This is a genomic window from Bacillota bacterium (genome assembly GCA_023511455.1).
GTDB lineage: Bacteria > Armatimonadota > HRBIN16 > HRBIN16 > HRBIN16 > HRBIN16.
The window spans coordinates 115,343-173,013 of the sequence record JAIMBJ010000001.1; the positions used below are offsets into that span (position 1 = coordinate 115,343).

49 protein-coding genes (1 of these 49 cut by a window edge) are annotated in these 57,671 nt (G+C 59.9%); 19 read left to right on the forward strand and 30 right to left on the reverse strand.

Annotated features, from left to right (window positions below; translation table 11 throughout):
* Positions 1 to 123: 123 nt before the first annotated feature.
* From K6U75_00465 to K6U75_00495, 7 genes are all read right to left on the reverse strand, one after another.
* The gene (locus K6U75_00465; GenBank protein MCL6473512.1) at positions 124 to 702 is read right to left on the reverse strand and encodes a tRNA methyltransferase; all 579 of its coding nucleotides are present in this window, start codon (positions 700 to 702) and stop codon (positions 124 to 126) included.
* Between the two features lie 100 nt (positions 703 to 802).
* Positions 803 to 1,681, reverse strand: a complete 879-nt coding sequence (locus tag K6U75_00470; GenBank protein MCL6473513.1) for a DUF362 domain-containing protein — start codon at positions 1,679 to 1,681, stop codon at positions 803 to 805.
* On the reverse strand, positions 1,678 to 2,577 hold the full coding sequence (locus K6U75_00475; GenBank protein MCL6473514.1) for a hypothetical protein: 900 nt from the start codon (positions 2,575 to 2,577) through the stop codon (positions 1,678 to 1,680). Before K6U75_00475 ends, K6U75_00470 begins: the two co-directional genes overlap by 4 nt.
* Before the next feature lie 30 nt (positions 2,578 to 2,607).
* Positions 2,608 to 4,869: a hypothetical protein gene (locus K6U75_00480; GenBank protein MCL6473515.1), complete on the reverse strand. Its 2,262-nt coding sequence runs from the start codon at positions 4,867 to 4,869 to the stop codon at positions 2,608 to 2,610.
* Complete coding sequence (locus K6U75_00485; protein ID MCL6473516.1) at positions 4,870 to 5,142, reverse strand: hypothetical protein; 273 nt, start codon at positions 5,140 to 5,142, stop codon at positions 4,870 to 4,872. It abuts the gene before it with no gap.
* 12 nt (positions 5,143 to 5,154) lie between these two features.
* The gene (locus tag K6U75_00490) at positions 5,155 to 7,134 is read right to left on the reverse strand and encodes a glycoside hydrolase family 127 protein (protein ID MCL6473517.1); all 1,980 of its coding nucleotides are present in this window, start codon (positions 7,132 to 7,134) and stop codon (positions 5,155 to 5,157) included.
* Positions 7,131 to 7,601: a VOC family protein gene (locus K6U75_00495; GenBank protein MCL6473518.1), complete on the reverse strand. Its 471-nt coding sequence runs from the start codon at positions 7,599 to 7,601 to the stop codon at positions 7,131 to 7,133. The genes K6U75_00490 and K6U75_00495 overlap by 4 nt, the downstream gene beginning before the upstream one ends.
* Before the next feature lie 140 nt (positions 7,602 to 7,741).
* Here K6U75_00495 and K6U75_00500 point away from each other — a divergent pair, with 140 nt between their 5' ends.
* On the forward strand, positions 7,742 to 8,722 hold the full coding sequence (locus K6U75_00500; GenBank protein ID MCL6473519.1) for a glycoside hydrolase: 981 nt from the start codon (positions 7,742 to 7,744) through the stop codon (positions 8,720 to 8,722).
* 2 nt (positions 8,723 to 8,724) lie between these two features.
* Positions 8,725 to 10,107, forward strand: a complete 1,383-nt coding sequence (locus K6U75_00505) for a hypothetical protein (protein ID MCL6473520.1) — start codon at positions 8,725 to 8,727, stop codon at positions 10,105 to 10,107.
* A 116-nt stretch (positions 10,108 to 10,223) separates the two neighbouring features.
* Here the strand turns inward: K6U75_00505 and K6U75_00510 are convergent, their stop codons facing one another.
* Positions 10,224 to 12,935: a DUF2339 domain-containing protein gene (locus tag K6U75_00510; protein ID MCL6473521.1), complete on the reverse strand. Its 2,712-nt coding sequence runs from the start codon at positions 12,933 to 12,935 to the stop codon at positions 10,224 to 10,226.
* A 339-nt stretch (positions 12,936 to 13,274) separates the two neighbouring features.
* On the opposite strand from K6U75_00510, the gene K6U75_00515 reads away from it, so the two are divergent.
* A complete protein-coding gene (locus K6U75_00515) occupies positions 13,275 to 14,360 on the forward strand; it encodes a hypothetical protein (GenBank protein ID MCL6473522.1) in 1,086 nt (361 codons plus the stop codon).
* Positions 14,361 to 14,415: 55 nt separating this feature from the next.
* On the opposite strand, the gene K6U75_00520 is transcribed toward K6U75_00515, so the two are convergent.
* The 5 genes from K6U75_00520 to K6U75_00540 all read right to left on the reverse strand — a co-directional run bounded on the left by K6U75_00520 (position 14,416) and on the right by K6U75_00540 (position 18,679).
* Positions 14,416 to 15,267 carry an NAD(P)-dependent oxidoreductase gene (locus tag K6U75_00520; protein ID MCL6473523.1) on the reverse strand — a complete coding sequence of 284 codons (852 nt, stop codon included), beginning with the start codon at positions 15,265 to 15,267 and terminating at the stop codon, positions 14,416 to 14,418.
* An 81-nt stretch (positions 15,268 to 15,348) separates the two neighbouring features.
* Positions 15,349 to 16,689, reverse strand: a complete 1,341-nt coding sequence (locus tag K6U75_00525) for a glycoside hydrolase family 140 protein (GenBank protein MCL6473524.1) — start codon at positions 16,687 to 16,689, stop codon at positions 15,349 to 15,351.
* Between the two features lie 191 nt (positions 16,690 to 16,880).
* Entirely contained in the window at positions 16,881 to 17,759 is an 879-nt protein-coding gene (locus K6U75_00530) for a hypothetical protein (protein ID MCL6473525.1), read from the reverse strand.
* 12 nt (positions 17,760 to 17,771) lie between these two features.
* On the reverse strand, positions 17,772 to 18,347 hold the full coding sequence (locus tag K6U75_00535) for a YceI family protein (GenBank protein ID MCL6473526.1): 576 nt from the start codon (positions 18,345 to 18,347) through the stop codon (positions 17,772 to 17,774).
* Between the two features lie 32 nt (positions 18,348 to 18,379).
* Positions 18,380 to 18,679, reverse strand: coding sequence for a metalloregulator ArsR/SmtB family transcription factor (locus K6U75_00540; protein ID MCL6473527.1), 300 nt, complete (start codon positions 18,677 to 18,679; stop codon positions 18,380 to 18,382).
* A gap of 173 nt (positions 18,680 to 18,852) precedes the next feature.
* On the opposite strand from K6U75_00540, the gene K6U75_00545 reads away from it, so the two are divergent.
* Complete coding sequence (locus tag K6U75_00545; GenBank protein MCL6473528.1) at positions 18,853 to 20,154, forward strand: NAD(P)/FAD-dependent oxidoreductase; 1,302 nt, start codon at positions 18,853 to 18,855, stop codon at positions 20,152 to 20,154.
* Here the strand turns inward: K6U75_00545 and K6U75_00550 are convergent.
* Complete coding sequence (locus tag K6U75_00550; protein ID MCL6473529.1) at positions 20,151 to 20,693, reverse strand: flavodoxin domain-containing protein; 543 nt, start codon at positions 20,691 to 20,693, stop codon at positions 20,151 to 20,153. The genes K6U75_00545 and K6U75_00550 overlap by 4 nt on opposite strands.
* A gap of 212 nt (positions 20,694 to 20,905) precedes the next feature.
* On the opposite strand from K6U75_00550, the gene K6U75_00555 reads away from it, so the two are divergent.
* Both K6U75_00555 and K6U75_00560 read left to right on the forward strand, forming a co-directional pair.
* Positions 20,906 to 22,054 carry a DUF1385 domain-containing protein gene (locus K6U75_00555; GenBank protein ID MCL6473530.1) on the forward strand — a complete coding sequence of 383 codons (1,149 nt, stop codon included), beginning with the start codon at positions 20,906 to 20,908 and terminating at the stop codon, positions 22,052 to 22,054.
* Between the two features lie 192 nt (positions 22,055 to 22,246).
* A complete protein-coding gene (locus K6U75_00560; protein MCL6473531.1) occupies positions 22,247 to 23,311 on the forward strand; it encodes an NDP-sugar synthase in 1,065 nt (354 codons plus the stop codon).
* A gap of 59 nt (positions 23,312 to 23,370) precedes the next feature.
* On the opposite strand, the gene K6U75_00565 is transcribed toward K6U75_00560, so the two are convergent.
* Positions 23,371 to 25,614: a dehydrogenase E1 component subunit alpha/beta gene (locus tag K6U75_00565; GenBank protein MCL6473532.1), complete on the reverse strand. Its 2,244-nt coding sequence runs from the start codon at positions 25,612 to 25,614 to the stop codon at positions 23,371 to 23,373.
* Positions 25,615 to 25,714: 100 nt separating this feature from the next.
* Between K6U75_00565 and K6U75_00570 the strand changes: the two genes are divergently transcribed.
* Positions 25,715 to 26,485: a DeoR/GlpR family DNA-binding transcription regulator gene (locus tag K6U75_00570; protein MCL6473533.1), complete on the forward strand. Its 771-nt coding sequence runs from the start codon at positions 25,715 to 25,717 to the stop codon at positions 26,483 to 26,485.
* Here the strand turns inward: K6U75_00570 and K6U75_00575 are convergent.
* A complete protein-coding gene (locus tag K6U75_00575; GenBank protein ID MCL6473534.1) occupies positions 26,478 to 26,924 on the reverse strand; it encodes an Rrf2 family transcriptional regulator in 447 nt (148 codons plus the stop codon). The genes K6U75_00570 and K6U75_00575 overlap by 8 nt on opposite strands.
* A gap of 304 nt (positions 26,925 to 27,228) precedes the next feature.
* Between K6U75_00575 and K6U75_00580 the strand changes: the two genes are divergently transcribed.
* The gene (locus K6U75_00580; protein MCL6473535.1) at positions 27,229 to 27,975 is read left to right on the forward strand and encodes a hypothetical protein; all 747 of its coding nucleotides are present in this window, start codon (positions 27,229 to 27,231) and stop codon (positions 27,973 to 27,975) included.
* Positions 27,906 to 29,531, forward strand: coding sequence for a hypothetical protein (locus tag K6U75_00585; protein MCL6473536.1), 1,626 nt, complete (start codon positions 27,906 to 27,908; stop codon positions 29,529 to 29,531). The genes K6U75_00580 and K6U75_00585 overlap by 70 nt, the downstream gene beginning before the upstream one ends.
* 3 nt (positions 29,532 to 29,534) lie before the next feature.
* Here the strand turns inward: K6U75_00585 and smc are convergent, their stop codons facing one another.
* The gene (gene smc / locus K6U75_00590) at positions 29,535 to 33,062 is read right to left on the reverse strand and encodes a chromosome segregation protein SMC (GenBank protein MCL6473537.1); all 3,528 of its coding nucleotides are present in this window, start codon (positions 33,060 to 33,062) and stop codon (positions 29,535 to 29,537) included.
* A 134-nt stretch (positions 33,063 to 33,196) separates the two neighbouring features.
* On the opposite strand from smc, the gene K6U75_00595 reads away from it, so the two are divergent.
* From K6U75_00595 to K6U75_00605, 3 genes are all read left to right on the forward strand, one after another.
* Positions 33,197 to 34,192 carry a hypothetical protein gene (locus K6U75_00595; protein ID MCL6473538.1) on the forward strand — a complete coding sequence of 332 codons (996 nt, stop codon included), beginning with the start codon at positions 33,197 to 33,199 and terminating at the stop codon, positions 34,190 to 34,192.
* Entirely contained in the window at positions 34,189 to 34,824 is a 636-nt protein-coding gene (locus K6U75_00600; GenBank protein ID MCL6473539.1) for a histidine phosphatase family protein, read from the forward strand. Before K6U75_00595 ends, K6U75_00600 begins: the two co-directional genes overlap by 4 nt.
* A 140-nt stretch (positions 34,825 to 34,964) precedes the next feature.
* Complete coding sequence (locus K6U75_00605; GenBank protein ID MCL6473540.1) at positions 34,965 to 35,756, forward strand: fumarylacetoacetate hydrolase family protein; 792 nt, start codon at positions 34,965 to 34,967, stop codon at positions 35,754 to 35,756.
* Here the strand turns inward: K6U75_00605 and K6U75_00610 are convergent.
* Entirely contained in the window at positions 35,751 to 36,062 is a 312-nt protein-coding gene (locus tag K6U75_00610; GenBank protein MCL6473541.1) for a Uma2 family endonuclease, read from the reverse strand. The genes K6U75_00605 and K6U75_00610 overlap by 6 nt on opposite strands.
* A 19-nt stretch (positions 36,063 to 36,081) precedes the next feature.
* The gene (locus tag K6U75_00615) at positions 36,082 to 38,205 is read right to left on the reverse strand and encodes a YfhO family protein (protein ID MCL6473542.1); all 2,124 of its coding nucleotides are present in this window, start codon (positions 38,203 to 38,205) and stop codon (positions 36,082 to 36,084) included.
* A gap of 90 nt (positions 38,206 to 38,295) precedes the next feature.
* On the opposite strand from K6U75_00615, the gene K6U75_00620 reads away from it, so the two are divergent.
* The 6 genes from K6U75_00620 (at position 38,296) to K6U75_00645 (ending at position 43,830) form a co-directional block, all read left to right on the forward strand.
* Positions 38,296 to 39,594, forward strand: a complete 1,299-nt coding sequence (locus tag K6U75_00620) for an amidohydrolase (protein ID MCL6473543.1) — start codon at positions 38,296 to 38,298, stop codon at positions 39,592 to 39,594.
* A complete protein-coding gene (locus tag K6U75_00625) occupies positions 39,591 to 40,334 on the forward strand; it encodes an RNA methyltransferase (protein ID MCL6473544.1) in 744 nt (247 codons plus the stop codon). Before K6U75_00620 ends, K6U75_00625 begins: the two co-directional genes overlap by 4 nt.
* 147 nt (positions 40,335 to 40,481) lie before the next feature.
* Positions 40,482 to 41,402, forward strand: a complete 921-nt coding sequence (locus K6U75_00630; protein ID MCL6473545.1) for a hypothetical protein — start codon at positions 40,482 to 40,484, stop codon at positions 41,400 to 41,402.
* A gap of 12 nt (positions 41,403 to 41,414) precedes the next feature.
* Entirely contained in the window at positions 41,415 to 43,241 is a 1,827-nt protein-coding gene (locus K6U75_00635) for a bifunctional homocysteine S-methyltransferase/methylenetetrahydrofolate reductase (protein ID MCL6473546.1), read from the forward strand.
* A gap of 25 nt (positions 43,242 to 43,266) precedes the next feature.
* Positions 43,267 to 43,470, forward strand: coding sequence for a hypothetical protein (locus K6U75_00640; protein ID MCL6473547.1), 204 nt, complete (start codon positions 43,267 to 43,269; stop codon positions 43,468 to 43,470).
* An 18-nt stretch (positions 43,471 to 43,488) separates the two neighbouring features.
* Positions 43,489 to 43,830 carry a TlpA family protein disulfide reductase gene (locus K6U75_00645; GenBank protein ID MCL6473548.1) on the forward strand — a complete coding sequence of 114 codons (342 nt, stop codon included), beginning with the start codon at positions 43,489 to 43,491 and terminating at the stop codon, positions 43,828 to 43,830.
* A gap of 69 nt (positions 43,831 to 43,899) precedes the next feature.
* On the opposite strand, the gene gltX is transcribed toward K6U75_00645, so the two are convergent.
* The 3 genes from gltX to amrS all read right to left on the reverse strand — a co-directional run bounded on the left by gltX (position 43,900) and on the right by amrS (position 49,484).
* Complete coding sequence (gene gltX, locus K6U75_00650; GenBank protein ID MCL6473549.1) at positions 43,900 to 45,366, reverse strand: glutamate--tRNA ligase; 1,467 nt, start codon at positions 45,364 to 45,366, stop codon at positions 43,900 to 43,902.
* A 196-nt stretch (positions 45,367 to 45,562) separates the two neighbouring features.
* Positions 45,563 to 48,388: a UPF0182 family protein gene (locus tag K6U75_00655; GenBank protein MCL6473550.1), complete on the reverse strand. Its 2,826-nt coding sequence runs from the start codon at positions 48,386 to 48,388 to the stop codon at positions 45,563 to 45,565.
* Positions 48,389 to 48,407: 19 nt separating this feature from the next.
* On the reverse strand, positions 48,408 to 49,484 hold the full coding sequence (amrS, locus tag K6U75_00660) for an AmmeMemoRadiSam system radical SAM enzyme (protein MCL6473551.1): 1,077 nt from the start codon (positions 49,482 to 49,484) through the stop codon (positions 48,408 to 48,410).
* Between the two features lie 103 nt (positions 49,485 to 49,587).
* On the opposite strand from amrS, the gene K6U75_00665 reads away from it, so the two are divergent.
* Complete coding sequence (locus K6U75_00665; GenBank protein MCL6473552.1) at positions 49,588 to 50,901, forward strand: thymidine phosphorylase; 1,314 nt, start codon at positions 49,588 to 49,590, stop codon at positions 50,899 to 50,901.
* A gap of 90 nt (positions 50,902 to 50,991) precedes the next feature.
* On the opposite strand, the gene K6U75_00670 is transcribed toward K6U75_00665, so the two are convergent.
* The 8 genes from K6U75_00670 to K6U75_00705 all read right to left on the reverse strand — a co-directional run.
* The gene (locus K6U75_00670; protein MCL6473553.1) at positions 50,992 to 52,224 is read right to left on the reverse strand and encodes a hypothetical protein; all 1,233 of its coding nucleotides are present in this window, start codon (positions 52,222 to 52,224) and stop codon (positions 50,992 to 50,994) included.
* 79 nt (positions 52,225 to 52,303) lie between these two features.
* Positions 52,304 to 52,630: a cytochrome C oxidase subunit IV family protein gene (locus tag K6U75_00675; protein ID MCL6473554.1), complete on the reverse strand. Its 327-nt coding sequence runs from the start codon at positions 52,628 to 52,630 to the stop codon at positions 52,304 to 52,306.
* A 4-nt stretch (positions 52,631 to 52,634) separates the two neighbouring features.
* Positions 52,635 to 53,306, reverse strand: coding sequence for a cytochrome c oxidase subunit 3 family protein (locus tag K6U75_00680; protein ID MCL6473555.1), 672 nt, complete (start codon positions 53,304 to 53,306; stop codon positions 52,635 to 52,637).
* A complete protein-coding gene (gene ctaD / locus K6U75_00685) occupies positions 53,254 to 54,924 on the reverse strand; it encodes a cytochrome c oxidase subunit I (GenBank protein MCL6473556.1) in 1,671 nt (556 codons plus the stop codon). The genes K6U75_00680 and ctaD overlap by 53 nt, the downstream gene beginning before the upstream one ends.
* Positions 54,921 to 55,931: a cytochrome c oxidase subunit II gene (gene coxB, locus K6U75_00690; GenBank protein ID MCL6473557.1), complete on the reverse strand. Its 1,011-nt coding sequence runs from the start codon at positions 55,929 to 55,931 to the stop codon at positions 54,921 to 54,923. Before coxB ends, ctaD begins: the two co-directional genes overlap by 4 nt.
* Positions 55,928 to 56,770, reverse strand: coding sequence for an SCO family protein (locus tag K6U75_00695; protein ID MCL6473558.1), 843 nt, complete (start codon positions 56,768 to 56,770; stop codon positions 55,928 to 55,930). The genes coxB and K6U75_00695 overlap by 4 nt, the downstream gene beginning before the upstream one ends.
* Positions 56,767 to 57,189, reverse strand: a complete 423-nt coding sequence (locus K6U75_00700; protein MCL6473559.1) for a hypothetical protein — start codon at positions 57,187 to 57,189, stop codon at positions 56,767 to 56,769. The genes K6U75_00695 and K6U75_00700 overlap by 4 nt, the downstream gene beginning before the upstream one ends.
* Positions 57,161 to 57,671, reverse strand: the end of a protein-coding gene (locus tag K6U75_00705) for a hypothetical protein (protein MCL6473560.1). It continues 686 nt past the right edge of the window; only the last 511 of its 1,197 coding nucleotides appear in the window; its start codon lies off the right edge, out of view — the gene reads right to left on this strand; the stop codon is at positions 57,161 to 57,163. Before K6U75_00705 ends, K6U75_00700 begins: the two co-directional genes overlap by 29 nt.

The window sequence follows — 57,671 nt, forward strand, 5'->3', positions numbered from 1 at the left end:
GAGGGATTTTCTGCGGGCGTTTTTTCCTTCCAGGAAGATAAAAATCCACGAAGATTTTCCTTCCCAGAAGGATAATTTTGTGACAAAGTTGCATTCCCAGAGGGAAACTTTTGCCCGAAGGCATCACGGTTCGGACGGCGATGGACTGGTTTCTGCAGGCTCGCTAGCCTCTTCGGGGCGTTGCCATGCCTCGTATGCCACGAGCGCGGCAGCCACCACCACGTTCAGCGATTTGCCCTTGCCTGCCATCGGGATGAACACCGCGCCGTCACACATGCCCAGCACTTTGTTGTACACGCCGTTGACCTCGTTGCCGATGACCAAACACAGCTTCTGGGGATAGGGGTAGTGCTTGTAGTGAACGGCGTCCTGTGCGATTTCCACCGCCACCAGATGGTAGCCTTCCAGTTTCAACCGTGCGACCGCCTCCTCGTGCCGCTCGAAGTAGCGGAACGGGATACGCCGGTGGTGCCCCATGGAGGTGACGTGAATCTGCGGGTGCGGGGGCACGGGCGTGTGACCCGTCAGGATGAGCTCCTTCGCGCCGACGGCGTCCGCCACCCGAAACATGCCCCCCACGTTGTAGGGGTCGTCCCAATCCTGCAAAAGGAACGCGATGGTCATCGCCCTGCCGGTCACGGAGGCGTACTGCTGGTGCAGGCGACGGATGGCCGTTTTGGAGCGCAGTGTCTTTGCCGGCATCGTTCACCTCTTTGAAGCAAAGGCAAAAGAGATTTTACCACAGAGGACACGGAGTTCACAGAGGGACTTCCTCTTTGTTCTCTGTGGTGAATCGTCAACCTTACGAAATCAGGATGTCCTCTTTCCAGCCCAGCTTGACCAAATCGATTCGGCGTGGGTCGCTGACGCCCAATCCGTATTTGACCTCCGCGTCGCGGATGTGTGTTGGGGGCGTCTCCAGCGCGACATCTTCCCCGAAATGCTGCCGGCGTTTCGCCTGTATCAGCCTTAGCCCCATCGCGTCCACTGCCACCGGGTCGTAGGAGACGAACAGCCCCTTATACTGCCACACGTAACGCGGGTCCCAGTGGTGTGGTCCGCGCCCGTGAAACAGCGGCGTCAGGGCAAGCAGGATGTTCAGGCGCGTCTTGCCTTTCACCGCCGGTAACTCCCAAACCTTAGCCAGCGAGGAACAGGCGTCCGGGTGGTAGCTGGCTGGGTTCTCGGTGAACATGATGTAGTTCTTGATGCACCCGCCGATGCCCGACCACCAGTGCGTGCGCACAGGGCGCACGTTAATTAACGCGGTGCAGGGGGCGAGGGTAGAACGGGCACCGCGGTCATCGATGCGGATGTTGTCCTCACGAACGCCGGCGTCCATCAGGCGTTTGCGGATGGCCTGCTCTACCTCTTTGGGAGTGGGTAACGGGTTCCAGACGTTGCTTTTCACCCCCACGAGGTCGGAGGGCTTTACCAGACGTTTCCATGCCTCTATCGGGTTCTTCACACCGACCAGCTCGGTGACCGCCGCGTCCAGCATCTCCATCAGCACATTCTCGTGGATTTTGCCCTGAGTATCCAGCACGTCCTTGTGCCGAACCAGCACCACCTTTGCTCGCTTCGGTCTCTCCTGCGCCAGCACCTCGGGCGTCAGCGCGGCGACCGCCGCCCCTGCAGTAGCTTTCAGCAGGTCGCGTCTGGTCAACACCAGTTCGCTCATCGGGACACCTCCTTTTCCGGCAAACGGATGCTCTGAAGCATTTGCTGTGCCTGTTTCTGGGACGGTGCATCGAAGACGATGGCTACCGTTCTGCCCTGCCGTCTGGCTGCAGTCCATTTTTTGTTTTCCGTCTGCACCGCCCCCTTCTGCCGCCCCTCGCGCAGGTAGGCCTGAGAGAAGGTGTCCCGTGCCCGCACCGCATCTGCCTCCGCGGGGTAGCGCACCAGCATCAGGCGCACCTGCGCTTTACCGGAGAGATAGGTTGCCAGTACTCCCTCTGTTTTGGGGCTCAGATTCAGGATATCTTTCTCTGCTACAAAGAAGTGACGGTTCATTATCATCGGGTGGCGGAAGAACAGAATGCGTTCGCGCTGAAGCCCCTCCGCAGGCAGAAATTGCAGCAGCTCCGGCGGTTTGCCCGTGCGGGGAATAGCTGCCGCCAGCTGCCTGCCCAGCTGCAGGATGGCGTTTCGCACCTCGTTGCTCTCCTCTTGCGCGGTGATGACCACGAAGTAGCGGTCTTTCCAGAAGCGTAGCATTCTGCCCGCATAGTCCGAACCCTGCCCGATACCAGCGTCCTCCCCGTCCCGCTCGAAGCTGAAGATGCCGAAGGCGTCCTCGGCAGTGCCCATGTCGAAGATATCCAGAGTCAGGGTGGGGCTATCTGCTTTCTCGTAGCGGCACGCCCACACGCGGCGCATGTTATACGCTCGGTATATCTCGCCGATGCCGTCGATGTAATCGAAAATGGTCTGCGAGTCGTAAGTGTCGCTCTTGCCGTTCCATTGCCAGCCGTTCGCTTCGCGCGGGACCGGGAAAGGCAGGTCGGAAGGTTGTCCCTGTACGTTTGCCATCATCAGGGTTATCACACACCCCAGCAGCCACATTATCCTCATGCCCCCTGTCATGCTTCTCGCTCCAGTATGTTACTTCCTGCCTTGCTGCCAAGCTTCCAGCAGCGCCCAGCTCGCCATGCTGCGGGCGTAGTAGCTGCCGCATTCAGGTTCATTGAACGGGTTGCGGTTCGCGCCGTTGTGCCTGCCCCGAACGGCGTTCACCACCGCTTCGGCTTCCCTGCGCAACCCGTAGTCCAGCAGCAGCACCGCAAACTGGTACTCAAACCCCGTCATGCACTCGCCCCAGTAGGGGATGGGCTGTTCAGGACGGTCGCCGTCGGGCCAGGTGCAAATCAGCGTGCCGCTTTCGTCGGCGGTGGCGAAGGTGCGCATATTGTTGTAGTGGTCGCGAAAGTGTTTCCGGAAGTTGTAGCGGAAAATATGTTCCAACATGGTGCGGATGTGATAGCGGTCAAGCAGGTCGCCCAGCCCGGCACGGTTCGCCTTGTACTGCCCCACCAGCTGGTCGATCAGGCAGCCGTTCCCCACCTGGAAGCGCGGATTCGCGCGGCGATACTCTTCGCTGAGGGCGGTCATTGGGGCGGCATCTTCGGGTGGAGGCTGGATTTTCTGGATGTAATAGCGCCCATTGTACAGGTGCTCATCCACCCAGCGGCTCCCCCGTTCGCGCAGTTGACGGCAGGTTTGGGCGAAACTCAGGTCGCCCATGCGCGTGGCCATCTGCTCCATTGCCGCCAGCGCGGCAAGGTACCATACGGTGCACATGGGGTTGGGGCCCACAAACTCCACATCGTAGGTGTTGTGCTGCACCCCCTCCATCACGCCGTCCCGATCCGCATCCCAACCGCCCGGTTGCCAGCAGAACTCCAGCAGCGATTTTATGGCGGGGTAGCACTGCTTCAGCCATTCTTCCCCGTCCTTTTGCGACTGCATGTAGCAGCGCACGATCAAGCCCATCTGCCCGTCAGCAGCCGCAGCCTGCCACGTGGGGTTGGTCACCGGCAGGCTCAGGCGGAACCGATGCGCGCCTGTGGGGGTGACGCCGTAGCGCAGGTGGCTCTCCAGCATACTGCGGTGCAGGTCGGGAAACAGCGATAGCGTTGCCTGCTCATAGTTCCATACGTGGGTGCAGGAGCCATTGCAGCAACCACCAGTGCCGCTGCACCCTTCGAAGCCGACAAAGGTTCCGTCTTCCAGCCGGAAGCAGGTGTGCGAGCGCAACGCGGTGAGGTTGAACAGGGCGGCTTCCTTAAAGCTGTGCGGCGCATCCAACTGAGCCACACTTTGCCCAAACTCGATACTCCGACGCCGCAGCTCCTGCAGGCGCGGGATAACCTGTCGCGCCACATCGGTGGCATCGGTGAAGAGCGTGGCGTAGTAGTTGCGCACGACAGGCGAGCCGTTGCCCGACCACCAGCCCACCTCTGCCAGATGGCGATAGGGAAAGTGCCAGCATATCAGCAGCCGCACCTGCTGTACCTCTGCGGGCTTCAGTTTCAGCAGAATGGACATGGAGCTGTCCCAAGTATCCTGTGGACTGGGCGGACAGGGTTTGTCCGGCTCATCGTCGGCGATGTATCCTTTCTCCAGCAGCTCGTCGATGATGCCCAGAGTCTCACCGTTCCACGGTCGGTCGCGAAACCGCCAGCGCCGGGCGACCCGAACTTGCTGCGCATCCGAAAGCATCACCATCGTGCCGAAGCGAGGGTTTGGTTCGTCGCGCGTTTTGGCGAAGCGCATTCCTCGCCAGCCCGCCACCTCCACGTGTTCGGTGATGTTGTCCTTCAGGTCGGCGGTTAGCCCGTCGGTGCCCACGAAGTTGCTCATCAGCAGGGTGACAGAGGCTTCCAGTGTCTGCCGGGTGCGATTCGCAAGGGTGATGGTGAGCCAGCCCATCGGTAGACTGGATGCCCATGTATCGCCCGGTATCAGCGGATTGAATGCTTCTATCGCCACAGAGACCGGCGTAAACTCGTCCTCCAGTAACGCCCTGCCGAAGGGGTAGGTGGCTTCGAATCCTCTGGGCTTCATGCGCGGGATACCGGCAAGCACCTGCGGCGCACCGAAGTCGGAGGACAATCCTTCGGTGAGGTCGCCTTCCAGCACGCGCAGTTTGGCGTTTTTGCCCTGTCGCGTCCACAGCATCAGGTGGGCGTACATCGGACGCCAGCCCCGATGCGGACGGCTCATCAACTGCCAGTCGGTAAGCTGCCCCTTTCCTCCGAGGCAGAAAAACCCTGTGCCGATGCCGCCCACCGGCATGGCGATTTCGCGCAGATGCTGCTCGTCATAGCGAGAGAGTACCTGCCAGTCAGGGGCTGGAATACTCATCTATCGTTCCCTCCTCAATATGCGGAACCCGAACAGCCCGCCTGCCATCGCGCCCGGTTGCGCCTGCCAGCGTACGGTGACTTTGCTCTTGCCTCTGGTGAGCTCAGCTGGCAGTGGGTGCACCACGTCGAAGAACTTGCCCGGTGCGTTGTTGTTGAGCGTCTGGGTCGCTATCTTCACGCCGTCCACCAGCACATCAAACACGCGGTTGCCTGTGTCGCTGCCCCAGTAGATGCACAGCAGTTCGACGGGTTCGTCGGGCAGCACCGCCATCTCATAGGAGAACTATCCGCCGTCCCAGGCGTGGCGCCAGCGTCTGCCGGAGAACTCCCCCGCGCTGGTGTTCTCGCCCTGCAGGTGGTGGGCACGCTCGGAGGCTTCGTCGCCTATCTGCACCACATCTATGGTGCGCGCCTCCAGTGCTCGCAGGCGTTCTTGCTCGGCGCGATATTCGGCTTCCAGCTGTCGCCACTGCTGTTCAGTGACGACGCGCCAGTAGACGGTATAGCGCTGGTCGTGCGTTCGGTAGAACGGGATAAGCCGAACGTCGTTCGGTCGTCCCGCACCGCGTGTCTGCCAGGTGAGCGACTGTCCGCGTACGGGTTTCAGCCAAGCTTCGGGCGCCTTACCACCGGTCACGAGGACGGGTACACGTGGCTCAGGCTCCTCCGGCTTGCCCAGAGCCCCCGCAAGCACCACCGGTCCGTGCAATAGGGCAAGCAGGTTCGGGTCATCAGGCATGGACTGCGTGTGCAAACGCTGAGGAAGTGTGATTTCCAGACGGTCGCCATCCTGCCAGCGGCGGGAAAGCGACAGATAGCGCTGAGTATCTGTCTCGAGACGCACATCCCATCCGTTCAAACGGGCGGTTATCGCCTTTGCTTTCCAGTACGGCTCGCGAAGGTATAAAGTCGTCGCCACCGGCTGCCTGCAGGCGAAGGTCAGGCGGACGTTGCTCTCTTCCGGGAAGCGTGTCTCCATGCGGAGGGTAAGCCCTTTCTCCTGCCAGCGAAGCTCGGACGGGATGAAAAGATTCACCCACAGCCCTTCCGCGTTGCGGAAGTAGATGGTATCGCCGTATTTGGTGTGGTTCTCCATGCCTGTGCCCACACAGCACCAGAAGGAATCGAAAGGCGTGGAATAGGTCTTGAAGTGTCCCGGTTTGAGCGGGATGTAATAGCAAACCATGCCCGTTTGCGGGTGCTGCGAGGCGAGGATATGGTTGTAGAGCGCGCGTTCGTAGAAGTCCATGTGCTCTGCTTTTGGTTCCCAAGCGAACAGGTGGCGCGTGAGCTTGAGCATGTTGTAGGTGTTGCAGGTTTCGCACGAGTTGGTCGAGAGGCGGTCGGACAGCCTGGCGGGCGGACCGAAGTGTTCGTAATCGCTGTGCCCACCGATGACGTAGGAGTGGTGGTTCACCACCCTGTCCCAGAAGAACTCGGCGATGCGGCGATAGCGTCTCTCGCCGGTGAGCTCGTACAGTCGCGCCACACCGATGACTTTGGGTATCTGTGTGTTGGCGTGCAAGCCGGGCAGGCAGTCCTCGCCGTTCGCCAGACGGTCTAAGACCGCCCGGTGGTAGAACTTGCGGGCGAGCTCCAGATACTTCTCGTCCCCGGTGAGGGCGTACAGGTTCGCCATCGCCTCATTCATGCCGCCGTGCTCACAGGCAAGCATCTGCTGCCATTGTGCTTCGGTCAGTCTCGCTGTGGTGCGATGCGCCCAATCCGCCAGTTTTCTGGCGACATCCAGCGCCTGCTCGCTGGCGCAGAGGCTGAATGCGTCGATCAGTCCGGCGAACAGCTTGTGCATGGTGTACCAGGGTACCCACACTCCGTTGAGGTCAAACGGTTGGGTGCGGATGTTGCCCTCAGCGATCTCGCGGAAGACTCGTTCGCCTTCGGGGATTGCGCTCACGTATCCGTTGCCGTGCTTCGCCTGACACTCCGCCAGCTCGCTCACGATGTAGTTCACGCGCCGGCGGAACTCTTCCTCACCCGATGCGGCGTATTGCAGGGAACAGGCGGACAGATAATGCCCCAGCGAGTGCCCCGAAACGCCCATCGTCTCCCAGCCTCCGTAAAGGGGTGCTTTCGGTGGCAGACCCGCATACAACCGGAACCGGTGCAGGAGACGGTCGGGTTCCAGAGAGAGCAGATACCGGGCGTTGCGCTCCATTGCCTGCCTGAACGGGCTGTCCAGCAGACGCACCTGCGACAGGGGAACGGGTTCTGCATGGAGACGTATCGCTCGGTTCGGCATCATTCCACCCGCGCTTTGCGCACGCGCTCCAGCAGTTCTATTTGCACGCCCAGCTGCGCCTCGGCATCGAAGTAGGCGTACTGTCCCTCGCCCATGTCCCCACGCTGAACCAGAGGGATGCCATGCTCTTTCAGGAACTCCGCACTGGCTTGCATGTCCTCCGTCCAGAAGGCAATGTGATGCACCGAGTCGCCGTGCTTGTCCAGCGCCTCCTTCCACGTGCTGGGCTCGCCAATGGGTTCTATCAGCTCCAGCTGCACCTGCCCCAGGTTGAAAAACGCCAGCTTCGCCTGCGCGTTGCTGGGTTGCCCCCGATAGGTCATGTGCACCTCGTTGCCCGGCTGGGTGATGATGACGTCCGGCAACGGCTGTCCGAGAATCTGCGCCCATCGCTGGCGCGCCTCATCGATGTCGCGCACCACAATCGCGATTTGCGAAACGGTGGTGTTTCCCAGTCCTTTCGCCGACATAGGCTCCTCCGATTGCTTGTGATTACAGGAGTGATGCAGTTGAAATGTGGATTCGGGGCAGAGGCGATGGAAACCTGCAAACAGGAGTTTGCCCGGCAGGGGAGAATCATGCTACGACCTTTTGCTCACGGAGGTGCCGCATGTCTGCAGGCAGCCCGTACTCCCAGCGTATCTCGCGGGGGGAATTAGCAGGCTCGTACCAGGCGTTCCCGGACGCCTGCCGTCTGAAAAACGGCGATATCCTGTGCGTGTTCTATGCAGGTTACGGGCACGTCTCCCTGCCCAATCGAGAATATCCACGTGGGGGACGCATCTGCTTCGTCATCTCCAGCGATGAAGGACGTACATGGAGCCAACCGCAGGTACTCTATGACGGACCCGACGACGACCGCGACCCCCACATCACTCAACTACACGATGAAACGCTCATCTGTTCCTTCTTCACCTACCGCGCAACCGACAGGGGCGTGGAGTTCGACACGAAGGTAGTGTTTTCGCGCGATGGGGGAAGAAGCTGGGGGCGGCGCGCGCTGATGGTGGCGAAGGGGTACGCCGTCTCCGCGCCCGTGCGCGAGATTGCGCCTGAAAGATGTTTGCTCGGCGTCTATACAGAGGGTGGCGAGCGAACCTTCGCGGCTGTGACCGGTTCCGGTGACGGCTTGCACTGGAGCGAACCGATCCCGCTGAGCGCGGGTTGCCCCACCTTGCCTGACGGCTCGGAGACGGACATCATCCGTCTGAAGGACGGTGTGCTGATGGCGGTTATCCGCAGCGATAAGGTAAACATGCACTTCTGTCTGAGCAGGGATGAGGGCAAAACGTGGACGCCCCCGCAGGACATCGGCTTTCGGGGTCATGCGCCGCATCTGATGCGCCTGGGCACGGGCGAAATCCTACTGACCCACCGGTTGCCGAACACAGCCCTGCACATTAGCCGCGACGAGGGCAGGAGCTGGGAGGGACCGTTCGTACTGGATGAGGTTATCGGAGCCTACCCGTCAACGGTGGAGCTAAAGGACGGCTCGGTTCTTGTCGTCTATTACGAGGAAGGCGAGGGCAGTGCGATACGCGCCATGCGCTTTCGCGTGCGCAAAAACGGCATTCAAAAGCTGAGGTGGTAACCATGCGAAACGGCGATTGGGTTCTGGATGCATACTGGGAGCTTTTTGTCGACGGCGCAGTGATAGACCGGCTCGGCGGCAAGGCGGAATTGCGTCTGCACCATCCGGTGCCGCAGGAGGTGGTGCTGGAGTGCGACCGCCCGTGGGAAGGCAACACCAGCGGTTACTTCACCGTGTTGCAGGACGGTAAGACCTTCCGGATGTACTACCGCGGTTCCGACTACGGCGTGAAAACGAAAAAGCAGACGCATCCGGAAGTAACCTGCGTGGCGGAGAGCCACGACGGCATCCACTGGGAACGCCCCAGTTTGGGGCTGGTGGAGTTCGGCGGCACGAAGCGAAACAACATCGTATGGACGGGCAGAGAGAGCCAGAATTTCGCGCCGTTCATCGATGAGAACCCGGCTGCGCCCGCGCATCAGCGCTACAAGGCGGTGGCAAGCGTAGATGTGCCGGGCAAAGAGTGGGGAGCGTTGGGCGCGCTGGTGTCGCGCGATGGGATACGCTGGCAACGCTTGCGCGAAGAACCGGTGATTACCGAAGGGCACTTCGACTCGCTGAACACCGCGTTCTGGGACCCGGTGAACGGGCGATACCTCGAGTTTCATCGCTTGTGGCACGAAGAGTATCGGGACATTGCGATGTGCGAGTCGAAGGACTTTGTGCGCTGGACAAAACCGCGCTTGCTGGACTGGGGCGGCGCGCCGCGCGAGCATCTGTATACCAACGCCATACGCCCCTATATCCGCAACCCGCGCATTCTGCTGGGTTTCCCGATGCGTTTCGTTCCCGACCGCGCCAGATTACCCGAAGACCCCTATCCCGCGCTATCGGACAATGTGTTGATTGTCAGTCGGGACGGCTTGCACTTCAAACGCTGGCTGGAGGCGTTCCAGCGGCCGGGTCCCCAGCGAGAACGCTGGGTGAACCGCAACAACATGCCTGCATGGGGTTTACTCGTCACGCGCTCTGCCCTGCCGAACTGCCCCGATGAGATTTCTTTCTACTCGGTGGAGGGGTACTATCTGCCCAATCAGACCGCCCGCGTCAGGCGGTTTACCCTGCGTCTGGACGGCTTTGTGTCGGTGAACGCACCCCGCGCTGGCGGGGAGGTGCTGACCAGACCGCTCGTGTTGCGGGGTAACAAACTGCAGGTAAATGTGGCAACCTCTGCGGTCGGCGTTGTCAAGGTGGAGGTGACCGACCCGCAAGGCAACCCTATCAGGGGCTTTGCCGCCGACGACTGTGTGGAAATATATGGCGACGAGGTCGAACAGGACGTGCGCTGGAATAATGCCGACGTTCGCTCGCTGCAGGGGAAGACGGTGCGCCTGCGATTCCTTCTGAGCGACGCAGACCTGTATGCTTTCCGTTGCGCGCAGTAGGGCGTTCCATGCGTTGTCTGGAGGGCGAATCTCCGGGTCAGCCGAAAAGACCGCGAAACGGCTCGGCAGGAGCCTCGCCCTTCAGCGGGGTATTCGACACCAAAACACCTGTGAACTCAGGTGTGTCGCAGGCTACCGGTCTTGCCAATCCCGTAGCGGCTGTACAGCCATGAGATCGCAATCAGCGTCAGCCCCAGCCCGCCGAAGGATAGAATCCGCATCGGCGTATCCAGAAAGCTCAGGTCAAACAGAAACACTTTCAGCGCGGTAAAGCCCAGCAAACCCAGCGCCGCGAGACGCGCGGGTTGTAACGAGCGGATGATACCGGCTACCAGCATCACCGCTCCGAACAGCGTCCACACCAGTGAAATCGCCATCTGTGCCAGCCGCTGCCAGTCTCCCTTCAGCGCGCCCGTGGCGTACCAGTAATAGAACGCCTCGTAGGTTTCCTGAGTGACGCCCCACAACAGCACCGCCATCGCCAGCGCGTAGATGCCGCCTGCTGACGACAGCTCGGACGGGGTGGCTCCCGATGGACGGCGGCTGAGCAGCACCGCTATCCACACTGCCGATAGCGTACTCACTGCAAACGCCAGAGCTCGCAGGTTCCACAGCGGTAGCCACGCCGGAGAAACGCTCGAACCGGGGAGCGTGAACAGCGAGTACATCACCAGCACCAGCACCGCCGCGACGCCAGCCGCATACCCCAGCAAGCGCATCCCCAGCAGGTTCCAGGTCATGCCGAGCGTCACAAACAGCGCGCCGAGCAGGCTCCAAAGCGCGACAAGGGCAAACCACGCCGCAATTGCCCACAGCTGCGCATCGACAGACATCCGCCATGCGCGGAAGCCCAGATACACCTCTGCAGAAAGCGCAGCGAACATCAGGATGCTGACCAGCACCGTCAGGTAGCCGAACGCCTGTGTCTCCTCCGAAGCGGCACGCTCCTGCTCGCGCGCCACCATCCACGCCAGCACCGCCAGCAGGATGCCCACCAGCAGGGTGGAGAACCAACGCATATTCCAGAAGGGCGTCCATGCCTCCACAGGCGCGGATGCTATCGCCCACACCGGCAGGACTGCCGCCAGCGTGGCGATGCACAACGCACACAGGCGCACCCACAGGTCATTCACCTTTGCTCCCAGCCGGTGCAGGAGCAGGGCGTACACCGCCCAGACGCTGGCTACCGAGTACATCGCCACTGCTTGCCACGCCTGCCCGAACCGGGAGGATTGCCACTGCACGGCGAGGGAGGTTTCCTGCGCCAGCAACCATGCCCCACCCAGCGTTGCCAGTGCGCCATACCATGGAGCGAGTTCGTCCTGAGTGCCTGTCGTTCGACGGCTTTCCAGAGCCATCCACGCGGTCGCCATGACCGCCGCCAGCAGAGGCAGACCTTGCTCGTTGAGCAACAGCAGGTGCCTGCGTGTTTCTGCCATCGGAACGACCACCGCTATTGCCAAAAGGGTGATAACCCACACGATTTGTCCCGCGCGCAGCAGCAACGGGTTACGCCATCGCAGCCCCAGCGTCACCAGCACCGCCGCCTGCACGCTCCATCCCACCACGAGCCAGTCTTGCTTCAACTGCATCGGTACGGAAATGGTCAAAAAGAAGAGCGCGATGCCTGCCAAGCTGTCCCGCAGACTGCGGTTTTGGGGAGCCCTCTGGTGGACGAGAAGGCTCAACCCACTGAACAGGACGAACATCGCAAGGGCAAAGGCAGCGGGATACTTCCCCAGTGCGTTGCCAATGAGCGCGTACCCCGCCAATGCGTATACACTGGTGTCGGCGAAGACCAGCAGCAGCTCCTCGGCTTGCGTGCTGGCACGCTGTATCAGACTGCGAAAGCAAGCGCACCCGAGAAACAGCAGGAAATTCAGCGTCACGAACCCGAAAACAGACCAGCGGAATCGCTCGTGATAGCTACCCTCCGCCCAGCCCAGCAACAGCAGGATGGTGGCAAAGAAGCTCAGCCATACCAGCGTACGCCACTGCCTGTACAGTGACACAGCGAGGATACCCGTGTTCAGCACCGTCACGTAGGTCAGGAGCGGGTAGGGGCTGACAGGCGCACCGCCTTCCGAGCGCAGGAGCACCGGTGTCAGGAAACCGCCGATGGTAGCCAGCACGCTCAGGCTCATCGCATCGTAGCGCAGGGCAAGCATGACTCCGAGAAACACCGTCGCCGCCATCAGCGCGAAGGATGCTTCAAACGAGAGGAGATGGTACCGTTGCGCCCCCGCCCAGATGCTGAGATAAAGCACTGCGATGCCCGCGCCTGAAATGCCCTCGCTGAACCATCGCTCCACCCGCCGGCGTGAGTACTCGCCGAAAGCCAGCAGAATCGCGCCTGCAGCGAAGCCTGAAGCCAGCTTCGCCGTGTTTCCGAGAAACTGCCAGGTGTAAGCGAGGAAGAAAGCCAGCGCAAAGAAGGTGGCGATGGAGCCAAGCCATAATGCCCCCTTTCCTCCCACCACCTGCTCCCAGTAGGCGCTGATTCCCGTATCTGCCTGCACTGCTGCGGGGGCAACGGGGGGTACGGGCTCGGCTGGCGGAGGTGGTTCAGAGGGTTCGGGAGTAACACGGGCAGCGGTCTGCTCGGGAAGTGGAGGAACAATCGGAGGTGGGGGAATGACGGGCTGTGCGGCAATCACATCGCGCAGCTCAGGAGCCGTTTCAGCAGCGGCAGGCGGCTGCGGTTCGGCAGGTTTGGACGCGCCTGCTTGCTGTTCTATCCGCTCCACCCGCTGTGCCAGTTCCGCCATCTGGCGTTCCAGATGTTCCAGCCTCTTCAAAACACGCTCCGAATCCTCTGGCTCGATCATGGCTCGCGCCTCCGGCGAAATGCATCCGCTGACAATGACTCAATCGGGGCCAGAAAAGTTGCTGATTTCGAGACCAGAGCAAAAAAACCCACAGGTCAGTGCTGCCTCCGACCTGTGGGAAGTTGGGTGTGCTGCCTATAGGATTGTCCAGTAATGCTTAATCTATCTAAATTATACAGCGTTTTGCGGAAAAAGTCGAGAGGTTTTGCTGGCGCCAGGAAAATTTTCCTGAAAAATCGTCCCCTTATGCCGCGCCGTGTTTATTCGCGGCGGGCAGGTTTTTGCTTGCAGGGACGGGAACATAAGTTCACAGTCACGCAACATGGCGGAGGAACACCCATGCAGACGTTAACGAGTGTAGAGCGTATTCAAAACATCCTGAAGCGACAGCCAGTGGACCGCATCGGCGTCTTCGAGCATTTCTGGGGCGATACCTACAGGAGCTGGCTGGAGGGGGGCTATATCCGTGAAGGCGAAAACCTCGCCGACCACTTCGGCTACGATTTGGAGCTTTGCTGGCCGTTCACCATGGTGGCCGACCTCGACTTCGTGCCGGAGGTGGTGGAGGAGACCGAAGAGACCATCCTCGTGCGCGACGGCAACGGTGCGTTGCTGCGACGACACAAGCTGCACGATTCCACCCCAGAACATGTGGATTTTCTGGTGAAAGACCGCCGCGCGTGGGAGGAGTATATCAAACCCAAACTCACCCCCGACCGCCGACGCATCAACTTCGAAGCCTACCGCAACACCCGCCGCCACGCGCAGGAGAAACAGCGATTCTTCTGCTGGTCGGGCGTGAACGTGTTCGAACTGATGCACCCCGTGTGCGGACACCAGTACATGCTGATGGGCATGATCGACGACCCCGACTGGGTGAAGGATATGGTGAACACCTACGCCGACCTGACCATCCAGCTGATGGAGATTCTGTTTGCGGAGGAGGGGTTGCCCGACGGCATCTGGTTTTACGAGGATATGGGTTTCAAAGGGCGCCCCTTCATGTCCCCAACGATGTATAAGGAGATTGTGCAACCGGGGCATATCAAGACCATTCAGTTTGTCAAGAGCCTGGGGCTGCCGGTCATCATGCACTCGTGCGGGTATGTGGAGCCGCTGGTGCCGGGCATGATCGAGGCGGGAATCGACTGCCTTCAGGTGATTGAGGTTAAGGCGGGGATGGACCTGGTGCGTCTGTACCGAAACTTTGGCGACCGGTTATCCTTCATGGGCGGCATCGATGTGCGCGTGCTGTACACGAACGACAAACGCCAGATCGACGCCGAGCTGGAAGCCAAAATCCCCATCGTCAAGCAGAACTACGGCTACGTGCTGCACAGCGACCACTCCATCCCCAACACCGTGCACTACGAGACCTACCGGTACTTTGTGCAGCGGGGGCTGGAGCTGGGCACGTACGGATAGAGGGAAGAAGGGTGCGGTTCATCGCTACCACAACATGGAGAACCAACGGGTGGGTTCACCCCCGTGGGTCTGGTCGGCGGTTCATCCTCCTCCAGTAGGTGACGATACCCGGCTGCGTCCAATCAGGCTCGCCGAGGTGCTTGACTGCCTTGAACACTTCATGCACGACGCCCGTTAGCGGGACGGCGGCTTCGTACTCATGGGCGAGTTCCAGAATATAGCCCAGGTCCTTATAGTGCAGCACCAGCTGTCCACTTCCTGTGAAATCCTCGCCCAGCACGCTGTCGGGGATGGGCAACTCGAGAACGTCGCGGATGAGCTCCGGTGACAAACCGATGGAGCGGGCGAATTCCGCCGCTTCGCACCACACCGCCAGCTGGCACGCACCGATGAGCTGGTTCACCGCCTTCAGCCGCTGTCCTGCGCCCACCTCTCCCACGTGCGCCACTTTGTAAGCGATAGCCTCCAGTATCGGCATCGCGCGGGCAACGTGCTCCTGTTCACCGCCTACCATCACGATCAGCCCCGGCGCGCGCCATGTCACGGGGGCATCTATCCACGCGGCGTTGCGTTCAGCACACCGTTGAGCCATCTCCTCGTCCAGGCGAGGATGCGTCGTACTGGTGTTCACCAGCAGGTGCTCGGGGCGCAACGCCGCGAAAACGCCGTTTTCTGCCTCCATCGCTGCCCGTACCTCGCGGTTGCCCGGTACCGCCAGCAGAATGACGTCGCAGACTTCCGCGATGTGCCTGGAGCTGGCGGCAAGGGTAGCCCCCTGTTGCAGCGCCCACTGGAGGCGTTCGGCGTTCACGTCCAATGCGTGTACGCCATACCCTGCCTGCCGCAGACGTTGCAGGTAGTGTCTGCCCATCATGCCAAGCCCAATGACGCCGATGTTCTGCGCCATAGCGTGTGCCCCTTTCGTTTCAGCGCGTCTTTATCAGCAGCGCGGCGTGTCCCTCCAGAGGTGCTTTCATAGACGCCTCCTTTAACTGCCTGGTTTTCGGTATCGCTTGCCCACTTCATCCAGCACCAGCACCCAGTCTTCCTCTCGAGATTCTCCGACGGGGGGAGTGAACTCCTGCTCGCCGCGGCGCACAAACTCGCCAATCGGCTGCGCCTGTCCGTTGCGCGGGTTGAACCACCAGGCGCGGATGTTTTTTCCACTCAACGCATCCAGATGGACCCTCACCGTTTTGGCCACCGGCAGATAGATGAAGGCGTAGCTACCGTCTGCCCCGCGCGCTGCCCGCACATGCTCTAACCCTGTGCCAGGGTCGCCTGCAATCAGCGACTGGTCTGGGATGCGCAGCAGCATCGGTCGCGAGAGCATCAACTGCTTCGCATGGCGCATCTGCGAAGCGCCGGGCAGGTGCAGGGCTTCTTTCCAGGCGGTACGGGCGTGGGAGATGGGTTTCCTCTTTCCGGGCTCATACATCTGCCAGATGTCATGGCAGCCGTAAGTATGTCCATGCGCCCCTGCCAGCAACGCCCAGTAGGCGGCGCGGCGCACATCGTGGTCGTTGAACCAGCCGTTTTTTGGGTCCCAGTTGATGGGATGGTCCTCGTAATTCGGTTCCCCGTCCATGCAGGGTTTGACGGGCTGCAGGCGGTAGTCCTTCTGTATCATCTCGTAATTGGGTATCGGTCTGGCATGATGCCCCGACTGAAGCATATTGAAGTCCAGCCACTCTTCCCGATGCAGCCACTGCGAGCTGTGGTTTCCGCCATTCGGGTGGTAAGTGATGAGATGTGTTCCGCCGTCCCCGTGGCGCAGACCTTCCGCCATCGCCCGCCAGATGGCGAGGTGCGTCTCGGTATCGACAGGACGGTCGCCGCCCAGTATCCAGATGATGGGCTTATCCCGATAACGCTTTCCCAGAAACTCACCGTAAACGCGGGCATTTTCCGGGGTGAATATCTCAGGACCGACGCCCCACTTTTTGTTCACCTTGTCGCCCCAGGTAGGCAACATAGCGATGTATAGTCCCAGCTCCTGCGCGAGGTTCACCCCGAAGTCCACGTGGCGGAAGTATTCCTCGTTGGGCTGGGTGGGGTCATTGCGGTGAAGGGGGGTATGTGCATAGGCGTTCGGTGTGCCCAGCCCGTCGAGTTCGGCTAAAGCAACCGCCTGTATCACCGTGAAGCCTTTCGCGGCGCGGTCTTTCAGATACAGCTCCGTTTCCTCGCGCGTCAGTCGGTGGAACAGCTCCCACGCGGTATCTGCCAGATAGAAGAACGGCTTGCCCGTTTCGGTGACCAGGTAGCGTCCATGACACGGATGGTTCTCCTGACGAAAGACGTGCAGACGTGGCAGCTTTTTAGGCATCTGGTTCCTCCGTTCAACAACCCTTGTTTTACCTGACCCTCCAGCCCCCTTCCCTGAGAGGGAAGGGGGAGCCGCATCCCTCTCCTGTCAGGGGACAGGGGTGAGGTCAAATGGTCTCAGACGTCGCCCGAAAAAGACCCCTGAGAACATCGATAGAACGAATGGAACGGAGATTCCTTCACGTGGAAGGCTCAGTAAACGTATGCCCCAGCGGAAGCCACATAGGCGCGATAGGTCGGAACCATCACCGCAACAAGCACCGCTGCCGTGACGACGACGCACAACGCAGCAACTACCCAGACCGACCTGCGCCTGAGTGGAGGAGCCAGCGCAAGGAAAGGGCTGAGTGAAGCCACTGCCATCGCGACGATGCGCCAGATGGGGACTGGTACGAAGGCAATAGCTTCCACCCAGATGAGTCCCAGCATTCCCGCAAGGAACGCAACCCCGCCTGCTCCCGCGATACCCTTCAGCCGCCAGAGGGTGAGGGGCACCATGACACCGGCTACCGCCGCCACCGCACCGCTCATCTGCGAAAGGGACGAGCTGTTGGACCACAGCAGGATGAACCCACCGCCACCGGCGACCATCGAAAGGATGAGCGGCGAGAGGAAGCCCGGTTGCTCATCCGCAAAGCGTGCCTGAACACTCCACCATAGCCACCAGCCAGCTGCCAGAGAGGCTATCCAGAGCAGGGCGGACACCCCCTGCCACACGTTACCCACCAGCGGGCGCAGCACCAGCCACGAGACAACCGCCACCAAAACCAGCCGCCCAAGATGACGCACCAAAGGCTTCTGGTTCAAAAAGTGTTCCACGCCTCCCCAGATGGCAAGCACGACACCCGTAACAAAAAGCCAGTCGTTGGAGTCAACGGGCGGAAAACTGCGCGGCAGCCCGATGATGCGCCAGTGGGCGAAAAGATAGCCCACTGCAAGGGCGAGAGGAGTGCCCCCGTGAGAAGGCACTCCCTCCCTGCGCCACGCACGCCAGAAAAAGAACAGGAGAGTCGCCGCGATTGCCGCAGGCAGTAGTGCTCCCCAGAAAATCTGTTGCATGAGAAAAGACATCCGTTGCTCCCGCTATCGCATTGCCTCGATGCTGAGGGTTACCCGCACATCATCTCCCAGACCGGGCAATCCGTACCGGATACCGAACTCACTGCGCCGGATGGTGAACGTCGTCTCGAAGCCAATGATGTCTCTACCCTGTGCGTTCTTCCCCTTGCCGGTCAGGGTCACGTTCGCCGTGATGGGTCGGGTGACTCCGCGCATGGTCAGGTCGCCCCGCACCTGCACGGTGTTCGCGTTCACACGACGAATTTCGGTACTCCTGAAGGTTATCGTTGGGAACTGTCGGGTGTTGAAAAAGTCCGGGCTGCGCAGGTGATTGTCGCGCTGTTGGTTGTTGGTGTTGACGCTGTCAGCGTCTACCTCGATGTTGATGGAGCTGCGGGCAGGGTTCGCCTCGTCCACCACCACTGTGCCCTTCATGCTGGTAAACATCCCGTAGACGTAAGCGGTGTTCATGTGCTTCACGCGGAACACCAGCGAGCTGTGCACCGGGTCGATCTGGTAGGTTTGCGCTGCTACCGGCACACCGGCGGAGATACTCCACAGGAGCATCGTCACGGCAAAAGCTTGCAACATGGTCTTCATGCGTCATCCTCCTCCTCGATGTATTTCACGCGCTAGGGCGTTGTTACCGGTTCCTTGTTGCCGCCAAGCGATTCCATCAGGTTCTGCCCGAACTGCTCCACCGTTTCTCGGCGCAGGCGAAAGTAATGGTGCTGTCTGTGCTTGCGCATCTGCACCAGCCCTGCGTCCACCAGCTGGCTCAGGTGATGTGAGACGGTTGCCTGGGCGATGGGGAACAGCTCCGCCAGCTGCCCACAGGAAATCTCTTCCCGCTGCGCGATGGCTTTCAGAAGGGCATAGCGCGTCGGGTCTGCGATGGCTTTGGCGATTTTCAGCAGGCTCGCGTCGTCCATACCGTCTCACATACATTCTCAAACGTTTGTCTATGCTTCTATACGTCGATGTAGCAATGAAAAGTTCCCCATGAGGAACGCCGCTTTTAGAGAATTCGTAATATGTAGTGTGTTTAAGTATATGCAATATGTCCGAGTGCGCCCGTTCTCCCGAATCCAGAAGGAGGTTTGAGATGACCGAGAAGCAGGTGCATGTGGTGGTTCTGGGAGCGGGGTTCGGTGGACTGAGCGCAGTACGACAGCTTGCCCGCAACCGCAACGTGCGGGTAACGTTGATAGATAGAAACAACCACCACCTTTTCCAACCACTGTTGTATCAGGTGGCAATCGCCGGTCTGGAAGCACCTCAGATTGCGTGGCCTGTTCGCGCCATGCTACGCCGCTATCCCAACGTGCGCTTCCTGATGGGAACGGTGCAGTCGGTGGACACTCTTGACAGGCGTGTTTGGGTGGATGGTAAGCCTGTCTCGTACGACTATCTGGTGGTGGCGATGGGCAGCACTTCGCACGACTACGGCATTCCGGGCGTTGGCCAGTATGCGCTTCCGCTCAAGTCTCTGGGGGATGCCATGCAGATTCGCGATAGAGTACTGTGCGCTGTAGAGGAGGCTGTGCGTACGGCAGACCCTCTACGCCGACAGGCATTGCTCACCTTCGCCGTCGTGGGCGGCGGCCCGACAGGTGTGGAGCTGGCAGGTGCGCTGGCGGAGCTGAAGAAGCATGTGCTGGCACGCGACTATCCAGAGGTTGGCCTGCATGAGGTACGGGTTATGCTGATAGAAGCCAGTGACCGTCTGCTGTCGTACCTGTCGTCTTCCGCTTCGGATTACACGATGCAAGCCCTGCAGCAGATGGGGGTGCAGGTGTTGACCAGCAGCCCCGTACAGGAGGTGACTCCCTTCGGGATACATATCGGCGGCAGCGGCTTCCTGCCCACTTACACCGTCATCTGGACTGCAGGAGTGAGGGGCGTGGCGTTACCCGGCCTCCCGGCTGGGCAGAATGGACGCATTCCCACCACGCCGGAGCTGCGCGTTCCTGAGGCTCCCGAAGTGTATGTGGTGGGCGACCTGAACGGGCTGGTGGTAGATGGGAAGCTATTGCCGCAAGTGGCACCCAACGCGAAGCAGCAGGGCATCTGGGCAGCGCGAAACATCTTGCGACGGATACACCACGAGCCGGAGCTGCCGTTCCGCTACCGCGACAAAGGTCATCTGGTGACCATCGGACGACATTGCGCCGTCGGCGAGGTGAAGGGGCTTCGGTTCACCGGACGAGTGGCGTGGCTCGCGTGGTTAGCGGTGCACATCTACTACCTGACCGGGCTACGCAACCGCTTCATGGTGCTGGCAAACTGGATATACAGCTACTTCACCTACGATTTCGCGGTGCGGGTAATCCATGACAAGCACAGATTCCCGCACCCGGATGAGGTGGAGAGGGACACGGCGCCCGACCTGGCCGCCCGCGTTTAGCCCGTTCTGGTCTGTAGCGGATGCGCCTCGCGGTTGCCGTCCATGTAGACCGCCACCCACTGCGCCAATCGCTCTCCCAGACGCTGGCAGGAGGCAATCTCGTTCTCGGAGCGGGGTTCCCCTGCCAGCACGGCTCCATAGTGCAGGGTGAACTGCTTGCCCACGTAGTCGGTCACGCCGAAAACGAGGAATCCGAAGTTCATCAACACGGTCAGGACGGTCATACAGGCAAGTTCGGCACCGCCGCCCCATCCGCCGGACGAGGAGAAAGCGCAGCCGATTTTGCCGTCCACCTTGCCCCAGATACTGCCGCCGACCTCGTCCCACCACTGCTTCATGCGCCACGAAATGGTACCCATATTGGTCGGGGTTCCTACGGCGATGCCGTCGCACCACAGCAGGTCGTCTGCGGTGGCCTCATCCACGCTTTTCAGCCGAACCTCCGTGTTCGGTACGGACTCGGCTCCCTTTGCCACCAGTTCCGCCATTTTGCGGGTGTTACCCGAAGCGGTATCGTAAAGCACCAGCACCTTGCCCATTTCGCGTAACCTCTTATTCTAAAGATGTTTGTCTATATATCCATACGTTTTCAGGGAAGCAGGTGTTCCCTTGAAGGGATGTGGAACAAACCTGCCGCACGCCATCTGGGGGACGAAGCCGTTAACCGGCGACACTTTCCCGGATGTTGCCGGGTGACCTGTTACAAAATGCACCGGTTTCGAGGTATGCTATTACGAGAGGTTTATGCAACATGATGCTTTGGAGCCTGCCTGTGGAACGCTATATGACGAGTGTGCCGGTGCTTTCGCCGGACGACCCGCTGGCGAAGGCGGTTGCGCTGGCGCGAGCGGCTCGCACGGGCACACTTCCGGTGGTGCAAAACGGGCGGCTGCTCGGTGTGGTTGCCGAATCCGATATCGCGCGGGTGATGCAGCAGGGCGACCCGCACCAGCAGCAGTATCTGCCCGTCAGCGCGGCGATGACGCGAGAGGTCATCTCTGTCTTGCCGTACACTCCCACCACGCGTGCCCTGCAGATAATGCAGGAGTACGGCTTCTCCTCCCTGCCGGTGATGACGAAAGACGGCGAATATCTGGGTACCTTACTGAGGTCAGATGTGCTCGCGTTAACGTGCGAGACCGTACGCCCGCCGGTAGTGGGTGGAATGGCCACCCCGCTCGGTGTTTATCTTACCGGCGGAGGTGTACGTGCAGGGGCAGGGGATTTGGGTCTCTTCCTCACGGGTGTGCTGCTGATGGTGCTGAACTTGCTGGCTATCACGCTGGTCTACTCCGGGTCGCTCTGGATCCAGCAGCGCACGGGCTTCCCACTCCATGCCCTGTTGGTTTCGCCCACGGCATCATTGCTGGACTGGCAGGATTGGGTGGGCATTGCGCTGCGCGCCATGCCGGTAGTGCTGTTTCTGCTGTTTGTGCGGTTCTCTCCAATTGCGGGCGTTCACGCGGCAGAGCACATGACGGTACACGCCATTGAGCGGGGTGAGCCGCTGGATATCGAGTACGTGCGTCGTATGCCCCGTGTGCATCCACGATGCGGCACCAACCTTGCGGCGGGGGCGGTCATCTTCCTGACGCTGGCTAATCTGGATACCGGTGTCTATCAGGACCTGACGTTGCTCTTTGCTCTGGTCGCCACCCTGCTTGCCTGGCGTCCTGCCGGCAACCTGTTACAGGCGATATTCACCACGCGCCCCCCGAACGAGAAGCAGCTGCGCAACGGCATTGAAGCGGGCAAACAGCTGCTGCACCGCTACCAGATGCAGGGATACCGTCCGCTGACCCTGCGCGAACGGATATGGAATATGGGCATCCTGCAGATTGCCGCCGGGATGATGGTCGTTTGGCTGTCGCTGGATATCCTGGGCTTCAGTATCTGGTAATCTGCATCGAAACGACCATCTTGCCTGTGCAACCGGTGCACAACGCACCGTTTTTTCGCTTTTTTCAACAGATTTTTCGTACAAAACCTCAGATTCCCCTTTAGATTTTTGAAGAGATGCCGATAATACGCAGTGGTTCGCTATTCATTTCACCTGCACCCAGCAGGACAGTTCGTATGGAGGAGAGTCACGATGCAAGCGGTGATACTTGCGGGAGGACAGGGCACGCGCTTACGTCCATTGACTACGCGCACTCCCAAACCGATGGTACCACTTTTCGACCGCCCTGTGATGGAGCACACGCTGTTGTTGTTAAGAAAGCATGGTATCCAGCAGGTGTTTGTCACGTTGTCCTACAGGGCGCGAGAGATTATCGATTACTTTGGCGGTGGTAGCCGCTGGGGCATGCGCATCCACTACTCCATCGAGGACGAGCCGATGGGGACGGCGGGAGGTGTGCGGCGGTTCGCCAGTTCACTCCACGATACCTTTCTGGTCATCTCTGGCGACGCGGTAACCGACTTCGACCTGAGCGAAGCGGTCGCGTTTCACCGGCGCAACGGAGCCATTGCCACGATGCTCCTGTATTCCGTAGAAGACCCCACGCCCTTCGGCATTGTGGAGACCGACAAGGACGGCAGAATCCGCCGCTTTTTGGAGAAGCCGTCCGCCAATGAGGTCTTCACCAACACGGTGAACACGGGCATTTACGTGCTGGAGCCTTATGCGCTGCGCTTTGTACCGGACGACCAGCCGTTTGACTTCAGTCGAAACCTGTTCCCGCGACTGCTGGCGAACAACGACCCCTTCTTCGGCTTTCGGGCGCAGGGCTACTGGTGCGACATTGGCAACCTGTTGCAGTACCGGCAAGCGCATTTCGACGCGCTCACCAATAAAGTGTCGCTGGACCTGCCTGCAGAGCCTGTGCGCCCCGGCGGCTGGATAGGCGAAAACGCAGTGGTGGACGGTAACGTCAAACTGGAGCCACCCTTCTATATCGGCGCAGGTACGCGGCTGCAGCGTGGGGCTGCCATCGGCAAGCACGCGGTGATAGGAGCGCGTTGTCTGGTGGAAACAGAGGCTTCTATCCATGCTTCTGTGGTGGGCCCCGGTGCACGGGTCGGGGCAGGCACACGTCTCACCCATTGCGTGGTGGACTCCGGCGCGCATGTAGAAGCACGCACCGCTTTGAACAATGCTGTGCTCTCAGTCGAGACTATGGCTCCCCTGGCTTCATCCCTGCCTCTGGCGGCGTAGCAACAGGGCAGGCAGGACATCTCTGCCTGCCCTCCGGTATCGCTACTGCAACCCTGTTTCTACTGGCACAGGAAATGCACTGCCGCGATGACGTCTTCGCGGGTGGGAATGGAGGCGTCCTCTAACGTCTCGCTCATCGGCACGGGCACATCCTTCGCCGCCAGTATCACCGGCTGCATGTCCAGATAGTCCCAGCCGCTGTAGCCGTTCTCGAAGCGATACTCCAGTATCTGTCGCAGGAACTCGTTGGCGACCCCGCCCTTGGTCCAGCCTTCGGACATCAGGATGACGCGCCCGGTCTTGCGTACCGAGTTGGCGATGGTGGTGATGTCCAGCGGGTGTAGCGTGCGCGGGTCAATCACTTCACAACGAATGCCTTCCTGCTCCTCCAAATCCCACGCGGCGTCCAGCGCCACATGTACCATGCGCGAGTACGCCACGATGGTCACGTCCTCGCCGGGCTTTTTGATGTCCGCTACGCCCAGAGGGATGATGTAGTCCTCATCGGGTACTGGTCCCATCACGCCGGAGTAGAGCAGCTTGTGTTCCAGGAACATGATGGGGTTGTCGTCGCGCACCGCCGCTTTCAGCAAGCCCTTGGCATCATATGGCGTGGCGGGCATGACAAGGTAGATACCCGGTACATACAGCCACCACGCCTCCATGCTCTCGCTATGGTGCGCCGCGATACAACGCCCGACGCCACCCTGTGAGCGGTATACCACCGGCACTTTGGTCTTCCCACCGAACATGTAGCGGTTATACGCGGCATTATGCAGAATCTGGTCGGAGCCAAGCGTGGTGAAGTCCACATACTGGAACTCCACGATCGGTCGCATACCGCGCATTGCCGCACCTGCACCTGCACCGGCGATAGCGAGCTCGGAGATGGGCGTGTCGATGACACGTCGACCGCCGAACTCATCCCACAGCCCACGCGTGGCGGCGTATGCCCCGCCGTACAGCCCCACGTCCTCGCCCATAACGAACACACGCCAGTCGCGGCGCATCTCTTCCGCGTGTGCCTGCGCCAGCGCCTCGTTGTAGTACTTGATGGGGACGCCATACTTCTCTTCCAGCCGCTGTGCGTCCTCTTTTTTCAGTTTGGGCATAGTTGCGCCGCCCGGAGTACCTGCCTGCTCACGAGCGATGCGGCGGATTTCGTCTTCAATCGGGCGGATGCGGGCACGCAACGCCTCTTCTTGCTCGCGCTCGCGGGCGAACTCGATGGGGTCTTTCGGCACGTAGAGGTCGTCGAAAAGCTCCACCGCAGGAGGGAAAGGACTGGCTTTGGCAAACCGCTCTGCCTCGTCGATGGTTTGACGCGCCTTTTCCATCACGGCGTCCATCTCCGCTTCGGTGGCGATGCCAGCCTCCAGCATTCGATGACGCAGCAGCAGGATGGGGTCACGCTGCCGATACTCCTCCAGCTCCTCTTTGGTGCGGTAGCGCTGCTGGTCGGACAGCGAGTGCCCGAAGTAACGGTAGGTGCGCGCCTCCACCAGCACCGGTCCCTTGCCTTCGCGACACATCTGTACCGCCTGTGAGACCTTTTCTTTCACGTCCAGCACGTCCATGCCGTTGCACTGGAAGCCCGGAATGCCATAGGCTTCCGCTCGTTTCACCACATCGCGCACTCGCGAGGCGTAGGGGGCTTCAGGCACGCTACGGTCATGCCAGGGCATGGACATGGCATACAGGTTGTTCTCACAGATGAACACGACCGGCAAGCCGTCATGCGTTACCGCAGCCAGATTGAGCGATTCGTGAAACGAGCCCGTGTTCACCGCACCATCTCCGAAGAAGCACAGCACCACCGCGCCCGACTGCTTGAAGCTCTCCGCCAGCGCCGCGCCGACAGCGATGGGAATATTGCCACCCACGATACCGGTCGCGCCGAGATTGCCTTTTTCGACATCCGCGATATGCATCGAGCCTCCACGTCCGCGACAGTAGCCGGTCTCACGACCCATCAGCTCCGCCAGCATCTTGTTCCAGTGCGTCTGGCGGTCTTCTTCGCTGTCGCACCACAGGTTGCCAATTGCGCCGCAGTGCCCGTGCCCGCGGTGCGTACTGGTAATCATATCGTTGCGGGTAATCGAAGCCACCGCACCCACCGCCACTGCCTCCTGTCCGGCATACAGGTGGGATGCGCCTTTTATTTGTCGACTGCGCACCAGCTCATACACTTTTTCTTCGAAGAAGCGTATCTCATACATGGTGCGCAAATAGTCCAGCAGTTTCTCTTTCGGTTCCTGAGTGATGGGGTCACTGCTCTTTTTCGCTTTCGTGCTGATAGCCATTTCCCTCCGAGCCTCCTGCGATATTGCGTTGCAAGCCGTCTGCTGATATAATACAGCAACAAAGGAAAACATTCAATGCTTCAAGCGTAAACAAACGAAAATGTTTGCGGAAGAGCGGCGACAACAGATTTTGCAGCACCTGCGCCAGACGGGCAAGGTGACGGTAGAAGAGTTAAGCGCGCGTTTTGGTGTGTCTGCACCAACTATCCGTGCCGACCTGAGCCTGTTGGAGAAACAGGGGTTACTGCGGCGCACGCATGGCGGCGCATTGCCTGTGGAAAGCACCCTGTATGAGCCTCCATACGCTATTCGCGAGATGAAGAACCTGCCCGAGAAGCGAGCCATCGCGCGGGTGGCGGCTACGCTGGTGCAGGATGAGGAGACGGTGTTGCTGGACGCCGGCACCACCACTTTCGAGGTGGCTCTGCAACTGAAGCAGCGACGGGGGCTGAAGGTCGTCACCAACTCGCTGGCGATTGCGCTGGAGCTGATGGAGCGTAAAGACATGGAGGTGGTGTTGCTGGGCGGAAGCATTCACCCCGCACGCCGCGCTACGCTGGGCGAACTGGCGCTGCACGCTCTGGACGTGGTTTACGTGGACCATGCCTTTCTCTCGTTCAACGGCGTGGACGTACGCGCCGGTTACACCAGTGTGGATTTTGAAGCCGCCGCAGTGAAACGCAAAATGATGCAGCACGCGAGACAGGTCATCGTGGTGGCAGACCATGCGAAGGTCGGGCAAATCGCCTTCGCGCAGGTTGCACCTGTTCACACCGCGCACTTACTGATTGTGGACGACGGTGTTCCCCCCGATGCACTCAGCGCGTTCGAAGATGCGGGCGTGCGAGTGCTGATTGCAGCCGTTACTTAAGCTGGATTTGCTCCCACGGTGGATTGTGCGTGGCCATCTTATCCAGCGTGACTTTCGCCAGCTGCTGCTCCGCCATCTCGCGCAGAAGATTCCATGCCTGATGGGCGGCACAGGGATGGATGCAATCACACATCACACGGTGGTCCAGAAGACACTGCTTCTTCTCGATTTGCCCCTCACAGGCATTCAGGATGTCCAGGTAGCTAATCTGGCTGGGCGGGCGGGTCAGCGAAAAGCCACGCTCGCGTCCACGATGAGCGTGCACCAGACCGTGCTGCTCGAGGTCCTTGAAAATAGCGTACAGGAAGTTCACCGAAACATCTGCCTCCTGAGCAAGCTCTTTGACGGTGACAATCGCACCTTCGCCCCGCTTTGCCAGATAGGCAAGTGCACGCACCGCATACTCCGTTTGTACCCCGCTATCCAGAAGCCGAATCATGTTACATCTCTGCCTAGTATAGTGTAGCCAATCGCTATAATGATATACCTCTTAGCTACGTGTTGTCAAGGGTTGACGAGGGTGTTCGATTTGAATCCTCCAGACGCCTTATAGAGAGCGATGCTTCCCGTGTGCCGTGACACGCCTCCCCGCGCCGGGGACGTCAGGTGGGAGTTGGTTCACGAGAGGCACGCGAAACGCAGGCTGAGCTCTGTGTATTCTCAAACAGACTCTCACCATATCTTGACGCGCTGATATCCCCTGATGTACCATAGAGACGCCTTGTTGAAAGGAGGGATAGGCGATGCGTTGCGCAGACCCACGAGGGATAAAGTGTCTGTTGCCTCTGCTGGGCGCCGCGGTCGTCGTGCTGGCAAGCAGTAGTCCCGCACCTGCCAAGTCGGACATCCAGTGGCTTTTGCGGTCGACGGTCTACACCGCAGACGTTACTTTTTCGTCTGATGGGAGATGGATGTTAACCTCTGCCTACCCCAGCACCGTGCTGTGGGATGTAGGACAGCAAAAGCCTGTTGCCAGCTTTGCGGGGTGGCGGTCGACCTTCCTCGGGAACCGCCTGTTCGCCGTGCAAAACGACAGGGTGGTTGACCTGTATGAGTTTCCCAGCCTTCGGCGCATCTACCAGCTGCAGGCGAACACTCGCCCGTATCGCCTGTGTGCTTCCCGCGACGGCAGGTGGCTGCTGGTGCACTATCCAGTGCAGGTGCGGCTGTGGAGCACGATGCCGCCCAAATTGCTGAAGACCATCAGCCAAGAAGAGGGAGCCATCGCAGCTGCCGCATTGTCGGCGGATGGTCGCTTCTTCGCCTACCGGCCCATTCTTGCTTACATGCAGTTGCTCGACATCGTCATCTGCCGCACTGCCGATGGCAGGGTGGTGAAGCGCTTGCCCGTCGAAGAGCCGGGCGAAATCGCGCTATCCCCGGACGGCTCGCTGTTAATCGTTGCGGTGAGAACATCACCGTGTATCGGGTCGCGGATGGGACGGTACTGTGGCGTGCGCCGTTCGGGGCTGGTAGTAACATTTCGATAGCCGTCAGCAACGACGGCAAATACCTCGCGGTGAGTGGGTATGCGTTGGCAGAGGGAATGTGGCATCTGCGACGGCTGTCCGATGGCGCGCTGGTGGCAAGCGGGGATATAGTCGGTGATTTTAGCGGCACGTGGGGTGTGCCGGTAAGTTTCTCCCCTGACAGTCGCATCCTGTATCTCGTGATTGGAGAGGTCATCTGCATGATAGACACCGCCACCGGCGCGGATTTGGGTAATTGGTCTGTGACTCCCTCGTTTCGCGTGTTGCGCTTCTGCAGGGGCGGTGAACAGATAGTTACTTCCGACAGGTATGGCTTGAACTTCTACGCCACCGCCGACGGCAGGCTGCAGGCGCGTGTTGCCCTGCCGCATGACCCGGTATATGACACCGAAGCGATTTCAGAGGACGGAACACGGTATGCCGTTTTTAACACGGAGGACGGCTTGCGGCTGTTCTCCATCACCGATGGTGGTGAGGCACTGCCCGTACTGAGCATTTCCCCCACCGAACTGCCGGACCAGCTCTTCAGCCTGCAATGGACGGCGGATGGCGCGTGGGTATACGCCAGCGCCGGTTCGACAATTCTACGGGTCCGGGCATCGGATGGGGCGGTGCAGACGCTGGTGGAGGATGCTGGCGATTTCGCGGTCAGCGCCGATGGACGTTATCTGGTGTTCTCCGCCTACATCACGCAAACCATCAACGTGCTGGATATCGAGCAGAACAGGGTGCTGTATTCCTGGCAGGGTAGCGAGTTCCAGCTGCTGGACGCGGTGAATCAGGTCGCCGTCATCGAGAGGACAGCGGACAGTACGCGGCTGTATCTGTATGACGTGCTGACCGGTGAGGGGCGATGGGTGGCAGGCTGGGCACGCCCTAGCGGCTGGGCGCAAGACGTAGTGACGGTCGCGCCGGATGGTCAGTTCATTGCCAGGATAAATGAAGAGGAGCGACGCACAGACCTGTATAACCGCTGGGGTTATCCCGTCGCCCGGTGGGACGCGCCTTACGGTGGACAGCCCATTCTTTTCTCGCCGGACAGCAGATATATCGCCATCGGTTCATCGCAGCTGGCGATAGCGCGAGGTTTACCAGGTGGCCAGCGGTTATCGGGTACGCTGACCCTGCTCGGCTGGACAGGTCTCCTGCCTGACGACCTGCGTTACACCCTTCGCGATATCGGCACGGGACAGGTGATCGCGGAGGCACCACTCAGTTTGACTTCCATGCTTGGTATCGGCAGGGCGCGGTTTGTCGTGGGGGTGCCGTACACCGACGTGTTGCTGACCGTTTCCGGCACGCCGTTTCTCTCCAGAACGGTGTATGTACCGCGTCAGGACTGGTTCCTTCCCATCTCCATTTACTTGCGCCCAGGCGACGTCGACGGAGATAACGAGGTGACGCTGTTTGACTTCGGGCAGCTGGTGGTGGCGTTTGGTAGCGTGGCAGGGGAGGAACGCTACAATCACCGCGCCGACCTGGATGGCGACGGAGAGGTGACTCTGTGGGACTTCGGTCTGCTGGTGGAGAACTTCGGCATGGTGGGGGACGAGTAACGCTCAGCTCACGGCGGCAACCGCCTCTTTAGGCGCGCGGTAGGAGATGACTCGCGAGACGCCCTGCTCCTGCATGGTGACGCCGTACCATACATCGGCGCACTCCATCGTCACCGGGTTGTGCGTGATGATGATGACCTGTGAGTGACGGGCGTACTCGCGCAGCATATCCGCGAACTTTTCTACATTGCTACCGTCCAGCGCGGCGTCCACCTCGTCCAGCACGCAGAAGGGGCTGGGCTTCACCTGCAAAAAGGCGAACATCAGCGCAATCGCCACCAGCGCACGCTCTCCGCCCGAGAGCAGAGACAGGTTCTGCCTGCGCTTGCCCGGCGGCTGCACGAGGATTTCCACTCCCGTTTCCGGCAGGTTGTGTGGCTGGGTGAGCTCCAGCTCCGCTTTGCCTCCTCCAAACAGGCGCGTAAATACCTCCTGAAACGCTTGCTGCACCGCGCCAAAGGTTTGCAGGAACAGGTCGCGGGTGCTGGCGTCAATCTCCTGCATCGCCTGCAGGATGTCTTCTCGTGCCGCTTCAAGGTCGATGCGTTGCTTTTGCAGAAACTCGTAGCGTTCCGTGAGCCGCTGGTATTCCTCCGCCGCGCCGGTGTTCACGTTGCCCATCTGCCGTATCTGGCGTCGCAGGCGGTTGATTTCCGAAGCGGTTTCAGGTGTGAACTGCGAAAGGTCTGGAGGCGTCTGTCGGAAGACGTCTATCTCATACTCCTCCCACAGGCGGGCGACTGCTTGAGTCCGCTGCATCTCGATTCGCGCCAGAGCGAGCTCCAGCTCATGTGCCTGCTGAGCCAGCGCGCTTTGTTGCGCGGACAGCTCCTTTAATCGCTCACTGTTTTCCAGGTTCTGTTGCAACAGGTTCTGGCGCACCTCGCGCTGGGCAAGGAAGTCCTTTTCAATCTGCTCGCGCTGCTGAGCGATGCGCTGCAGCTCCTCCAGGGTCTGTTCCAGAGTCTTTTCATCCTGCGCGATTTGCGTCTCCAGTTCCGCGATGCGCGCCTGTCGGTTCTGCGTCTGCTGGTGCAGGTCGCGCTGTATCTGAGCCAGCGACTCGCGTTCGTGCTCCAGTGCGTGCTGTTGTTCTGCCAGCCGTCCCAGCGTTACCTCCACCTCTTGCAGCTGCGCCGCCGCCTCATCGCGCTGCTGGCGGTAGCGGCTGACCTCTTCAGGCGAAAATGCCTGCCTGGTATCGGGGGATAACTGCGCTTCCACATCCAGTATCTCGTTGTCCAGCTCGTAGAGCCGTTTGGTCTGTTCGGTCTGTTCTTGCTCCAGCGCGTGCATTTGCTGCTGAATCACCGTTTGCTCCTGCACGACGGCTTGCAGGGTAGATTCGGCTTTCATCGCCCGCTGTTGCGCCTGTTCCTGCTCTTTTCGCGCCTCATGCCAGCGGTTCCGGGCGATTTCGACAAATTGCTCCGCTTCCTGCAACTGCTTGCGCAGGTGTTGCTCTGCTTCTTCGCCAGCTCGCAGTTCGCGCTCCAACCGTGACCGCTCTGCCTTGCGGGAGACAATCCCCGTTGCTCTGCCCGGCATTCTACCGCCTGTGATTGCACCACCCGGCAGAAACAACTCTCCGTCCAGAGTAACCACCTTGCTCCAGCCGCTGTAACGGCGCACTATCTGCACCGCGCTGTCAAAGTCTGGGGCAACCAGCACGCGCCCCAACAGATACTCAGCCACAACCCTCAGCTTTGGCGCGCACTCCACTAGCTCGCTGGCGAAGCCGGTTGCCAGTCCTTCGTGGATACACTGTCGCAGGATAGGAGAACGTTCTGAAGGGTGCAGCAAGTTCAGCGGCAGGAAAGTCGCGCGTCCTCGCGCGTGCTGTTTCAGCCACTCGATAGCAAGGCGGGCTTCTTCTTCAGTAGCGGTAATGATATCCTGTGCGCTGGCGCCCAGCGCCACCTCGACAGCGATAACATAAGGCTCCAGCGGTTGCAAGGCGTCTGCCACCAGAAGGTACGTGCCGGTCAGTTGTCCCCGAGAGACGGCGTCCAGCACCGCCCGCACTCCGCCGAACAGTCCTTCCTGTGCTGCCTCACTTTCCAGCAACGCCTGCAGGCGTGCGCTCAAGCGGGTGTTCTCGCGGGCACGTGTCTCCAGCTCCTGTCGTCTGCGCTGCACCTCCGCTTGTGCCTGCTGGAGTTTGGTTTCACAACTCTGCACCTCTCTTAGAGCCAGCTCCGCAGCGGCAACCGTTTTGTCTCGATGCGCCTGCGCTGCTTTGACGCGCTCTTGCGCTTCGTGCAGGTTTTGCCCGACTTCAGCTATTCGGTTTTGCAATGCCTGAATAGTCTGTTCGGCCTCCGTGCGGCGCAGGCGTAACCCGTCCAGATATGCTCGTGCCCGCACCACCTCCTGCGTGCGCTCCACATAGTGTTGCTGTGCCTGCTGCAGGGCGTGCTCCGCCAGCCGCAATCGCTCGCGTGCGACCTCTCGCTGGTGTTCCATGTCCTGGACCCGCTGCTCGAGCTCCAGACGACGTTCCTGCCACTGCTGTGCTTGCCGTTGAATCTCCGCGTATCTGTGCTCGTTTTCTAACAGCTCTTCCTGCAGTCGCCTCAGGTTGTCCCTGCTGTTCTGCAGGCGTTGCTCGATGAGGGCGCGACGGCTCTCGGCGCGCTCGTAGGCGGTCAACGATGCCTGTTGCAGGGCGCGCAGGGTGTCCAGCTCCGCTTCCGCATCGGCTATTTGTTGACCCAGTTTTTGCGACAGCGCTTCGCACTCTGCCAGCTGGGCGTTGACTTCCAGCAGCTGCCGGTGCAGCCTCTGCTGCTCGTGCTGAGCCTGCTCGCGCGCGCGTTCGCTTTCCAGAACCTGCGCCCAAAGCGCAGCCACCTCAATCTCGCGCAGACGGCTGACCAGCTCGTGATAGCGAATGGCAACCTCTGCCTGCTGGCGCAGGGGTTCGCGTTGTGCCCCCAGCTCCGCCAGAATATCCACCACCCGGGTCAGGTTGGCTTCGGTGTTCTCCAGCTTGCGCAGTGCCTCGCGCTTGCGGTGACGATACTTCTGGATGCCTGCTGCCTCCTCGAACAGTGCGCGGCGGTCTTCGGGCCTGGCAGAGAGGACTACATCGACCTCGTTCTGCGTCAGGATAGCGTATGTGGCGCGCCCCAGACCCGTGTCCATGAACAGCTCCACGATGTCCTTCAGGCGACAGAGGGTTTTGTTGATGAGGTATTCGCTCTCACCGGAGCGGTACAGGCGGCGGGTGACCGTAACTTCGGCAAAGTCGATGGGCAGCTGCCCATCGCTGTTGTCCACGGTGAGGCTCACTTCCGCCATGCCCAGAGGCTTGCGCCGTGCACTGCCCGCGAAGATGACCTCGGTGCTGTTTTCCGCCCGCAGGGTGCGCACGTTTTGCTCTCCCAGCACCCACTGGATGGCGTCCGCAATGTTGGACTTGCCGCTGCCGTTGGGACCGACAATAGCCGTAATGCCCTCGCCGAAATCGAGACGCACCCTGTCGGCGAAGCTCTTGAAGCCGAGTATGCTGAGGCTCTTGAGAAACATGGTTTATGCTGCTAGCATCGGTAATAGGTTACGTTTCGCGCAAGGATTTCTCCTTCAAACGTCTGTAGGTGGGGGTGCGACGGTCCCTAAGGCGAAGGGCGTGGTATAATAAAGCAAGGAGGTTTTGGGCAGAAGTGGTTATCGACACGCTGTCACTCTACGAAAAGTTGAAGGAAAACATGGACCCTGCTGCCGCAGAAAAGTTGGCACAGGCGTTGGCTACATCGCTGGTACAAATCGAGCAATCGGTGCGACAAGCCACAGAGGGTCGTCTTTCTCGAGTTGAGCAGGCGCTCGAGACGCTGGTTCGCGTTACTCAAGAACACTCCCATGAGATAGCCGAATTGCGGCAGGCATCGAGGGAGAACGCTTTGGCGATCGCGGAATTGAGCAAGACGGTTCAGGAGAACACGTCGGCGATAGCGGAGTTGCGCCAGACGGTATCGGGATTGGTGGAGGTGACGCAGCGTCACTCGCAGGAGATTGTCGAGTTGCGTCAGATGGTTCAGGAGAACACGTCAGCGATTGCTGAACTACGGCAGATGGTTCAGGAGAACACATCGGCGATAGCGGAGTTGCGTCAGACGGTATCGGGTTTGATGGAGGTGACGCAGCGTCACTCGCAGGAGATTGCCGAGTTGCGGCAAGCGGTTCGCGAATTGGTAGAGACGACGAAGAAGCATGGACAGGTGCTGCGGCGGCTCGAATTAGATCAACAGGATATTCGGAAGCAGCTGGGTGGGCTAGCGATGGCATTTGGATACCGCTTAGAGGATGATGCTTATCTGGCACTACCCCGGTTGCTAAAGCAAGACTATGGCATTGAGGTGCAGGGCAGGCTAAAACGGGATTATTTGGTGGACAGGCAGGGCAACTATCTAGAGGTGAACATTCTTGGCGAAGGTGTGCGCGAAGGAGAGACCATCACCATTGTCGGAGAGAGCAAAGCGCAACTTTCTGCTAATGAGATAGACCGGTTTTTGCGTCGCAAGGTACGTCGGCTGCAGGGTGTGTACCCCAACCTGTTCCCGATAATCGTGACGTATATGACTACCAGCCCGGATGTTCTCGAACACGCTCGACAGCGGGGGGTGGCTGTCTACTTCTCGTACGACTTTCGGCAGCCATGACGTTACGGTTGCTTTTGGTCAGGCACGGCGAGACCGAGTGGAACCAGCAGATGCGCTTTCAGGGGCAGACGGACATTCCACTCAACGCGAAAGGGTTGGAACAAGCGGAGTCCATCGCCACACGGTTGCAACACGAACCCCTACAGGCAATCTATTCCAGCGACCTGCGGCGTGCATGGCAAACAGCGGAGGTCATCGCCCGATACCATGAGCTGTCACCCATTCCACATCCGGATCTGCGTGAGATGTCGTATGGTGTGTGGGAAGGCATGACCCGCGCGGAGATAGAGGCAGGGGAGTGGGCGGAGTTGTTCGAAAAGTACCGCAAGGACTCGCTGCGTTATCGTCCGCCCGGCGCGGAGTATCCCCATGAAATTGTAGAGCGCGCCGGAAGGGTACTTCAGCACGTCCGTGAGCGACACGAACAGGGCACGGTGTGTATCGTGGGGCATGGGGGAAGCCTGCGGGCAATGCTTTGCGTGGCGCTGCACGCCCCGCTGGAGACCTTTCGCCATATCCGACTGGACAACGCTTCGCTCAGCGTTATCGAGTGCGGTGGGGACTGGATATGGGTCTCTCTCATTAACGACACCTGCCATTTGCGTCAGGAGAAGGTACAGCCAGTGATTTGAGGAGGGAAGAAAGAATGAAGCTGATCAGCTATCGTTGGGAAGGATTGGAGAGAATCGGGGCGGTAGTTGGCGACGTGGTAGTCGACCTGAACGCCGGGCTGGCTTTGCTGGACGGGCAAACAGGCTTGCTGGCAAAAGACATGACGCATCTGCTGGAGCAAGGGGACGACGGGATGCAACGCGCGGGAGAAGTTGTACGCGCCTACATGAATGCTTTGCAGCAAGACCCCGCGCGGGCGCAGGCAGTAGCGTGTCCGCTGGATGAAATCCAGTATCTGCCTCCCGTGCCCCGTCCGCAGAAGATTCTGGCTATCGGCGCGAACTACCGTGCCCACTGTGAGGAGGCAGGTGTGCCTGTCCCCTCTAAGCCCATTGTTTTTGTGAAGGTGCCAACGGCACTCATTGCGCATGGGGTGAATATCGTCTATCCACGCATCACGAAAGAGCTGGACTACGAAGGCGAGCTGGCAGTGGTCATCGGTAAGCGGGCGCGAAACGTACGCGAGGATGAGGCGATGGATTACGTGGCGGGCTACACTATCATGAACGATGTCAGCGCGCGCGACCTGCAACGCACGGAGGGGCAGTGGTCTCGAGCCAAGGGGTGCGATACCTTCGCGCCTTGTGGGCCCTGGCTGGTGACGGCAGATGAAATCCATGACCCTCACGCCCTGCAGATAGAGACCCGAGTGAACGGCGAGGTGCGCCAGCAGGCAAGCACTGGCGACATGGTGTTCTCGATACCCCGTCTCATTGCCCACATTACGGAGGGAATCACTCTGCTGCCTGGCGACATCATCAGCACTGGCACACCTGCTGGGGTGGGGGTGTACCGCCAACCGCCAGGTTTGCTGCAGCCGGGCGACGAGGTAGCGATACGCATCGAGGGAATTGGCGAACTTATCAACGGCGTCGTCGCAGAGAGGCTATAACCACTGTTTGGTGACCTGACTGATTGGGGGACGTTGCCACAGCCAGTCCACACGCATCCAAAAGCCGGGTAGCACCGTGCTGCGGTAGACACCTTCGTTGTCTAAGGAAACGAGTTGAAAGGCGCCATCCCGAAGCACGTAGAACTCCGCCTGTCTGCGGGCAGGGTCAATCAACCAGTATTCTCTGACGCCGCCGCGTTCATACTCGCGGAACTTCTCGCCTTTATCACGGGCGCGGCTCTCTTCAATTCTCATTTTGCCAGTTGGCAGGCGCCGCGAGGCTGCCGAGGTTTCGATTGCTTCCATTCTCACCACCTCAGGTGGATTATAGCTTGTTGACCGTCCCTTTGCAAAGCGCGTAGCTGAGCTGCCCTGCCAGCAGGGCAAAACCGATGCAGGTCAGGAACAAACCCACTCGAAACGTGTCGGGCAGATAGCGCCATTCCACGCGCCGTGCGCCGCCAGGTACATCCACCGCGCGAAACGCTCGCTCATGTACGTGCCATTTTGCAGGTCTTTCATCCACGAACACCCGCCAGCCCGGATACGCACTGTCGGTCAGCACCAATCGACCACCGTGTGGGGGCGATAACGCGACGTATTGCGGGGTTGGCATCTGCAAGTGGGCAGGTTCCGCCGACTCCAGCATCCATGCGCGGCTGCCGGGCTTCGATGCGGGGGTTATTCTCCAGTCGTCTGCACTGCTACCGAAAGCCACCGCTGCGACTCCAATGCGCTGCAAAGCGGCTGCATCGTCGCGCCAGCGTGCCTGCAGTTCGGTGAATACGCGCCAGCTCTCGCGTAGAGGGGCAGGTTCATAGCCTGAGGCTTCACCAACGCCGTGCGCCATGCCGATATTCGAACACATACTTGCCCGAAACGTGCGCAACGTGTGAAGGTCGTTCGGTCCGTAGTCGTGGGCATCCACATAGCGCAGCCAGATGGGGGCGGTGTTGGGTACAAGCAGGCGTTGTCCGTTTTGCTGCAGGATAGTTGCGACAGAAGGCGGAGAGAACACCCCTGGAGAGCAGGTGGGGTTGGCGGGGATAGCAATCCACAGCAGCTCGGCCAGCGTAACGCCCGCGCTCAGCCACCACCGCCAGCGGTTTTGCAGGGAGAGTATCGCCATCGCTACGGCACACATGGCGGCGGCGCGCCAGAGTGCAACTTGGACTGTCGTTGCAAGCGCTAACGCTTTCGCGGTGTCTTCTGGCGAAGGTGCCAGCTGCATTGCAACGCCCTTTGAAGCAATCTGCCAGATGCCCGCAATTATCGCCATGCCCACCGGAAGCCACCACCAGCGCTTGCCCATCCGTACCCTCTCAAAAGCAGCTGCTGCCCACAGGCAAAGTGCGAAGTCGGCAATGGTCATCCAACGCAGAGGAGTGCGGAAGCTTGGTATACCTGGCACTATGTAGTATGCTAACGTGTACAAACCCGCGTAAGGACCTGCCGCCATCCATATAGATAGCAGGAGGGTTCTTTTCCAGAATCGCTCCGTGCTCTCAGTGGTGTGTCGCCAGCGGTGTAACAGCACGATAGCCGGTATTGTGCCCGCGAAGAAAGCCACCTCCCAGTAGAACAGGGTAATGGCATAATTGCCGTGCCAGGGGAACCCGAACAGGTTGGGCGTGAGAAAAAGCAGTAGATGGTCTAGATGAAAAGTATAACCTGCCGAGTCCCGCAGTAGAAGGCGAACCCGGTCGGTGTGACGCAAAAGCTCCGCCAGCGGCAGCCAGTGCGCGCACCCGATAAGGAGGGCAATGCCAGCTGCGGTCACCCCCCAGCACAACGCGCCCTTTTTGTCCGACACGTTGCGCCAGCGGTACAGTAGCCACCCCAGCAAGACCAGTATCAGCGTGTGAAACATCTGCGGGCTTCCTGCCAGAGACACCAGCGCCAGCACTATCGTCAACCAAATCGCCCGACGAACGTCTGCGCGCTGCAACAGCCCTTCGACTGCCCAGAAGCTCCAGCCATACCACGCAAGGGTCTGAAGAATACCCACATGTTGCGAACGCAGCACCACTGCCCCGCACAGCATCCACAAGGTGCCTGCCGCCACCGCCTGGCGACGGGTGTAGCCGAGCCGCAATGCGAATAGCCACACCCCAACCCCTGCCTGCCACAGGTGTATTACTGCGCCCCACGAAATGCCCCGTTCCGCCCCCAGCCAGGCGACCAGCAGGGTGGAGGGATACAACAGCCATTCCTGAGGGTTGCCCACGAACGGTTGCCCGAACAGGATATGCGGGTTCCACAGCGGCAGGACGCCCTGCTTTAACCAGTGATGTTCAAAGGCAAGGGCAGGATGGAAATAGAGCATAATATCGCCGTAGTAAAGCACTTCACCGAGCAACACGACGCGCCAGAAGACGGTGCAAGATATGACACCGAACCAGAGCACCGGCGACAGATGCTGCCACAACAGGTAGCCCGAGCGCGACATATTACACTTTTTCGCATTCCCGCCATGGATTGCCTGCAAGGTTTGTTGCCGGCGAGGTCGAATTGAACATCTGAACGAGGAGGTGCAGCGATGTCCGATTTGAAAGAGCATATCTGGCAGACGCCGCTGGTGGACACCCATGAGCATCAGTGGAAAGAGAACGAGTATCTGCAAACACTACCTGACGTGCTGGTAGAACTGTTTGACAACTACGTGACCGCCGACCTGGTGGTGGCGGGAGCATCGCATGAGGCGGTGAAAAAACTGCTGGATGCTTCGAACCCTGATGTGCGCGAGCGTTTTGGGGGAGTGCGTACGGCGTGGGAAGCCTGTCGGTACACCGGCTACGGCGAGGCGGTACGCTTGATTGCCAGACTTGCTTACGGTATCGAAGAGATAACCGCTGAAACGCTAGAGCGAGCACAGCGGGAATGTATCCGGGTGCGTCAGCCGGGCGAGCGGCTGCGTATCCTGCGAGAGGAAGGCAATCTGGACCACGTGCAGGTGGATGATTTTTGCTGGGCGTGCCTGCCGGATGATTCCGCGCCGGAGTTCTTTCTGTACGATATCTCGTGGGCGGCGTTTTGCTCCGGAGACATCGACGTAGAGGCTCTCTATCGGGAGACGGGCGTTGAGGTGAGAGACCTCTCGTCCCTGCGCCACGCGATGGAGGCAATCTTCGACAGATTCGGCAAGTTCGCCATCGCGGTCAAAGCACAGCATGCTTACGACCGCACCCTGCGCTGGCTTCCACGCGAGGATGGGGATGCAGTGACGGTATTGCAGAAGCTCTTACGCGGCGAACAGGTCACACCGGAGGAAAAACTCTGTCTGGGTGACTGGTGCTGGGCGCGCGGCGCAGAGCTGGCGGCAGAACACAATCTGCCTTTTAAGATACACACCGGCTACCTCGCTGGCTGGGGGCGAATGCCGGTACACTATATACCTGCGGGAAATCTGTGGGAGCTGCTGGCAACCTATCCCCAGACCCGTTTCGTGCTGATGCACATCGCGTACCCGTACAACGACGAGCTGGTTGCGCTGGCAAAGCGTTACCCGAACGTCTATATCGATATGTGCTGGGCGTGGAGTATAGACCCTTACAGCGCGGGCGACTTCTTGCGCCGCTTTCTGCACGCGGCGCCCATCAACAAGATATTCGTGTTCGGGGGGGATACCCGTCTGCCCTGGGCGGCGGTGGCGTACGCGACGCAGGCTCGGCAGGGACTGCTGCGTGCCCTTCAAGCCGAGGTGCGGGAGAAGAGCATCAACGAACGCGAGGCGATGGCAGTCGCCACGCGCGTGATGCGCCAGAATCAGTACGAGTGTTTCGATATCGAGGGACGGCGGGCAAACATCCTGCATGTCATGCGGCATGGCATCCTATGAGCGAAATAGCGTTTGAGGGAAGGGTTTCGGCGGAGGCGATATTGTCCTGCGGAAGACGCGCGGTATACCGCCTGCTGCTCAGCCCGCATTCCGACCTGAAGCGGCTGGAAAGGCTCATTGACCTCGCGCTCGACAGGGACGTGCTGGTGCAGGTGGTGCGCACAGATTTACTGGCTCAGCTGGCAGGCGACACGGCGCATGGGGGGGTGATTGCTTTGTGTTCGGAACGAGAGTATCAGCCCATCGAAGAGATGCTGGCATGGGTAGACCGCCAGCGAGAACCTGTGCTAATCTTCATACTGGCGGGCTTCGAGGACGCCTACAACATGGGCTACGCCCTGCGTGTGGCAGAGGCATTCGGGGCAGGATGGGTACTTTGCGACCGCAAAGAGTGGCTGAAGGACGAGCCGACCGTGCTGCGCTCGTCAGCGGGGGCGTTCGAGCGGTTGCCCATCTCAGTGCCGGAGAGCCTGCGTCCCGCCCTGCAGGAGCTGAAGCGGCGGGGTGTGCGCCTGCTGGCTGCGCTGGAAGAGGGTACAATAACGCTGTATGAGACCGATTTACGCGGCTCGGTGGCGTGGATGGTGGGCGGAGAGAAGCGCGGTTTGAGCCAGCACCTGCGCGAAATGGCGGATGCCTGGGTGCGCATTCCTGTACAACCGAACGCCCCGCCATTGCCTGCCAGTCATGTCGTTGCCGTGCTGGCTGCCGAGACCTTCCGACAGCGACAGGAGAAGTAGACGAGAGGCTGGAGTGCCATGCCACACGAGATACAGCAGATTAAAAGCGTCGTTACAGAGGAAGTCAACCGAACAGGTCATCGGTCTGTTTGTGCGCGATAAACTACGGGAGGAAGGAGTGGGATTTTAATTCAAGGTCAAATGCTCTTGAAAATATTGCAACTGTCGGTGCTTGTCTGCTTGAGCCTCTCGCCAGTGCTGGCGCAGGAAGGGGCTTCCCTTTCGGTGCGCGGATGGCAGAAGATTTGGGAGTTCGTGCTGCCTTCGCCCACACTATCCGCTGACATGGTAGATTTCGGTGGCGAAGACGGCGTGCGTCTTGTGACCCTGCACCCGCTTCCTGCAAAAGAGGACACCCTGAGCTTGCGTCTCTGGAAGAGAGTGGAGGATAGCTGGCGCGAGGAGTGGCAGGCAGCTCTGGACACAAGCGAGTTGCGCGGCTTAGTCGCAGGCTATTTTTCGAAGGGCGGCAAGGCAGGACAGGTGCTGACTCCGCGCCACCTTATCCTGCGCGAAGGCGAAAAATACCTCACACGCACCCGCAAGGAAGAGGTCAGCCGGTTCGGCTATGCCGCGCTCCCAAACGGCGAGGATATTCCGCTGGCTGCCTACCCTGGCGGCTTATGGCGGGGGACAGTGGATGTCTCGGCGCGGGAGGGATGGCTGCGCTTCGAACGGGTGACTATCAGTAGCCTGCTTTCTCTGCCCCAGCAGTTCGGCGATGCGCAGTGGGTGAGCCTTGTCGCCCCGCTGGCTTTTCGCGATATGGACATGCCCGACTGGGTGCAACAGGGCTACGAGCGTCTGTTTGGACAGCTCGGGAAGGCGATGCATCCTGAGCAACCGTTGCTGGTCTCGCGGAGAGTTGAGGGGGGCAAGCAGAGTGTGGCGATGGTAGTGCCGCCAGGTCTCACTGCGCCGGTACAGGTGCTTTGGCAAAGTGACCCGCTGGATGGCGAGGTGCGTGAAGTACGGCTGATTTCCGTTTCTCGCTGGCGGGGCGGTCTACTGGTTCTGCTTGGAAAAGCCGATACATACAGGGTACAATTGTGGACAATGCAACGTTGAGACGGCGACACCATGAAGCGTGAGAGGTTTCTAGAGATTCTTCGCGGCGGCGTGCTGATTGCCGACGGGGCGATGGGCACGATGCTACAACGCCTTGGTCTGCAACCACCCTACGAACTGACGAACCTTGTGCAACCCGATGCGGTGAGGCAGGTTCACCGTTCGTATATCGAGGCGGGTGCGCGGCTGATCGAGACCAACACCTTTGGTGCGAACCGCGTGAAACTGGCGACGCACGGAGCGGGGCACCTGGTGCGCGAGATGAATCTGGCGGCGGTGCGTCTGGCGCGCGAAGCGGCGGGCGATGTGCCCGTCATCGTGGCTGGAGCGGTGGGTCCCGTCGGCAAGCCGCTGGCTCCAATTGGGCAGATAGCCCCTCAAGAGGCTGGGGAAGCCTTCCGCGAACAGATAGAGGTGCTGCTGGAGGCGGGCGTAGACCTCGTCATGCTGGAGACCTTCACACACCTCGACGAGCTGCGCATCGCGCTGGAGCAGCTACGTGCGCTGGACTCGGAGATACCTGTCATTGCGCAGAAGGCATTTATCGAGGACGGCGAGACGCTGGCGGCGGGCTTGCCTGCGCAGGTGGCGCGCACGCTGGAGGAGTGGGGTGTAGACGTCATCGGCGCGAACTGCGTGGTCGGTCCGCAGCGCATGGTGGGCATTCTGCAAGGGATGGCCTCCGCTACCAGTCTGCCCCTTTCGGTGATGCCCACGCCGGGCCTGCCACAGTACCAGCGGGGCGAGGTCACCTTTGAGGCGCAGTCGGATTACTTCGCCCAGTATGGCGAGCAGTTCGCGCGAATTGGGGTGAACATCATTGGCGGCTGTTGTGGAACCACGCCCACGCACATCCGCGCGGTAGCGGAACGCCTGCAAGGGGTGAAACCGCGCCCGCGGCGCGCGCCCGCAAAAGTCAAAGAGGTGGTCAAGCCCGAGGATCTGCCCCAGGCGGAACCGTCGCAACTGGCGGGCAAGCTGGGTAGAAAGTACGTGATTGCCGTGGAGCTCGACCTGCCGCGTGGGCTGGATGTCACAAAGGTGTTGGATGGCGCACGCTCATTAAAGGAGCATGGGGTGGATGTTATCGACATCTCCGACGGCGCGCGGGCGCGTTTGCGGATGAACCCCATCGCCATCTCACACCTGATTCAAGAGCAGGTGGGCATCGAGGTGATGATGCACTTCGCCTGCCGCGACCGCAACCTGCTGGCGATCCAAGCAGACCTGTTGGGGGCGCACGCACTGGGCATCCGCAACATTCTGGCAATCACGGGCGATCCTGCGCTAATTGGCGATTACCCGACGGCGACCTCCGTATTCGACATTGACGCCATTGGACTGGTGCGCATCCTGCGCCGCTTCAATGAGGGCGTAGACCTCGCGGGTAACAGTATCGGCATGCGCACCGCGTTCACCATTGCGGTTGCCTACAACCCGCTCGCCTACGACCAGAAGGCGGAAGACGAACGGCTACAACGGAAGGCGTCAGAAGGGGCGCATCTGGTGTACACTCAGCCGATTTTCGATATCGCGGTGCTCGAGAGGGCGTCGGAGACGGTGAACAGGTTGGGGTTGCCTCTGCTGGTTGGCGTTCTGCCCCTGCGCAGCGCACGGCACGCTGAGTTCATGCACCACGAGGTGCCGGGTGTACTGATACCCGACCCCATCCGCAAGCGATTGGAGGGACTCGACGATGCAGACGCCCGCAAATACGGTCTGGACGTGGCGAAGGAGTTTGCTCTGCAGGCAAGAAAGCTGAGTCAGGGCATCTATCTGATGCCACCTTTTGGTAACCATAAGGTGGCGGAAGCCGTCATCGATATATTGGCAGAATAAACATCTACGAACAAGGAGGTAGCCTATGAAACGCGCGAAGCTGTTTGCGCTGGTGGCAGGCGGCGTGTTGCTGGGCACGGTGTGGACGACGCTGGCTCAGCAACAGCCTGCTCCTGCTGTCGACGCCAGCAACCCGGCGGCGCTAGCTTCCAGCTTGCCTGTCGGCGCGGTTGCACCGGCGTTCGATGTGACTAACGTAGTTACTGGCGAGACCCTGTGTTACCTTTGAAGGAATCGGGGTAAGCCGGTGGTGCTGAGCTTCGGCAACATCGGCAACCCGTTCTGGACCCGGGCGGTCCTATTCCTCGAGAAACTCCATCAACAGTACGCTCCCAGAGGCGTGATCATTGTAGCCGTTGCGCTCGACACCGACAAACAGGCGGTGAAAGCGTTTGTGGATAAGCACAAACTCACCCTGCCTGTAGCGGTAGACAGCGAAAAGCTCACGGGCGCAGAACTCTACAAAGTAACCGCGCTACCCACGACGGTCTTTACCGACCGTTCCCACCGGGTGACCATGCGTCAACTGGGCTTCAGCAAACAGCACGAGAAGCTGTTTGAAGACGAGATACGCAAGCTGGCGCAATAGTGCATTGGAGAGACCCTCACCCCTGTCCCCTCTCCCAAAACTTCGGGAGAGGGGATTTCGGTTTTCTGACTAATGCGGGCTATTCTGTTCCTCGCGCCGAACCATCTCCTGCGCCGCGCGAAGCCGATGCAGCACACGCTGTTTGCCCATCACCTCGATCATCTCGAACAAGCCGGGTCCGACGGTGCGTCCGCTGACTGCCACCCGGGTCGGATGGATGACCTGCGCCGCACTCACGCCCAGCTCCTCCGCAATAGCGCGCGTCGCTGCCTCGATGTGCGGCACGTCGAACGGTTCCAGTGTGCTGTATCGCTCGATAAGCATCTCCAGCATCTGCGGCACATACGGCTGCGTGAACCACTTGCGCACGCCCTTCTCTTCGTACTCCAGTGTATCGCGGAAGAAGTACTCGGTAAGCGGCACCACCTCAGAAAGCAGTTTCATCCGCTCTGCTTCCAGCGCGATGACCCGCTGGGCGTAAGTCACCTCTTCTGGGGAAGGGTTTTGCGGCATAAGCCCCGCTTCTTGCAAGTAGGGCAAACACAGCCGGGTTAGCTCCTCCATGGGCTTGCGGCGGATATACACGCCGTTCATCCACAACAGCTTCTGCCCGTCGAAGATGGCGGGGTTTTCCTGCACGCCCGACAGGTCAAATCGCTCGATCAGCTCCTCCCGCGAGTAGAGCTCGCGGTCTTCGTCTGCGCTCCAGCCCAGCAGTGCGAGAAAGTTCAACATCGCCTCTGGCAGGTAACCCTGCTGGATGTACTCCACAAACTGCACCGAACCATGTCGTTTGGAGAGCTTTTTGCGGTCCGTACCCAGAATCATGGGCAGATGAGCGAACTTCGGCAGCTCCCAGCCAAGCGCGCGGTATATCTGCACGTGGCGCGGGGTGCTGGAAATCCACTCCTCGCCGCGAATGACGTGCGTGATGCCCATGTCGTGGTCATCGGTGACGCTGGCAAGGTGATAGGTAGGATAGCCGTCGGATTTCAGCATCACAAAGTCGTCTATCAGCGCGTTCTCGAAGCGGATTTCGCCGCGGATTTCGTCGTGGAAGACTGTCTCGCCCTCCAGCGGCATCGCGAAGCGGATAACGTGAGGAAGACCCTGCGCTTCCAGCTCTTTCCGCTCCTCATCGGACAGGTAGCGGCATTTGCGGTCGTAACCGGTGGGCTGTTTGGCGGCTTCCTGCTGGCGACGCAGCTCCTCCAGCCGCTCGGGGGTGCAGTAACAGCGGTAGGCGTGTCCTGTCTCCACCAGCTTTTCCGCGACCTCGCGGTATAGCGGCAACCGATGCGACTGGAAGTAGGGACCTTCGTCCCAATCCAGCCCCAGCCAGCGCAGGCTATCCATAATCTCCTGCACCGAACCTTCTACGTAGCGGGCGCGGTCGGTATCCTCGATACGCAGGATAAACACGCCCCCGTGCTTTCGTGCGAAAAGCCATGTGAACAGCGCGGTGCGGATGTTGCCGATGTGCGGCGACCCCGTGGGACTGGGTGCAAACCGCACGCGCACGGTCTTCGTCTCCATACCTTTTGACATCAGAAATCTCCCTCAAATGACGTGCTATCTTTGATGCTCCGTCAAACCCCTTGCCCGCCTTCCCTGCGAGCGAAGGGGAACGATGCGTGCCCCTCTCCTCAAAGGAGAGGGAAAGGGGGTGAGGTCCATCTGCAAAAACGCTGTGTTCGTCCCAACGACCATTATACCAGATGTGTGCAAAGACCTATCGTGTCCGTTGCTGCAGCTGCTGAACGAGCGTCTTTACCCGCTCCAGCTGTCTGCCGTATTCTGCCCAGTTGCCTTCGCGTTGTGCGCTCTCGGCAGCTCGAATGGCATCGGCAAGGCGGTCTACCAGCGCGCGCACGTCCTCTGTGGATGCCGAGGGTGGAGGCGCGGTTGGTGTGGTCGTTGTCGGCGTGGTCGGGACGGTTCGTGTGACCCCCGATGCACCGAAGATTCTCTGCAAGCCCTGTTCTAGGGTGTCCGCCATCACCCGCTGGTCGCCGTACGCGACGATGACCTTCTTCAGCTCAGGGATGCGTCGTTCTCCGCCGCCGGTGGTCTGAAGATAAACCGGCTTCACATAAAGTAGCGATTGCTCGATGGGTATCACCAGCAGGTGTCCCCACACCACCTGCGAGCCGGGCTGGTCCCACAGGCGCAGTTGCGTGCGGATTTCAGAGACCTGACCCAGCAGGCGTTCTATCTGTGCGGGTCCGTAAATGGTGCGCTCCTTCGGGAAGCGGTAAAGCACGATTTTACCGTAGTCCTCGCCGTCGCACTTGGCGCACATCCACGCTATCATCTTCTCCTGATTCATCGGCGTGTACACGATGAGCAGCAGGAACTCTTCCCGCGTCTCGCCTGGCAGGCGCATGATAAGATAGTAGGGTTCCATCTGCTGGAACTCGCCGCCCGGCACGGTGCTTTCCGGTGACTGCTGTTTGGCAATCTCCCACTGGTCTTCACGCATGTAGAACACGCGCGGGTCACGCATGTGATACAGCGCCCAGATGTTGCTCTGGATGCGGAACAGGTCTTCGGGATAGCGCAGGTGCTGGCGCAGGCTGGCGGGCATCTCCGAGAGCGGTTTGAACAAGCCGGGCAGGGCGCGGCGATAGGTTTGAATCATCGGGTCGCTCTCATCGGCGATGTAGTAATCCACCGAGCCGTTATAAGCATCAATCACCACCTTGACCGCGTTGCGGATGTAGTTCAGGCGATAGTAGCGGAAGGCATCCAGCGCAATGTCTAATGTTTTGGCATAGGGATAGCGGTCGCTGACGGTGTAGGCGTCACATATCCACCACAGCTTGCCGTCGGCTACCACGATGTAGGGGTCGCGGTCGTGCATCAGGAAGGGAGTAATCGCCTGCATGCGCTCACGGATGTTGCGCCGGAATAGCAGGCGGCTGTTCGGTGTGAGGTCACCGGAAAGTAGCAGATAGCTATCTCCCATCCGAAAGGCGTAAGCCAGTTTCGCCAGCAGATTTCTGCCGATGGGAATACCCCCGGTTCCCTGATAGCGTGTGTACTGGTTCTCGCCCTCCACGCCGCTCTGAAGAGTGGGGTAGTCAAACTCCTCCAACTTCGAGTCCACAATCACTGGGTTATCTGTCACTTCGCCGTAATAGATTTCGGGTCGCTCCAGCCGCAGGGGCACCTTGCTTTGGGGCGGAATATCGCGCACCAGATATTCCGGCTGTCCCTGCGCCGTGGCGGTGTTCACGGCGGTCATGACCACACCGTAACCGTGTGTGTACTGCAGGCGCAGGTTCTGCCACGTTTTGGAGGAGGCTGGCAAATCGGGTTGCGACAGCTCGCGCGCTGCCACCATCACCTGACGGTATTCGTTGCCCAAGGTGTAGCGGTCGACGTCCACATCGTTGAACTTGTAGTACTGCTTGAACGACTGCAGGGAGTTGAAAATCATCTGGAGGGGCTGATAGTCCCAGATGCGTACATTGGACAGCGTCTGGTTATTGCGCTGCAGGTCGGCGACGGTCAGATTCGTGTTCGCCTCGAAGGTGCGCTCTTCCACGTTGTCCAGCCCGAACGCCTGTCGGGTAGCGGTGAGGTGCCGTTCAATGTAAGGTTTTTGCAAGCCCCACTCGTTGGGGTTGACGATGGCGTTTTGCACTGCAGCGGGTATCACCGCGTGCACCAGCACCGATGCGCCCACCAGCGTTGCCAGCATCATCAGCGGGAGGCGAAGTAAACGACCTCCCCGAATGTTCCACACCAGCGAGCCAGCGGTGAGCAAACTAATCGCCAGCAGCAGATACAACCCCGGCAGGCGAACAGTGGTTTCCACATAACCCGCGCCGGTGAAGATGCGGTTCGGAATGAACAACACATCGTAGCGGTCTAACCAGTAGCCCACACCCCACAGTACCAGACACGCCGCTGCCAGCAGAAACAGGTGCGGTTTGACACCTGGCGAGAAGGCAGTCAGCGTGCCGAAAACCTCGAAGCCGCGATTGATGTAGTAGTAGGCAGTCGTTATCAGCAGCGTGGCAATAAGCACAAAGGTAAACCACGTATGCAAATACCGCCAGAAGGGCAAGCGGAACATGTAAAAGGCGACGTCGTGTCCGAACAGCGGGTCGCGCACGCCAAAAGGCTGGGCGTATCGGAACAACAGCCACTGCTCCCAGTGCGACGCGCTCTGACTGCCCACCAGCAACGCGAGCAACAGTACTGCCCAGAAGATAAAGGGTTGAGAGGTGCGAGGAACTGCGATGCCCAGCCGAATGCGTAACCTCTCCTCCCACTCTTCATCCATGCCCATGCTGAGGCGATACGCCAGCCGCAGATTCAGGTAGAGTATCGCAAAAAACAGCAGGCTGAAGACGCCGAACAGCGCCAACCGCGTGCTCCAGATGCGGGCGAACAGAGCCGTGTAACCCAGCTCGGCAAACCACAGCCAGTCGGTGTAGAAACGCACGGCTACTACCAGTATCTGCAGCAGCACCAGCGCACCCACCAGCAGCCAGAGCCACAGCCTGCGACGTTCGCCTTCGACGGTTAAGGGATAACGTGTCTTCACGACGGGTTGCGCTCCTCTCCTATGACCATACTCCGGGTATGGCTGTCTCGCATTTGGGACACCTGCCCGAACCGGTCAAATGGTTCTCCAGTACTCGGAAGCCCCACCGCTTCACCAGCAGGGCGTCACACTGCGGGCAATAGGTGTTCTCCCATTTGCCGACCGCACCCGGGATATTGCCCGCGTACACGTAGCGAAGCCCCTCACTGCGCCCGATTTCCGCCGCCCGTAGCAGGGTGCGTACGTCGGTATCATCATGATCCAGCATTTTGTAGTCGCGGTGGAACGCCGTTACGTGCCATGGGATGTCGGGCGAAAGGGAGACGAGAAACTTTGCCGCATCACGCAGCTCCTCATCGCTGTCGTTGAAGCCGGGTACCACCAGCGTTACCACCTCGAGCCAGAGACCCGACTGGTGCACCAGACGAATGCCATCCAGCACTTTCTGGAGAGTGGTTCCCAGCTGGCGATAACTGCGGTCGTTCATGCTTTTGAGATCGATTTTGTAGCCCGCCAGATAAGGGCGCAGATAGTCCAGCACTTCTGGCGTGAGATTGCCGTTGGAGACGAACAGCCCGCGAATACCATGCGGTTGCGCTGCCTTGAAGACGCTCACCGCCCACTCGGCGGTAATGAGTGGCTCATTGTACGAGCTGGTGATGAACGGCGAGTTGTAGCGCAGGGCGAGTTCCACCATCTCTTCGGGCAGGATGCGGTCGACGGGCGCACCGGCGGCGGGGTCTCGCAATGCCTGCGAGCTAATCCAGTTCTGACAGTACGCGCAGTGCAGGTCGCATCCCAGCATCCCGAAGGTCAATGTTCGTGAGCCCGGCATCACGTGGAAGAACGGCTTTTTCTCGATGGGGTCGACGTTCAGCCCGCAGACGTATCCCCACGGGGCGTAAAGCTTGCCTCCCTGATTAAAGCGCACCTGACAAACGCCCCGTCGTCCCTCGCGGATGATGCACCGGTGAGCGCAGGCAAAACACTGTACCGACCCATTCTCCAGAGGACGGTACACCTCCGCCTCGCGCGTCAGGCTATCCAGCACTTCTGCCAGCGAACGGGTTGTGGTCGGAGTTGCTAACGGAGACATCGAACATGCCCCCTTTCTGATACTGTCTTGATTCTACCACCAATGGCGTGCTGCAGGGAAGTGAGGGGTGGAGCGGGAATAGGCTTTACGGAAGGTGCCTGGTATGCTTCGAGTTCCTGAAATCATCCAGAAGAAACGAGACGGCGGAGAATTGAGCCGGGAAGAGCTGGAAAAGCTCGTGCTGGGTGGTCTGCGAGGTGAAGTGCCCGACTATCAGGTGGCAGCGTGGCTGATGGCTGTGTACTTTCGCGGGATGACCCCACCCGAGACGACCACGCTGACATCTATCCTGCAGCACTCCGGCCAGCAGCTGCATCTGCCTCCTCTGGGAAAGCCGGTGCTGGATAAACACTCGACCGGCGGGGTAGGGGACAAGACGACCCTGGTAGTTGTTCCTTTGCTGGCGGCGTGCGGAGTGGTAGTGCCGAAGATGTCCGGGCGGGGGTTAGGTTTCACGGGTGGCACGGTCGACAAGCTGGAATCCATCCCCGGCTTCCGCACCGACTTCTGTGCAGACGAGATTCGCCGTCTGGTGGAAGAGGTTGGAGCCTGCCTGGTCGGTCAGTCGCCCGACCTCGTGCCGGCGGATAAGTATCTTTATGCATTGCGCGACGTGACCGCCACAGTGGATTGCATCCCGCTGATAGCAGCCAGTGTGATGAGCAAGAAGCTGGCAGGGGGCGCGGAGTACATCTTGCTGGATGTGAAGACAGGCTCAGGCGCATTTATGCCTCGCCTGCCGGATGCGCTGGAACTGGCGCGTACGCTGGTGGAGATTGGCAGGATGGCTGGGAGGCGGACGCTGGCTCTGGTGACAGATATGAGCCAGCCGCTGGGAGAAGCGATAGGCAATGCGCTGGAGGTCGCGGAGGCAATACAGGTCTTGCAGCGCAGGGCTGGTGCTGCCTCGGCGCGTTTCGAAATCCTGTGCATCGAGCTGGCTGCGCACGCCCTGTTGCTGGTTGGGGCGGAAACGCACCTGAGCGAGGCGCGACGGCGCGCACTGGAGTGTCTCGACAGCGGCAGCGCACTGCAGATGTTCCGCCGAATCGTCCAGGTGCAGGGCGGTGACATCAGCGTGCTGGACGACCCTTCCCTGTTGCCACAAGCACCTGTCAGGTTACCGGTGTACGTGACCGAGGCGGGATACATCCACGCAATCCACGCGCGTCGGGTGGGACTGCTGGCGGTGCGCCTGGGGGCAGGGCGCAGCCGTAAAGAGGACACCGTAGACCACGCGGTCGGCATCCGCGTACTGCGCCATGTGGGCGACCACGTGGAGCCTTCTCTGCCCGTCGCCGAGGTGCACGCACGAAGCGAAGAACAGGCTGAGGAGATTGCCGGGGAATTACGGAGCTGCTTCACGGTAGGGCAAGGCGCACCACGCTTTCAACCGCTGGTGTACGCCGTGGTGTGAGACCCTTATCCTCTTTTCCTGTTGCCATGGGAACAGGAGAGGGCGTGACCCCCCTCTCCCGAAACTTCGGGAGAGGGGAGGGGGTGATGGTTACTCGTCGCCAATCAGCCCGAAGTTGCGCACTAGGATGCCGAAATCGAACAGCGTCACTTCCAGGTCACCGTCCAGGTCAGCGTTAAAACTCCAGTACGGGTCACCAGAAACGCTGCCGAAGGAAGCGACCAGCGCACCGAAGTCAAGGAGCGTTACTTCGTTGTCTCCGTCGATATCGGCGTTCAGCAGTTCGACATCCACCATCGCCACACTGGTCAACGTGACGTTAGGCACGACTTTACGCAGCCAGTGGTTGGCGCGGAAAGCGAGGTCGTAGGTGCCCTCCGGCACTACTGGCAACAGGTAGGAGTAGGCATGACTGCCGTCGGGTTGCTCGGTAGCGTATGGCGTGGTGTAGAAGGTTTGCACCACGTTGAACGTGCCGGGCTGGCGTAGTTCCACCTCTAAGGTGGGCAGGAAGGCGTCGTTTTCGTCCTCCCAAACCTCCTTAGGAGGCTGGACAGCAAATCCAAAGTCTTGCAGATTCACGTTGCCGAACAGGGTGGCGTTGGTTCTGGAGGGTATGCCCATCAAGCGGATGGTAAAGTTCGCCACCGGGTGTCCGTAGAACTCGGTGAGTTCCCAGCTGCTGCCGCCGTCCACCGACAGGTAGGCATCCCGCCGACCGATGGGTGCATTGAAATCCCATGTGACCAGATACAGCCCCATGCTGGTACCCGGCTTGACCACGCTCCAGCCGATATCCCCGCTGACGTCGAAGTACAGCGTGCTGGGTAAGGTGACGGTGAACGTGTAGTAGCCTGCGTACTGTGCCGTTACCTCGAACGCTGCCGACCCCGTGCTGTTCTTGAGCGGTATGAGCTTGCTCAGGCTGGGCGGCTGTGTGGGCGTGATGTTGCGGAAGAAGTAGATGCGTATCGGCACGTTGCTCTGGGTTACCTCTGCGGTGAACTCAAAGCTGCGCACTTCACCGCCTGCGCCCACGTTGTCGTAGTCTACCCACCAGTTCTGTCCCGCCTTCTCGCCGTTGCCGGTTGGGTCGTAGTAGAACAGGTGCGGGGCGGGGTCGTCGTTGGGATAGTTGTCGTAGATAAGCGCAGTTTGCTGCGGAGCCAGCCCCTGTGTACTCAGGGACAGCGATACACCCTGCTGCTTTGCCGGGCGGACGGTCACGTACTCTTGGGGAATGCGAATTGCCTTCACGCGCCACTGGGCATGTGCAGATGCCGCCAGCGCGACGAGCAACAAGGCGAGCAAAACCTTTCTCATCGATCTCATCCTTTCTTCAATGCATAATATTTCAACCACGTGCAGGATAGCACAAGCTGGGTGTAACTGTCAAGCGGCGCTACTCCCAGCCTCGCATGGGAATCCAGTGGCGTGTGAAGTAATCGCCCAGCGTGAGGATGAACAGTATCACCAGCCAGAAGAACCCGGCGGAAGCCCATACCCAGGTCAGGCGCGTGCCGTACCGCACGTGCATGAAGTAGAGCACCACCAGCACCGCCTTGACTATGGCGATGGTGAGTGCGATGATGTTGTTCAGCACGGTATGGTGCCCTGGCAGGTAGGCTGCGCCCACCGTCGCTACCAACAGAACCAGCAGCGCGACGTACACTATCAGATACACCCTGATTGGTACGATGTGGATATGGGAATCGTGTTCGTTTGCCATGTCCTCACCTCGGAATCAGATACAGTAGCGGGAACAGGAATATCCAGACGATGTCCACGAAGTGCCAGTATAGCCCCACCATCTCCACCGGCACAAAGTCCTGTACGCTGGGATGGCGGATGGCGATAAGCACCGCCATGATTGCCATGACCAGTACGCCAATGGCTACGTGCAGCGCGTGCAAACCCGTCATGGCAAAGTAAAGGCTGAAGAAGAGCTGCGCCACCCGCAAGTGTTCCACCGGTTCAAAGCGGAAGTTCGGTCCTGGGATGAGCCCCTCCACGTATTTGTGGTGATACTCGAAGCCTTTCACCACCAAAAAGGTACACGCCAGCGCCATGGTTACCAGCAGAAACAGTAGTTGCTTGCGGGCATCTCCTCGCTGAGCGAAGTGAACCGTGAGCGCCATCGTCAGGCTGCTGGTCAGCAGAACCAGCGTGTTGAAAAAGCCCAGCGGGATGTCCAGCTTCAGGTGGGCGAGGTAAAACACGTCGTGATTCGCCACACGGTACACCAGATAGATGGCAAACACCGCACCGAAGAACATAATTTCGGTGACCAGGAAAGTCCACATCCCGACGATGTAGGACTCGGTCTGCTGTTCCGGTGTATCGAACTGGATGCTAAGCGTCTGTCTGCCTTGTTCCTGCACCAATGGCTGTCTCCTCCTGAACATGATGATTATCATAGGCGTATGGCTCTTCGGTCACAACAGGCGTCTGCTCGAAGTTGTGCGTAATGGGAGGCGAAGCGGTTTGCCACTCCAGACCGGTAGCGCCCCACGGATTGGGCCCGGCGATAGCGCCGTTGCGCAGCGACCACAGCAGGTAAAAGAGCGGTATGGCGTAACCTAGCGCCAGCAGGACGACGCCCGACGTGGACATCACATGAAGGAACTGCCACTCTTCGGGATACCAGTGGTAGCGCCGCGGCATACCGAGGTAGCCAAGCACGAACTGCGGGAAGAAGGTCAGGTTGAACCCCGCGAAGATAATCAGCGCAGCCAGCTTGGCGATGCCTTCAGGATACATCCTTCCCGTCATCTTGGGCCACCAGAAGTGCAGTCCTCCCAGGTAGCCGAATATCGCACCGCCGACCATGATGTAGTGGAAGTGCGCCACCACAAAGTAGGTATCTTGCAGGTGCACATCGGTAGCGAGGGAAGCGAGGAAAACCCCCGTCAGTCCACCAATCACGAACAGACCGATGAACCCCATGGCGTACAGCATGGGCGCGCGCAGCTCGATGTGACCCTTATACATGGTGGCCGTCCAGTTGAAAACCTTCACCGCAGACGGTACAGCGACAAGGAAGCTGAGCAGCGAGAAGACCATGCCCGCGTATACCGACTGGATGGTGGTAAACATATGGTGTCCCCACACGAGGAACCCCACCACAGCGATGGCCACGCTGGAGAAGGCAACGAAGTGATAGCCGAACACCCGCTTGCGCGAGAAGCACGAGATCAGCTCGCTAATGACGCCCATCGCGGGCAGTATCATGATGTACACCGCCGGGTGCGAGTAGAACCAGAACAGGTGCTGGAACAGGATGGGGTCGCCGCCCAGCGCAGGGTCGAAGATGCCCAGTTTGAACACCCGCTCTACGGCTACCAGCAGCAGCGTGATCGCCACGACGGGCGTTCCCAGCACGATAATCACACTGGTAGCGTAGTGCGCCCAGATGAACAGCGGCAAGCGGAACCACGTCAGTCCAGGCGCACGCATCTTGTGGATGGTGACGATGAAGTTAATCCCCGTGGCGATCGACGAGAAGCCCGTAATGAACAGCGCGACCAGCGTCAGTGTCACATGCGAGGTGCTGAAGGTGCTGCTGTACGGTGGATAGAACGTCCAGCCGGTATCCACTCCACCCGTCACCATCGCCCACAGACCGATAAATCCGCCTATCATGTAGATGTACCAGCTGGCGAGGTTCAGACGGGGGAAGGCAAGGTCGCGCGCCCCAATCATCAGCGGTACCAGGAAGTTGCCCAGCACCGCAGGGATGGACGGGATGAGGAAGAAGAATATCATCACCACACCGTGCATGGTGAAGACACGGTTGTAGTTTTCGGAGGTCATCAGGTCGCCCTGTGGAGTGAGCAGCTCCAGCCGGATAAGCGCCGCTAGCAGACCACCGATAAAGAAGAAGAAGGTGATCGACACCAGATACAGTATGGCAATGCGCTTGTGGTCGGTGGTCAACAACCACGAAAGCACAGTGTTGTCTGCGTTGAGATAGTTTCTTCCGCCAACTTCCATCTCGCGCGGTTGGGTAATCGTCATACTCATGGCTTCACCTCCGCTACCTGCTTCTCGGGCTTCTCCAGTGATTTAATATATGCCACCAGCTGGAGTACCCGTTCCTCACTGAGCAGTCCCTCATAACTGGGCATAATCGGCTCGTATCCGTCCACCACTTTTGCCGTTGGCCGGACTATCGACTCCCGGATGTACGCCTCGTCGGCAACAACGGTGGTGCCGTCGCGCAATTTTACTTTCTTGCCGAACAGCCCGTAGTGGGTGGGACCGCGCGGGTCGTCTTTCAGCCCATGACAGGCGTTACAGCGCAGCTGGTTGTACAGTTTTTCACCCGCCTGCACCAGTGAAGCGGTGGCTACACCAGCCGTGGTACCCGCCCCACTGGCGGCTTCGCCGACGCGCATCTCTCCGCCACTCGCCAGCCAGCGTTCGTACTCCGCTGGTTCCAGCACATACACCGTGCCGACCATGCGCGAATGCTGGGTACCGCAGTACTCTGCACAGAACAGATGATACTTGCCCGGCTTGGTAGGAGTGAACCACACCGTGCTATACGTGCCCGGCAACACGTCACGCTTGATACGGAACGCCGGCACATAGAAGCTGTGAATCACGTCCTGAGAAATCATCGTGAGTTTCACCGGGCGCCCTGCCGGGATGTGCAGCTGATTGTTCTCCCGGATACCGTTCGGATGCTGCATGTGCCACATCCACTGTTTGCCGATAACGAATATCTCCAGTGCGTTCTCGGGCGGTGGACCGTATACCTCGCCGTAAAGCTTCGATGCCCAGACGAAGGTGAACAATCCGAGGCTCAGCGGTATCAACGACCAGACAATCTCGAGACGCAGGTCGGTGTCCTTCGCTCCGGCGCGGCTCGCGTTGGAGCCTTTGCGGTACTTCAGGGCAAAGAAGACCACCAGAGCCGCAATCAAAAGAGTGAAGAACACCGTCACCGTTGTTAGAAACAGGAACAGCAGGTCCACGCGCTGGGCGAACTCGCTGGCGCGTTCCGGCAGCAACTGGATGCCACTCATGCCTGCGACACCCCCTTTCTGGTGCGAGCCGTCCGCTCGCGGTAGAACATCGTGCCGATGAAGCCGCCCAGTATAAGCAGGGTAAGCAGACCTCCCAGCTGAATCAGGCGCACCACCAGAAGACTATACTTACCCGTCGTGGGGTCGTACTGGTAACAGAACAGGATGACCTTCTCTACCAGCGATCCCACTTTCCCCTGCGACGCATCTATGATGCCCAATCGCAAGTCGCGAGGCGAGTACTCGATGCCGTAGAAGTAACGCGAAATCTTGCCCGAAGGAGTTAACAGCATGATGCCCGCCGCGTGCGCATACTGCTTCGTCTTCGGGTCGTAGACATATCGGAAGCCGACGGCATCCGCCAGCGCACGGATGTTTTTCTCGTCGCCCGTCAGCCAGTGCCAGCCCGCCGCCGCGTCCTGACGTCCATACTCCTTCAGGAAGTTTGCCTTCTTGGCTGCTGCCAGCTCCGGGGTTTCGGTGGGACTGATGCTCACGGTGACAATCTCGAACTGCTCGCCCGGTGTGTAGTTAATCACACGCAGGCTCTTCAGTAACCCCTGCAGCACCAGTCCACACAGCGACGGGCATTCGTAATACACCAGCGTCAGCAGTACCGGCTTCTTGCCGAAGTACTGCCGGAGGGTGACCGTCTGCCCGCTTTCATCCCGAAACGTCAGATCGAGTGGAACCTGCTCGTTCAGCTTCTGCTCGATGCTGACGTCGCGCGTCAGGCTCACGTTCGTATCCTTTTCGGGTTCGCGTGGCTGCCAGAACTGCGCACTGGCAACGCTACCCAAAACCAGCCATATCGCTACCACACAGGCTATTGTTCTCATCGTTGCTTCTCCTGAGTTGCCGGCGCAGGCGGCCATTGGGGCAAGCCGCGTTGCGCCACCATCTCCATCGCCCGCTCTACCGGAACGCGCACGATACCCCGCCGCTCATCCACCCAGCCGTACGTGGAGACTTTCCGCTGCTCCTCCGCGCGGAACCTCTGCATATCCACCGCAGGGTTCGCCTGAAGCACCGGGGCAGGGGGTAGTCTTCGCTGAACCTCCTCCGCCGTCTCGCGGCGCGCGCGTGCGCCTTCCGGAGTTAACAGCGGATAGACGAAGAACAGCACCACCATGGTCAGCACGGTAAAAGCGATGATGCCCACGATGAACAGCATCGCAAAGCGAAAGCCCACATCCTGTTTCTCGTAACCACCGCCGTGTCCGTTCTTCTTAGGCAACGGTTGATGCGCTGCGCTCATACAGCCATGCCTCCTGTAAACGCGAGTCGTGGCGAGGTAGCAGTGGTGCAGCACAGACCTGCTGTGCGAACCACGCCAGCCACACTCCACCAATGCCTACCAGTAACGTCACATCCAGCCAGTGCACACTGAGGGTTTCTCTTCCAAACGCCGGAACGATAATCCAGAACAGGTCCACCACACGCATCACCAGGATGAAGAGCATCACCCGCAACAACAGGTTCGCGTATCGCTTCACGCGGCTGGAAAGCAAGATGAGAAACGGCAGGAAAAACTGCAGCACCACCAGCGCACCGCTCAGGTACTGCCAGCCGCCCTGATTGCGCTTGATGTAGTACGCAATCTCGTCTGGCAGGTTTGCCGACCAGATGATGAGGTATTGCGAGATAGACGTGTACGCCCACAGGATAACGAACGCGAAGGTCAGGTTGCCCAGGTCGCGTGTCAGTTTGGGGTTGACGACGTCCGCGAAGGGTTTGTGC

Bases quoted from the DNA above. Each gene is read 5' to 3' on its own strand.
- K6U75_00495 (MCL6473518.1), bottom strand. From the start codon at position 7,601: ATGTCGGCGAAAGGACTGGGAAACACCACCGTTTCGCAAATCGCGATT.
- K6U75_00640 (MCL6473547.1), top strand. From the start codon at position 43,267: ATGAAACGCGCGAAGCTGTTTGCGCTGGTGGCAGGCGGCGTGTTGCTG.
- K6U75_00605 (MCL6473540.1), top strand. From the start codon at position 34,965: ATGACGCATCTGCTGGAGCAAGGGGACGACGGGATGCAACGCGCGGGA.
- K6U75_00560 (MCL6473531.1), top strand. From the start codon at position 22,247: ATGCAAGCGGTGATACTTGCGGGAGGACAGGGCACGCGCTTACGTCCA.
- K6U75_00510 (MCL6473521.1), bottom strand. From the start codon at position 12,935: ATGATCGAGCCAGAGGATTCGGAGCGTGTTTTGAAGAGGCTGGAACAT.
- K6U75_00500 (MCL6473519.1), top strand. From the start codon at position 7,742: ATGTCTGCAGGCAGCCCGTACTCCCAGCGTATCTCGCGGGGGGAATTA.
- K6U75_00465 (MCL6473512.1), bottom strand. From the start codon at position 702: ATGCCGGCAAAGACACTGCGCTCCAAAACGGCCATCCGTCGCCTGCAC.
- K6U75_00695 (MCL6473558.1), bottom strand. From the start codon at position 56,770: ATGAGAACAATAGCCTGTGTGGTAGCGATATGGCTGGTTTTGGGTAGC.
- K6U75_00680 (MCL6473555.1), bottom strand. From the start codon at position 53,306: ATGTTCAGGAGGAGACAGCCATTGGTGCAGGAACAAGGCAGACAGACG.
- K6U75_00535 (MCL6473526.1), bottom strand. From the start codon at position 18,347: ATGAAGACCATGTTGCAAGCTTTTGCCGTGACGATGCTCCTGTGGAGT.
- K6U75_00530 (MCL6473525.1), bottom strand. From the start codon at position 17,759: ATGTCTTTTCTCATGCAACAGATTTTCTGGGGAGCACTACTGCCTGCG.
- K6U75_00565 (MCL6473532.1), bottom strand. From the start codon at position 25,614: ATGGCTATCAGCACGAAAGCGAAAAAGAGCAGTGACCCCATCACTCAG.
- amrS (MCL6473551.1), bottom strand. From the start codon at position 49,484: ATGTCTCCGTTAGCAACTCCGACCACAACCCGTTCGCTGGCAGAAGTG.
- coxB (MCL6473557.1), bottom strand. From the start codon at position 55,931: ATGAGTGGCATCCAGTTGCTGCCGGAACGCGCCAGCGAGTTCGCCCAG.
- K6U75_00625 (MCL6473544.1), top strand. From the start codon at position 39,591: ATGAGCGAAATAGCGTTTGAGGGAAGGGTTTCGGCGGAGGCGATATTG.
- K6U75_00610 (MCL6473541.1), bottom strand. From the start codon at position 36,062: ATGGAAGCAATCGAAACCTCGGCAGCCTCGCGGCGCCTGCCAACTGGC.
- K6U75_00505 (MCL6473520.1), top strand. From the start codon at position 8,725: ATGCGAAACGGCGATTGGGTTCTGGATGCATACTGGGAGCTTTTTGTC.
- K6U75_00555 (MCL6473530.1), top strand. From the start codon at position 20,906: ATGATGCTTTGGAGCCTGCCTGTGGAACGCTATATGACGAGTGTGCCG.
- K6U75_00575 (MCL6473534.1), bottom strand. From the start codon at position 26,924: ATGATTCGGCTTCTGGATAGCGGGGTACAAACGGAGTATGCGGTGCGT.
- gltX (MCL6473549.1), bottom strand. From the start codon at position 45,366: ATGGAGACGAAGACCGTGCGCGTGCGGTTTGCACCCAGTCCCACGGGG.
- K6U75_00485 (MCL6473516.1), bottom strand. From the start codon at position 5,142: ATGGCGGTGCTGCCCGACGAACCCGTCGAACTGCTGTGCATCTACTGG.
- K6U75_00615 (MCL6473542.1), bottom strand. From the start codon at position 38,205: ATGTCGCGCTCGGGCTACCTGTTGTGGCAGCATCTGTCGCCGGTGCTC.
- K6U75_00475 (MCL6473514.1), bottom strand. From the start codon at position 2,577: ATGAGGATAATGTGGCTGCTGGGGTGTGTGATAACCCTGATGATGGCA.
- K6U75_00570 (MCL6473533.1), top strand. From the start codon at position 25,715: ATGTTTGCGGAAGAGCGGCGACAACAGATTTTGCAGCACCTGCGCCAG.
- K6U75_00490 (MCL6473517.1), bottom strand. From the start codon at position 7,134: ATGATGCCGAACCGAGCGATACGTCTCCATGCAGAACCCGTTCCCCTG.
- K6U75_00635 (MCL6473546.1), top strand. From the start codon at position 41,415: ATGAAGCGTGAGAGGTTTCTAGAGATTCTTCGCGGCGGCGTGCTGATT.
- K6U75_00700 (MCL6473559.1), bottom strand. From the start codon at position 57,189: ATGAGCGCAGCGCATCAACCGTTGCCTAAGAAGAACGGACACGGCGGT.
- K6U75_00470 (MCL6473513.1), bottom strand. From the start codon at position 1,681: ATGAGCGAACTGGTGTTGACCAGACGCGACCTGCTGAAAGCTACTGCA.
- K6U75_00670 (MCL6473553.1), bottom strand. From the start codon at position 52,224: ATGAGAAAGGTTTTGCTCGCCTTGTTGCTCGTCGCGCTGGCGGCATCT.
- K6U75_00545 (MCL6473528.1), top strand. From the start codon at position 18,853: ATGACCGAGAAGCAGGTGCATGTGGTGGTTCTGGGAGCGGGGTTCGGT.
- K6U75_00580 (MCL6473535.1), top strand. From the start codon at position 27,229: ATGCGTTGCGCAGACCCACGAGGGATAAAGTGTCTGTTGCCTCTGCTG.
- smc (MCL6473537.1), bottom strand. From the start codon at position 33,062: ATGTTTCTCAAGAGCCTCAGCATACTCGGCTTCAAGAGCTTCGCCGAC.
- K6U75_00550 (MCL6473529.1), bottom strand. From the start codon at position 20,693: ATGGGCAAGGTGCTGGTGCTTTACGATACCGCTTCGGGTAACACCCGC.
- K6U75_00665 (MCL6473552.1), top strand. From the start codon at position 49,588: ATGCTTCGAGTTCCTGAAATCATCCAGAAGAAACGAGACGGCGGAGAA.
- K6U75_00480 (MCL6473515.1), bottom strand. From the start codon at position 4,869: ATGAGTATTCCAGCCCCTGACTGGCAGGTACTCTCTCGCTATGACGAG.
- K6U75_00600 (MCL6473539.1), top strand. From the start codon at position 34,189: ATGACGTTACGGTTGCTTTTGGTCAGGCACGGCGAGACCGAGTGGAAC.
- ctaD (MCL6473556.1), bottom strand. From the start codon at position 54,924: ATGAGTATGACGATTACCCAACCGCGCGAGATGGAAGTTGGCGGAAGA.
- K6U75_00675 (MCL6473554.1), bottom strand. From the start codon at position 52,630: ATGGCAAACGAACACGATTCCCATATCCACATCGTACCAATCAGGGTG.
- K6U75_00620 (MCL6473543.1), top strand. From the start codon at position 38,296: ATGTCCGATTTGAAAGAGCATATCTGGCAGACGCCGCTGGTGGACACC.
- K6U75_00515 (MCL6473522.1), top strand. From the start codon at position 13,275: ATGCAGACGTTAACGAGTGTAGAGCGTATTCAAAACATCCTGAAGCGA.
- K6U75_00525 (MCL6473524.1), bottom strand. From the start codon at position 16,689: ATGCCTAAAAAGCTGCCACGTCTGCACGTCTTTCGTCAGGAGAACCAT.
- K6U75_00520 (MCL6473523.1), bottom strand. From the start codon at position 15,267: ATGGCGCAGAACATCGGCGTCATTGGGCTTGGCATGATGGGCAGACAC.
- K6U75_00540 (MCL6473527.1), bottom strand. From the start codon at position 18,679: ATGGACGACGCGAGCCTGCTGAAAATCGCCAAAGCCATCGCAGACCCG.